The sequence below is a fragment of the Pseudomonas citronellolis genome (genome assembly GCF_900112375.1).
In the GTDB taxonomy this organism is placed as follows: Bacteria; Pseudomonadota; Gammaproteobacteria; order Pseudomonadales; family Pseudomonadaceae; genus Pseudomonas; species Pseudomonas citronellolis.
Map to the genome: position 1 here is coordinate 1 of NZ_FOLS01000043.1, position 56607 is coordinate 56607.

Genomic DNA, 56607 nt, shown 5'->3' on the forward strand with positions numbered 1-56607 from the left:
CTGATCGTTGCTCAGGTTGCCTTTGGTGCGGTATTTGCCATTGCTCTGCAGAACCGCAATGTCGAAAGTTTTCTTGGCGATATCCACGCCCACTACGATGGCCATAACTCCTGCTACCTCTTACAGCTTTACATCATCAGCACTCCACTCCATCCAACCTTGCCTATGCGAGCTACCACCGGGTGGGGCTCCAGATACCGTTCGGACTCACGAGTGGATTGGGAAGGCAGGAGACTATCTACAGTGCAGGCTCGTAGCCTAGGAGCGGACACGTCTTCCTGGTCTTCCTTCCGGTGATCAGCCGGAGACTACCCGCCGTTATGGCGGGTCGTCGACATACAAGGAGCGGACTCCGTCCGCGATCGGCCGATCCCATGCACGATCGCTTGGCGAGCCCCCCAGAACGAAAAAGCGCGCCCTCAGGCGCGCTTTGTCTTCCCCAGCAAAACCACTCAGATCTCCACCTGCGTCCCCAGCTCGATCACCCGGTTCAGCGGCAGGTTGAAGTAGCGCAGGTTGCCGTTGGCATTCTTCAGCAGGAAGGCGAACAGCCCCTCGCGCCAGCGCGCCATGCCTATGCGCCGGGACGGGATGACCGTCTCGCGGCTGAGGAAGTAGGTGGTGCGCATGGGGCTGAAGTCCAGCTCGTTGAGGTGGCAGTACTTCAGCGCCGCCGGGATGTCCGGGTCCTCCATGAAGCCGAAGTGCAGCAGCACGCGGAAGAAGCCCTCGCCGTAGGCATCCACCTCGAAGCGGCGGTCGGTGGCGACCCGCGGGCTGTCTTCGTTGACCACCGTGAGCAGCACCACCTGCTCGTGCAGCACCTGGTTGTGCAGCAGGTTGTGCAACAACGCGTGGGGCACGGCGTCGGAACGCGCGGTGAGGAACACGGCGGTGCCCTGCACGCGGTGCGGCGGCTGCGAGCGGATGCTGGCGATGAACAGCGGCAGCGGCAGCGAGCCTTCGTCCAGGCGCTCCACCAGCAACTGGCGGCCGCGCTTCCAGGTGGTCATCAGGATGAACAGGGCGATACCGGCCACCACCGGGAAGGCGCCGCCCTGCACCACCTTCGGCAGGTTGGCCGAGAAGAACAGCACGTCCACCAGCAGCATCATGCAGAAGAACGGAATGGCCAGCCACAGCGGCCACTTCCAGTGCAGCCAGAGCACCACGCCCATCAGCAGGGTGGTCACCAGCATGGTCCCGGTCACCGCCACGCCGTAGGCCGAGGCCAGCGCCGCGGACGACTCGAAGCCCAGCACCAGCAGCACCACGCCGACCATCAGCGCCCAGTTCACCCCGGCGATGTAGATCTGCCCCTGCTCCTGGCTGGAGGTGTGCTGCACGAACATGCGCGGCACGAAGCCCAGCTGGATGGCCTGGCGGGTCAGCGAGAAGGCCCCGGAAATCACCGCCTGGGAGGCGATCACCGTGGCCACGGTGGACAGCGCTACCATCGGCAGCAACGCCCAGGACGGCGCCAGCAGGTAGAAAGGGTTGCGCGCGGCCTCCGGGTTGTAGAGGATCATCGCGCCCTGGCCGAAGTAGTTCAGCACCAGGCCCGGCAGCACCAGGGCGAACCAGGCGCGGGAAATCGGCTTGCGGCCGAAGTGGCCCATGTCCGCGTACAGCGCCTCGGCGCCGGTCAGCGCCAGCACGGTGGCGCCGAGGATGGCCACGCCGATGCCCGGGTGGACGATGAAGAAGTTCGCCGCCCAGTAGGGGTTCATCGCGTTCAGCACCACCGGGTGCTGGTAGATGCCGTACAGGCCGAGCGCGCCCAGCACCACGAACCAGATCACCATCACCGGGCCGAACAGGATGCCGATGCGCGCCGTGCCATGGCGCTGGATGAGGAACAGGCCGACCAGCACGATCAGCGCCAGCGGCACCACCCAGTGCTCCAGGCCGTCGAAGGCGATCTCCAGGCCCTCGATGGCCGAGAGCACCGAGATCGCCGGGGTGATCATGCTGTCGCCATAGAACAGCGAGGCGCCGAACAGGCCCAGCACCACCAGCACCGAACTCAGCCGCGGGTAATCGTGGGCGGCGCGGCGCGCCAGCGCGGTCAGCGCCATCACCCCGCCCTCGCCCTGGTTGTCGGCGCGCAGGACGAAGATCACGTACTTGATCGAGACCACCCAGACCAGCGACCAGAAGATCAGCGAGAGGATGCCGAGGATGGCGTCGTGCCCCACCTGCACGCCGTAGCCGCCGACGAAGACTTCCTTGAGCGTGTACAGCGGGCTGGTACCGATATCGCCGTAGCAGACGCCCACCGCGGCCACCATCATGCCCAGGGCGGAGCTTGAATGGTTTTCCTGCTGCTCCGCGGTTCCAGCGCTGGCGTTGGACATGTAACAAAATTCCTCTAGGAAAAATTCGGCGCATCCTGCGCCGACGGGCCCCGCGATGCAAGAGCCACGAAAACCTGATCTGAGTGACTATAGAAGGTGTTTGCCGCCCTTACCCTGTGTCCGGCGGCGCTTTCGCCGGCCGCTGCGGCAGCTTGTCTCACGGAGGCTGGTCAAGCGCGCGGGACGCCGCTAGAATTGCGCACTTTTTGATCAGAGGCGCCGCCAGCGCGCCCTTAGAGGTTAGCCGCCCATGTCCACCGCAACGCCCAAAGTCGGTTTCGTCAGCCTCGGTTGCCCCAAGGCAACGGTCGACTCCGAACGCATCCTCACCCAGCTGCGCATGGAGGGCTACGAGATCGTGCCCACCTACGAGGACGCCGACGTCGTTGTGGTGAACACCTGCGGCTTCATCGACAGCGCCAAGGCCGAATCCCTGGACGCCATCGGCGAGGCCATCGCCGAGAACGGCAAGGTCATCGTCACCGGCTGCATGGGCGTGGCCGAGGACAGCATCCGTGACGTGCACCCCAGCGTGCTGGCCGTGACCGGCCCGCAGCAGTACGAGCAGGTGGTCAGCGCCGTGCACGAGGTGGTGCCGCCCAAGGCCGAGCACAACCCGCTGATCGACCTGGTGCCGCCGCAGGGCATCAAGCTCACCCCGCGCCACTATGCCTACCTGAAGATTTCCGAGGGCTGCAACCACAGTTGCAGCTTCTGCATCATCCCGTCGATGCGCGGCAAGCTGGTCAGCCGTCCGGTGGGCGACGTGCTCAGCGAGGCCCAGCGCCTGGTCAAGGCCGGCGTCAAGGAACTGCTGGTGATCTCCCAGGACACCAGCGCCTACGGCGTGGACCTGAAGTACAAGCTGGACTTCTGGGACGGCCAGCCGGTGAAGACGCGCATGCTGGAGCTGTGCGAAGCGCTGTCGAGCATGGGCGTGTGGGTGCGCCTGCACTACGTCTACCCCTACCCCAACGTCGACGACGTCATCCCGCTGATGGCCCAGGGCAAGCTGCTGCCCTACCTGGACATTCCCTTCCAGCACGCCAGCCCGAAAGTGCTCAAGTCCATGAAGCGCCCGGCCTTCGAAGACAAGACCCTGGCGCGCATCAAGAAGTGGCGCGAGCTCTGCCCCGAGCTGACCATCCGTTCGACCTTCATCGTCGGCTTCCCCGGCGAGACCGAGGAAGACTTCCAGTACCTGCTGGACTGGCTGACCGAAGCCCAGCTCGACCGCGTCGGCTGCTTCCAGTACTCCCCGGTGGAAGGCGCCCCGGCCAACGACCTGGGCCTGGAGCCGGTGCCGGACGAGGTCAAGCAGGAGCGCTGGGAGCGCTTCATGGCGCACCAGCAGGCGATTTCCGCCGCGCGCCTGCAACTGAAAGTGGGCAAGGAAATCGACGTGCTGATCGACGAAGTGGATGCCGAAGGCGCGGTGGGCCGTTCCTGGGCCGACGCCCCGGAGATCGACGGCGCCGTCTACATCGATACCTTCGACGTGAAGCCGGGCGACAAGGTGCGTGTGCGCATCACCGATGCCGACGAGTACGATCTCTGGGCCGAACTGGCCTGAGTCGCCGAAAGCCCCGCCTTGCGGGGCTTTTTCTTTCAACCGGGACACTACCGATGCTCAACAACGACATCCTGCGCAGCCTGCGCTACAGCCTCGACATCGCCGACCACGAGGTCGCCGCCATCGCCGGCCTGGCCGGATTGACGCTGGACGAGGCCGAAGTCGCCGCGCTGCTGGCCCGCGAGGACGAACCCGGCTACCGCGAGTGCCCGGACGAGGTGCTGGCGCGCTTTCTCGACGGCCTGATCATCCACCGCCGCGGCCGCGACGACAGCCGGCCGCTGCCGCCGCTGGAGCTGCCGTTGACCAACAACCTGGTGTTGAAGAAGCTGCGGGTGGCTTTCGAACTGCGCGACCACGATCTGCTGGCGATTCTCGACGAGGCCGGGCTGGTGATGACCAAGGGGGAACTCAACGCGCTGTTCCGTGCTCCCGGTCACGGCAACTACCGTCCCTGTGGCGACCAGTTGCTGCGCAATTTCCTCAAGGGCCTGGCCCAGCGCTCCGATCTCTAACCTGTCATTCCCGCGAACGCGGGAACCCAGTGGCTTCTTGTTTGGGTGTGACGCGCCGCTCCGAGTTTGCGGAGATTTTTTGTTTCGCCCCCTCGGGCGAGTCACTTCTTTCAAACGCCAAAGAAGTAACCAAGAAGGCTTGCCCCAACATACGGGCCCGATAAAGCCGGGCTACCCTCACGAACTCCCCCGCCACGGAGGCCCGCCCCGAGGGTACGTCCCTGTATCCCGCGGGGCTCTCGCGACATCCATGTCGCATGACCTCCTGAGCGCCGGTTTCGCTCGGCCTTCTGAAGGGGCGTTCCGGTGCGCTCGGCTATTTCTCTGGAAGTCCCAAAGCAAAAGCCAGAGCAGGGCTGCTTTTGCTCTTCGTAGGAGCGAGCTTGCTCGCGAACCCCGCAGTCACTGGGTTATTCCCCTTCGGGCCAGCGCAAGCGCTGTTCGCGATGGAGCCGCGTCCCGCGTTCGCGGGAATGACGGGGGTGGAGGATGGTGCCGGACTGGCAAGCCACTCAGGACAGCCCCCTCTCCCTTCAGGGAGAGGGCTGGGGAGAGGGTTACGGACTTCGCCCCCACACCTCTGCCAATCCTGTACCCCGCCCCCTCCCTAACCCTCCCCCGCAAGCGGGAGAGGGAACCGTTCGGCGTGAAGCGCAATCACCAGCCTCCCTGAATCACAGTACGCAAATCATAGGGCGCGAATAGCAGGAGAACGGCTCCAGGGAGACACGGACGTAGGAGCGGACTCCGTCCGCGATTGGATTCCCCGGCCACACCGAATACCCCGACGGCACGGAGCGGAGCCAGGATTAGCCCCCCGCCAAACCGAAGCACCACCCAAATGAACAGCATCACCACCCTGCCGGCCTTTCCATTGACCCATCTATCCTTCCCTCGACCACTCCACCACGCCGGAAACACCACCATGCTCCTGCGCCTGGCCGCCGACGCCGTGGTGCTGCTGCACCTGGCCTTCATCCTCTTCGTCGTCCTCGGCGGCCCACTGGTGCTGCGCTGGCCGCGCCTGGCCTGGCTGCACCTGCCGGCCGCGGCCTGGGGCGTTACCGTGGAGTGGCTGCAGCTGGTCTGCCCATTGACGCCACTGGAAAACCACCTGCGCCGCGCCGCCGGCGAACAGGGCTACGCTGGCGGCTTCGTCGAGCACTACCTGATCCCGCTGATCTACCCGCCCGGCCTGACACCCGCCGTGCAACTGCTGCTGGGCACGCTGGTCGCGGCGCTCACCCTGGCCTGCTACGGCTGGCTGTTGCTGCGCAGGCGCCGGCGATGACGCAAGCGGCGGGGGTTTGCCGTGCCGATCGGGTAACATGGCGGCCCCTGCTCCACGCGCGTGCCGCCATGTCCTACTCCGTCTCCCCCATCGGCCATATCCGCTCCTGCTTCAAGGAGAAGTTCGCCATCCCGCGCCAACCGCAGCTGGCCCCGGCGGCGCGGGGCGTGCTGGAGCTGCTGCCACCATTCGACGGCGGCGAGGCGGTGGAAGGCCTGGAGCAGGTCAGCCACGTCTGGCTGCTGTTCCTCTTCCACCAGGCCCTGGAAGACAAGCCGCGGCTCAAGGTGCGCCCGCCGCGCCTGGGCGGCAACCGTTCCCTGGGCGTGTTCGCCACCCGCGCCACACATCGCCCCAACGGCATCGGCCAATCGGTGGTGCGCCTGGAGAAGGTCGAGCCCGGGCGCCTGTGGCTGTCGGGCATCGACCTGCTGGACGGCACCCCGGTGCTCGACATCAAGCCCTACGTGCCCTACGCCGACGCCGTGGCCGACGCGCGCAACGGCATCGCCGAGGCGCCGCCGGCGCCGATCCCGGTGCAGTGGAGCGACGCCGCCCTGGCCCAGGCCCGGGAGCAGGCCCTGCGCCTGGGCGAGCCGGTGGTCGAGCTGGTCGAACAGTGCCTGGCCCAGGACCCGCGCCCGGCCTACCAGCAACCCACGCCCGAACGCCGCTACGGCGCACGCCTGTGGGACCTGGATGTGCATTGGCATTACCCCGAGGCTGGGGTGATCCGGGTACTGGATGTGCAACCCGCGTTTCGCCGCCTCACCCCGTAGGGCGGATAACGCCTACGGCTTATCCGCCGAATCGCGGACGGAGTCCGCTCCTACGGTTCCAGGAAGCACGGTCGTAGGAGCGGATTCATCCGCGATTGGATTTACCGGCCACGCCGGACCCTACGCACTCCTACGCACGGCATTTCCCCGTATCCGCCATGAACGAAAAAGCCCGCCGGGTGGCGGGCTTTTTCAGCGGGCTGCGCTTACTTCTCGACGAAGGCGCGCTCGATCAGGTAGTCGCCCGGCTCGCCCATGCGCGGGGAGATCTGCAGGCCGAAGCCGTTCAGCACTTCGCTGGTCTCGTCCAGCATGCTCGGGCTGCCGCAGATCATGGCGCGGTCGTCCTGCGGGTTCATCGGCGGCAGGCCGATGTCGGCGAACAGCTTGCCGCTGCGCATCAGGTCGGTCTGGCGGCCCATGTTGCGGAACTCTTCACGGGTGACCAGGGGGTAGTAGATCAGCTTTTCTTTCACCATGTCGCCGAAGTACTCGTGCTCCGGCAGGACCTTGGTGATGAAGTCGGCGTAGGCCAGCTCGCTGACCCAGCGCACGCCGTGGACCAGGATGACCTTGTCGAACTTCTCGTAGACTTCCGGGTCCTGGATCACGCTCAGGAACGGCGCCATGCCGGTGCCGGTGCTCAGCAGGTACAGGTGCTTGCCGGGCTTGAGGTCGTCCAGCACCAGGGTGCCGGTGGGCTTGCGGCTGACCATCAGCTCGTCGCCTTCCTTCAGGTGCTGCAGACGCGAGGTCAGCGGGCCGTCCGGGACCTTGATGCTGAAGAACTCCAGGTGCTCCTCGTAGTTCGGGCTGGCGATGGAGTAGGCGCGCATCAGCGGGCGACCGTTGACTTCCAGGCCGATCATCACGAACTGGCCAGTCTTGAAGCGCAGGCCCGGATTACGGGTGGTCTTGAAGCTGAAGAGAGTGTCGTTCCAGTGGTGCACGCTGAGAACGCGCTCGGTGTACAGGTTGCTCATCAAGGACTCCTAGAGATTCGTGGCGCACCCCAGCAGATCCCGGACGTAGCGCGATTGCGCGACATTTTATAGGGGGCGAGAATATCCGCAAAATAAATTATCTGGATATTGCTAATCCAAAACGCAGATAAGGGACGACTGGCGGCCGGCGCGCGCCAGATTACGCCCCCTGCCGCCCCGCCAGGGGCGACCGAATGTCGCGCCTCTCGCCCGCTACGGAGCCACCCGAACCGATGAAATTCACCCTGCGCCAGATGGAAGTCTTCGTCGCCGTGGCCCAGCAGGAAAGCGTGTCGCGCGCCGCCGAGGCACTCTCGCTGTCGCAGTCGGCCACCAGCACGGCCCTGGGCGAGCTGGAGCGGCAGTTCGACTGCAAGCTGTTCGACCGCGCCGGCAAGCGCCTGACTTTGAACGCCCTGGGCCGCCAGTTGCTGCCCCAGGCGGTGGCGCTGCTGGACCGCGGCAGCGAGATCGAGACGCTGCTCAACGGCAAGAGCGCCTTCGGCTCCCTGGACCTGGGCGCCACCCTGACCATCGGCAACTACCTGGCCACCCTGCTGATCGGCACCTTCATGCAGCGCCAGCCGGACTGCCGGGTGCGCCTGCACGTGCACAACACCGCCCACGTGGTGCAGCGCATCGCCCACTACGAGCTGGACCTGGGCCTGATCGAGGGCGACTGCCAGCACCCGGACATCGAGGTGCAGCCGTGGATGGAGGACGAGCTGGTGGTGTTCTGCGCACCGCAGCACCCGCTGGCCAACGCCGGGCCGGTGGACCTGCAGCGGCTCAGCAGCGAGGCCTGGATCCTCCGCGAGCAGGGCTCGGGCACCCGCCTGACCTTCGACCAGGCCATGCGCCACCACATCGAGCCGCTGAATATCCGCCTGGAGCTGGAGCACACCGAGGCGATCAAGCGCGCCGTGGAGTCGGGCCTGGGCATCGGCTGCATCTCGCGCCTGGCCCTGCGCGACGCCTTCCGCCGCGGCAGCCTGGTGCCGGTGGATACCCCGCAGCTGGACCTGCGCCGGCAGTTCTATTTCATCTGGCACCGGCAGAAGTACCAGACCGCGACCATGCGCGAATTCCTCGACCTGTGCCGCAGCGAGACGGCGGGCATCAGCCGCAGCGACGAGATCGTGCTGCCGATGATTCCCTGAGGCGGGCCTGCCGAACGACCGTAGGAGCAATTGTCTATTGGGTTCCCGCGTTCGCGGGAATGACGTTGGAAAACATGACTTTCATCCCGTCATTCCCGCGTTCGCGGGAACCCAGAAAACAGCGTAGAACCTCGTCCGCGATAGCCGGAGATTGCGGCACGATTTGCGGATAAGATCCGCTCCTACGCTACCCCACCCACACCACTCCATGTAGGAGCGCGCCCTGCGCGCGAATCGCGGGCAGGGCCCGCTCCTACAGGTAACGGCGCAGGCTCAGCCGAGCAGGATCACCGCCCAGGTCACGGTGATGATGCTCAGCGCGACGAACTGCGCGGCGCTGCCCATGTCCTTGGCGTTCTTCGACAGCGGGTGGCGCTCCAGGGAGACGCGGTCGACCACCGCTTCCACCGCCGAGTTGAGCAGTTCGACGATCAGCGCCAGCAGGCACACGGCGATCATCAGCGCGCGTTCGCCGCGGCTGACGTCGCAGAAGAACGCCAGCGGGACGAGGATGACGTTGATCAGCACCAGTTGGCGGAAGGCCGCCTCGCCACGGAAGGCGGCTACGAAACCGGCCATGGAGTAGCCGGCGGCGTTGAGGATGCGCTTCAGGCCGGTCTGGCCCTTGAAGGGGGAAGAAGTCACGAAGGGCTCTCTGCGAAAAAAGACGCGGCACTCTAAACCAGGTGCCGTAGGAAAATGTGAAACAAAGGTCACGGACGGCCGATCAGGCGCCCGGAACCGTTTCCATCTGTTGCAGCAACAGCGCCGCCTGGGTGCGGGTGCGCACGTTGAGTTTGCGGAAGATAGCCGTGACGTGGGCCTTCACCGTCGCCTCGGAGACGTTCAGCTCGAAGGCGATCTGCTTGTTCAGCAGGCCCTCGCAGACCATGGTCAGCACGCGGAACTGCTGCGGCGTCAGGCTCGCCAGGCCGGCGCTGGCGGCGCGCACTTCCTCGCTCAGCTCGGTCACCGCGTCGGCCTGCGGCGGCCACCAGACGTCGCCGTCGAGCACGGTGCGCACCGCCTGCTGCAGGGTGGCCATCTCGCTGGACTTGGGGATGAAGCCGCTGGCGCCGAACTCGCGGGAACGCTGCACCACGGCGGCGTCCTCCTGGGCCGAGATCATCACCACCGGGATCTGCGGGTACTGCCCGCGCAGCAGCACCAGGCCGGAAAAGCCGTAGGCGCCGGGCATGTTCAGGTCCAGCAGGACCAGGTCCCAGTCGGCCTTCTCGTTGAGCCTGGCTTCCAGCTCGGCGATGCTCGCCGCCTCCACCAGTTTCGCTTCGGGGCCCAGGCCCAAGGTGAGGGCCTGGTGCAGGGCACTGCGGAACAGCGGATGATCGTCAGCGATCAGGATTTCATAGGAAGCCATGTAAGTTCCTTGATGGCCAGGCTCGATCCCGCCGCGGATAACGGCAGGGCCAGCATGGGAAAGGTCGTGACCTGATTGGCGCATTGTACGCAAATGCATCGGCCGATGCCTGCCGAGAATGCAGATGCGGGCGACTCCCAGCGCACCCGCTGACGGGATGGACAGCTTTTCAAAGTCCCCGGCTTGCGGCAGAGTTGCGCTCTTTTTTTGCCTGCCGAGAACACCATGAAGAGCCACGCCCTGCGCGCCGATATCCTGATGCTGGTCACCGCCATGATCTGGGGCGTGTCCTTCGTCGCGCAGCGCCTGGGGATGGATGCCATCGGGCCCTTCCTCTATACCGGCCTGCGCTTCGCCCTCGGCGCGCTGATGCTGCTGCCGCTGCTGGCCTGGTCGGCCAGGCGCGGCGCCCAGCCGTTCAACCGCGGCCTGCTGCTGGCCGGCCTGGCCATCGGCACTGCGCTGACCCTGGGCATCAACCTGCAGCAGGTCGGCCTGCTGTTCACCAGCGTGACCAACTCCGGCTTCATCACCGGCCTGTACGTGATCATCGTGCCGCTGCTCGGCCTGCTGCTCGGCCACCGCACCGGCACGGGCACCTGGCTCGGCGCGGCGCTGGCGGTGGTGGGCATGGCCATGCTGAGCATCGGCCCGGGCTTCAAGGTGGCCTCCGGCGACTGGCTGCAACTGACCGGCGCGCTGGTGTGGGGCTGCCACGTGTTGCTGGTGGGCCTGTTCGCCAGCCGCTACGACCCTATCCGCCTGGCCTTCCTGCAGTTCGTCACCTGCTCGGTGGTGAGCATGGCGCTGGCGCTGATGTTCGAGGAGATCCACTGGGACGCCATCGCCCAGGCCGGCCCGGCGCTGCTCTACGGCGGCCTGCTCGGCGTCGGCACCGGCTTCACCCTGCAGGTGATCGCGCAGAAGGACGCCATCGCCTCCCACGCCGCCATCATCCTGTCCCTGGAAGCGGTATTCGCCGCCATCGCCGGGGCGATCTTCCTCGACGAGAGCCTGCACGCGCGCGGTTACTTCGGCTGCGCGCTGATGCTAGCCGGCATGCTGGTGGCCCAGCTGTGGCCGCAGAAGAAGGCCGCGGCGGCCTGAATCCTAGAGCGCGGTGTAGGGCCGCAGGGCCTGGTGCGCCGAGCTCTGCTCGTCCAGCCCGCGCTGGTGCTTGGCGCCCAGGTAGCGCTCGCTGAACACGTCCAGGTAGGCATCCAGCGCATCCCCCGCGCGCTGGTCGCCAGCCAGGCCCAGGCACAGTGCCGCCACTTCCGCGGTGCACAGGTGCTCGTCGAACTTGGAGCGGCGCAGGCGATAGCGCGACAGCGCGTCCGGGGTGATGCTCAGCACCGGGAAGCGGTCCAGGTAGGGGCTCTTGCGGAACATCTTGCGCGCCTCGTTCCAGGTGGCGTCCAGCAGGATGAACAGCGGGCGCTTGCCGGGCTGCGGCGCGACCTTCTCCACCACCCGCTCGGCGGCGACGAACTCCCCCGGGAACACCACGTAGGGCTGCCACTGCGTATCGTCCAGCAGCGCCAGCAGGGCCGGGTCGACCTCGATCCGCGACCAGCCGAAGGCCCAGGTGTCCGGCACCGTCTCGGCGATCAGCCAGCCGGTGTTGCTCGGCTTCAGCGGCTCGGTGTCGAACATCACCAGGCACATGCCGGCGTTAGCCTGCACCTGCGGCTGCCAGGCGCACATGCAGTAGTCCGGGCGCAGGCGGCAGCCGGCGCAGCGCGGCGAACGCGAGCCGCGGGCCACGAAGGGCTTCACGCAACGGGCCAGGCGCTCGGCGCGCAGGCGGGCGACGGCATGGTTCTTGGTAGCGGGATGGACGGGCGACATCGGCGACTCGGGAGGGCGATCACGGCGGGCGGCGATTGTAACAGAGCCCCTGCGCGCCAAGGCCGCTCGGCAGCCAGGCGGTTTTCAGGGACAATGAGGGATTTGCGGCGCCGGCGAACCGTGCCGGCGTCGCGCGGTCGAATACGCACCCGTTTCAGGAGAAGCCCATGCTGCGCCTAACCGCCCTCGCCCTCTGCCTCGTCCTGCCCGCGGCCCACGCCGCGTCGCTCAAGGACTTCGAACTGGCCAAGACACTGGAGAAAGTCGCCAAGGAAAGCAGCGAAGGCACTCCGCGCGCGATCAACGAGGACATCCTCGACCAGGGCTACACCGTCGAAGGCAACCAGTTGATCAACCACCTCAGCGTGCGCGCCAGCCACGCCGCGAAGATGCGCGCCAACCCCGAGAGCGTGCGCAGCCAGTTGGGCGACAGCGTGTGCAGCAACACCGGCTACCGCCAGTTGCTGGCCCAGGGCGCGGTGCTCACCTACGACTTCACCGAGTACCACAGCAACGCCCCGGTGGCCGTCGAGCGCTTCGATGCCGGCAGCTGCCGCATCAAGCTGCAGAAGTGAAGCCGGAGCCATGCTGGAGTCGGAAAAGCTCAACCTGCTGAAGATCGCCCGCACGCCGATGCCCTTCGGCAAGTACCAGGGACGCATGCTGGTGGACCTGCCGGAGGAGTACCTGCTGTGGTTCCAGCGCAATGACAGCTTTCCCAAGGGCGAGCTGGGCCGCCTGATGCAGATAGTGCTGGAGCTGAAGGTCGAGGGCCTTGATTCTCTGGTGAAACCGCTGAAGCGCTAAGACGCCTCAGCGTTTCAGCGCAGGGCCCGCGGGTCCCCCTTGCCGGCCAGCGCCGCGACCTCCTCGGCGGTCAGCAGCGCGCTGCGCGGTACTTCCAGCAGGCGCGCGCAGGCCGCCAGCACATCGCCCCAGCAGGCCCGGTTGGCGAACAGCATGCCGGGCTCGTCGAGGGTCCCGCCGCGGTTGCGGTAGCCCAGCACCGAGCTGCGCAGCGCATCCGGCAGGATCGGCCAGAGATGCCCGCGCGCCACTTCCGGGCGCATGTGGGTGAGCAGCACGCGGCGCCCGTAGGCGTCCGGGAACAGTTGCTCGATCAGCGCCTCGTCGGCCACCGCCGCCAGTTCCCAGTTGTCCCTCGGCGCGCGGAAGCGCCCCGGCTCCTGCAGGTAGACCAGGCGGTACGGGTAGCCGGCCTCGGCCAGACGCTCCACGGCGCGACGCATCTCACCGAGCTGGTAGCTGCCGTTGGCGATCAGCAGCAGCGGATCGCTGCCGGGATGTTCTTCCACCACGATGGCGCCATCGCGCGCCAGTTGTTCCGCCTGGGCCCGGTCGAACAGGTTCGGCCGCTCGCGCTTGGGCGCTACTACGCAGGCGAGCTGCCCACGGCTGCGGTAAATCTGCGGCAGCAGCGCCAGCAGGCTGTTGTGGTCGGCGGGGAACAGCACCCGCACCATGTCGCTCATCTCGCCGAGCAGGCTCTCGCAGAAGGTGGTGTCCTGGTGCGACTGCTGGTTCTTGCCGTTCTCCCAGGTGTGCGATGTGGCCACCAGCGGCCAGCCGAGCCAACCCGCCGGGCGCCCCGCCTCCTTCTGCAGGCGGGCGAAGATCAACGCCTGGCGCACCGCGCCGAGCATCTTCACGCAGAACGCCTCGTAGCTGGCCACCAGGTTGAGCCCGCCCTGGTTGGCCAGGCAGGCGGAAACCACGGCCTCCTCGTTGAGTGCGGTAATGACCCGCCCGTCGACGGCCTCCAGCGCGCTCTCCGGCTGGCAGACGCGGTGCCTCAGCGCCTTGAGCACGCCGCCCAGGCGGTTGCTGGCCAGCTCGTCGGGGTTGCCGACGCGGGCCCGCAGGTCCGGGTTCGCCGCGCACAGTTCGCTGAAGAAGCGGTCCAGCGCCAGCATCGGCGAGCACTGGTCGTTGCGGTAGTGCAGCTCCGGCAGGCTGGGCTCGATGGGCCGGCGCACCGCCAGCGGATTGTCGCGCTCCAGCAGGCGCCCCTGGCGGCTCGCGGTGAACAGTGCGCAGGCGGCGTCCAGCTCCGCTTCCGGCACCCACAGCCGCGCCGCATGGTGGTTGAACAATTCACGGGCGTTCTCGTCGTCGCGGGGGTTGCCCGGCAGCGGCAGGTTGTGCGCGGCGTTGCTGCCGGCGCCGTAGAAGCCGAAGCCCTTGACCGTCTCGGCGATGCCGTAGGGAATCGGCAGCGGGTACTGCAGGATGCCGCTGTTCTTCTCGTGGACGCGATGGGCCAGGCGCTGCTCCATCTCCCAGAGCGCGCAGACGAAGGCGGCCGGGTCGCGGCCGTCGAAACTCAGCGGGTCGAAGCCACAGCCGCTCAGGTGGTGCTTGAAGCCTTCCAGGCCCTCGCGGGTGCCCAGTTGGGTGCGCTGCTCGATGCGCCGGCCATTGGCGATCATCACCGGCAGGGCCACGCCGCAGTCCTCGGCGCGCCACCAGCGGGGCATCCAGTCGCTGCCGCGCTGCTCCTCGGCGGCGCCGTCGGAGAGGAAGGCCACCAGGGTCTCGCCGGGTAGCGGCAGGTGCGCGTACTGCAGTTCGGCGAAGCCCAGGTAGCCGCCTTCGGCGATGCCGCCGGCGGTATGCGGGTTGACGTGGCTGCCCAGGGGCGCGGCGACGCTGCCATCCGGCGCCTGGGCGTAGCTGTAGAAGTCCTGCACCAGGCGCTCCAGGCCGGTGGCGTCGATGCTGTAGCGCCGCGCCTGCTCGGGCTGCAGGTTGGCGGTCAGCACGTTGAGCGCCTCGATGGCCGCCACGCAGTGCCCCTGCCCCATCAGCCAGCCGCGGGTGGTGCCGGTCAGGCCATTGAGCGCCAGGTAGCCGGCATAGGCTGGCACCATGTTCAGGGCGCCACCGGTGTGGCCCTCGGGGCTGGCCTTGAAGTCCTCGGCCTGCAGCGGCGTGCCGTCCAGATGCACACGGCGCGCGTAGGTCATGTGCACCACCAGCCAGAGCCCGGCGCAGGTCAGCCGGTCCAGCGCGCGGAACATCCGGTAGGTGCTCGCCAGGTCCGGCTGCAGGCCGGCTTGGACCAATTGATGAGCCACGCGGAAGACCGCAGCCTGGGTCAGCGCGCTATGCTCAAGCGGACCGTATCCGCTCAACCATTCGGCGAATGCCGGCTGCTCCGCCGCGTGCGCGGCCAGTTCGTCCGGACTGGGCAGTATCTGCGACATGCTCGACGTTCTCCCTGGGGCTATGGGGGAAGTCTAGGTCGCCGGATGGGAGCGGCGCTGACCTGTATCAACGCCATTTCGTTCCAGCTACGCGAGTCTGAAATACCGAATCCTGCTAAGGAGGCCCCATGGCCCTACTCACCTTCATCGGCGCAGCCCAGGAAGTCACCGGCTCCTGCTACCTGCTGGAAACCCGGGACGGCGTGCGCGTGCTGCTCGAGTGCGGCATGCGCCAGGGCCGCAGCAACGGCAAGAGCACCCGCGACAACGAGGCCAGCAATCGCACGCCCTTCCCCTTCGACCCGAAGAGCCTGAACGCGGTGGTCATCTCCCACGCCCACATCGACCACAGCGGCCTGCTGCCGCGCCTGGCGAAGGAAGGCTACAAGGGGCCGATCTACGCCACCGAGTCCTGCTGCGAACTGCTGGAACTGATGCTGATGGATTCGGCCAACATCCAGGAAAAGGACGCCGAGTGGGAGAGCAAGTGGCGCGCCCGCCTGAACAAGCCGGCGGTCACCCCGATCTACACCGTGGAAGACACCGAGAAGGCCCTGAAGCTGCGCCGCAGCGTCAGCTACGGCAGCACCGTGGAAGTGGCGCCCGGCATCCGCGTGACCTTCCACAACGCCGGGCACATCCTCGGCTCGGCCATCGTCGAGATCGAGATCCACGAGCAGGGCCTGACGCGCCGCCTGGTGTTCTCCGGCGACCTGGGCAACACCTGCTCACCGCTGATGCGCACACCGACGCCGCTGAGCCGCGCCGACGTGGTGCTGCTGGAATCCACCTACGGCGACCGCGACCACCGCGACAACAACGAGACGCTGCTGGAACTGGCGGACATCCTCGAACAGGCGCAGAAGGACGGCGGCAACGTGCTGATCCCCGCCTTCGCCGTCGGCCGCACCCAGGACCTGCTGTTCTACCTCGGGCGCTTCTACCAGGAAGGCCGCCTGCCGCAGCAGATGGTCTTCCTCGACAGCCCCATGGCCGCCCGGGCCAACGATATCTACCTGCGCCACTCCGGCGAATTCTCCGACAGCGACCGCGAATACATCCGCGGCACCGGCACCGTGAAGCTGTCCGAATGGCTGCCGCTGCTGCGCACCACGCAGACGCCGGAAGACTCCATGGCGATCAACCGCATCAAGAGCGGCGCCATCATCATCGCCGGCAGCGGCATGTGCACCGGCGGGCGCATCGTCCACCACTTCAAGCACAACCTCTGGCGCCAGGAGTGCCACATCGTCTTCCCCGGCTTCCAGGCCAAGGGCACCCTGGGCCGCACCATCGTCGACGGCGCCGAGAGCGTGCGCGTATTGCGCCAGCGCATCGCCGTGCGGGCGAAGGTCCACACCCTCGGCGGCTTCTCCGCCCATGCCGGACAATCGCAATTGATTCAGTGGGTTGGCCACTTCGAGAACAAACCCGAGCTATACCTGATACATGGCGAGCGGGAAAAGATGGATGCCCTGCAGGCCGCACTGCTCGAACGCCTCGACTGGAAAGCCAACATTCCCGAACAGGGGGACCGTATCGCAATCTGAAACAGGGTCATCGCCGACTGTCATCAGCGGCATGTCAGACTGGCGCACGCCTACGACAAGGGGTTGAAGAACAAGGAGTATCCCCATGCCCTATGAACCCGAGGACTACCTTTCCAGACACTTCCAGACCAGCGGCACCGACCTGACGCAGAAGGTCGAGGAGCTGGCGGCCCTCGCCGCGCCGGGCGACAGCCCGAACCTGCCGCTGTACCGCGAGATGCTCTTCACCGTGGCGCGCATGGCCCAGGCCGACCGCAACCGCTGGGATGCCAAGATCATGCTGCAGACGCTGCGCGAGATGGAGCACGCCTTCGCCACCCTCGAGCAGTTCAAGCGCCGGCGCAAGGTCACGGTGTTCGGCTCGGCGCGCACGCCCCCGGACCACCCGCTGTACGCCCTGGCCCGGGACCTGGGGCGCACCCTGGCGCGCTACGACCTGATGGTCGTCACCGGCGCCGGCGGCGGCATCATGGCCGCCGCCCACGAAGGCGCGGGGCTGGAGAACAGCCTGGGCTTCAACATCACCCTGCCCTTCGAGCAGCAGGCCAACCACACGGTGGCCGGCACCAACAACCTGCTGTCGTTCCACTTCTTCTTCCTGCGCAAGCTGTTCTTCGTCAAGGAAGCCGACGCCCTAGTGCTCTGCCCCGGCGGCTTCGGCACCCTGGACGAGGCGCTGGAAGTGCTGACGCTGATCCAGACCGGCAAGAGCCCGCTGGTGCCGGTGGTGCTGCTCGACCAACCCGGCGGGCATTACTGGGAGCAGGCGCTGCAGTTCATGCAGGAGCAACTGCTGGACAACCGCTACATCCTGCCCAGCGACATGCACCTGATGAAACTGGCCCGCTCGGTGGAGGACGCGGTCGGGGAGATCGCCCACTTCTACAGCAACTTCCACTCCAGCCGCTGGCTCAAGGACAACTTCGTCATCCGCCTCAACCACCGCCTCAGCGACAGCGCCATGCAGCGCCTGCACGAGGAATTCGGCAACCTCTGCCTGCACGACGGCTTCCACCAGCAGGCCTGCGGCGAACTGGAAAAGGACGAGCCGGAATTCACCCAGCTCACGCGCCTGGCCTTCGCCTTCAACGGCCGCGACCACGGCCGCCTGCGTGAGCTGGTGAACTTCATCAACGACAAGCAGAACTGGACCGAGGCTTGTCCCGTTCCTGCATAGGCCACTGCACCTGTAGGAGCGGGCCCTGCCCGCGATTCGCGCGCAGGGCGCGCTCCTACATGGAATGGCGCAGGTGATTCCGGCTATCGCGGACGGAGTCCGTTCCTACACCCACGCCCAACCGTAGGGCGTATAACCGTTCGCGGTTATACGCCGTTGGTCCGACGTGACACCGCACTGGCGCGTGATTCCGGGGGAAAACGGTGTGCGGAATGGCGTAGGGGCAACTGTCTTGCCAACCACGCCGAGGTGTTCTCTGTAGGAGCGAGCTTGCTCGCGAACAGACTCCGCAGCGGGATTTATTCGCGAGCAAGCTCGCTCCTACGAGAAGCCGTGCCCGCGTCTGTACAAACGGATCTTATCCGCAAACCACGCCGATACCGCCAGCTATCGCGGACAAGCGAACGTGGTATGTGAATGGCGTAGGAGCGGACTCCATCCGCGATCCAGCCGACAGGCCGGTCAACCAGCGCCAGCCCCGGGCTCAGTCGTCCCCGCCCCGCCCACTGAACAGGCGATTGATGGCTTCCATGGAAAAGCCCCGGTAGGCGAGGAAACGCCCCTGCTGGGCACGCTCGCGGGCGTCCTGGGGCAGGCGGGGGAACTTGCGGCGCCAGACACCCCGCATTTGCGCCTGCCAGTCGACATCCGCCTCGCCCAGGGCCTTTTCGATCTCGCCGCGGGGCAGGCCGCGCTGGCTCAGCTCCTCGCGAATTCGCAGGGGGCCATAGCCACTGCGCGCCTTGCTGGCGATGAAGGCTTCCAGGTAACGGGATTCGTTGAGCAGCCCTTCCTCGGCCAGGCGGTCGAGGACGGGCTCGATGAGCTCCGCAGGCGCGCCGCGCTGGCGCAGCTTGCGGACGAGTTCGGCGCGACCGTGCTCGCGTCGCGCCAGGAGGTCCATGGCGGCCCGCCGCACGGCGACGGGCGTGTCGAGCACGGTCGGCATCGGCGGGATCAGTAGTCGAGGTCGGCTTCAGCGGCCTCGGCAGCTTCGGCTGCAGCCAGCTCGGCCTTGGTCGGCGCCGGCTGGTTGTTCAGCAGTTGCTCGCGGATGGCCTTGTCCAGCACCGCGCAGATTTCCGCGTTCTCTTCCAGGTACTTGGCGGCGTTGGCCTTGCCCTGGCCGATCTTGCTGCCCTGGTAGCTGTACCAGGCGCCGGATTTCTCCACCAGGCCCAGTTGCACGCCCAGGTCGATGATCTCGCCGGTGCGGTAGATGCCCTTGCCGTAGAGGATCTGGAACTCGGCCTGGCGGAACGGCGGGGCGACCTTGTTCTTCACCACCTTGACGCGGGTTTCGCTGCCGACCACCTCGTCGCCTTCCTTCACCGCGCCGGTACGGCGGATGTCCAGGCGCACGGAGGCGTAGAACTTCAGGGCGTTACCACCGGTGGTGGTTTCCGGGTTGCCGAACATCACGCCGATCTTCATGCGGATCTGGTTGATGAAGATGACCAGGCAGTTGGCGTTCTTGATGTTGCCGGTGATCTTGCGCAGCGCCTGGGACATCAGGCGGGCCTGCAGGCCGACGTGGGCGTCGCCCATCTCGCCTTCGATCTCGGCCTTGGGCACCAGCGCCGCCACGGAGTCGACGATGATCACGTCCACCGCGTTGGAGCGCACCAGCATGTCGGTGATTTCCAGGGCCTGCTCGCCGGTGTCCGGCTGCGAGACCAGCAGGTCGTCGACGTTGACGCCCAGCTTGCCGGCGTAGTCCGGGTCCAGCGCGTGCTCGGCGTCGACGAAGGCGCAGGTGGCGCCCTGGCGCTGGGCTTCGGCGATGACCGAGAGGGTCAGGGTGGTCTTGCCCGAGGATTCCGGGCCGTAGATCTCGACGATACGGCCCTTGGGCAGACCGCCGATACCCAGGGCGATGTCCAAGCCGAGGGAGCCGGTGGAGATGGCCGGGATGGCCTGGCGCTCGTGGTCGCCCATGCGCATTACCGCGCCCTTGCCGAATTGGCGTTCGATCTGTCCCAGGGCCGCGGCCAGGGCGCGCTTCTTGTTGTCGTCCATTGAAGTCCTCGCGAAGTCAGGCGGCCGGGATGGGCCACGAACAACTGTATAAGTAGACAGTATTATTTCACAGGGCAAGGCGCTCGCCTACCCCCGAACGGGATTTTCCCCGACGGCCAGTCGCAACACCCCGTCCAGAGCGGTCGCCACCGCCTGCCGGCGCACCGCGAGGCGGTCGCCGGGAAAATGGAAGCACTGCGGATAGCATTGTTCGCCATCGGCCCAGCACAACCAGACGGTTCCTACAGGCTTCTCTGGCGAACCACCGTCCGGACCGGCGATGCCGCTGACCGCCACAGTGAAACGCGCGCCGCTGCGCGCCTGTGCGCCGCGGGCCATAGCTTCGACCACTTCCCGGCTGACCGCGCCAACCTGTGGGAAAAGTTCGTCAGGCACGCCCAGCTGCGTGGTCTTCTGCGTATTGGAATAGGTGACGTAGCCGGCATCGAACCAGGCCGAGCTGCCGGCGATCCGCGTGATCGCCTCGGCGATGCCGCCGCCGGTGCAGGACTCGGCGGTGCTGACCCGCGCGCCCAAGCGCTGCAACTGCGCGCCCAGGCGCGCGGCCAGGTCGGTGATGCCTTCGTCGCTGATGCTCATTGCGTACTCCGATGCTTAAGCCGTCAGGCCGGATACCGTACACTAGGCGCTTTTGCATATAGAAGACGGACCGCCCAAAGTCATGAGCCAAAGCGACCTTTCCGCGCATACTCCAATGATGCAGCAATACTGGAAGCTGAAGAGACAGCATCCGGAACAACTGCTGTTCTACCGCATGGGCGACTTCTACGAGCTGTTCTACGAGGACGCCAAGAAGGCCGCCAAGCTGCTCGACATCACCCTCACCACCCGCGGCCAGTCCGCCGGCACGCCGATTCCCATGGCCGGCATCCCCTTCCACGCCGTGGAGGGCTACCTGGCCAAGCTGGTCAAGCTGGGCGAGTCGGTGGCCATCTGCGAACAGATCGGCGACCCGGCCACCAGCAAGGGCCCGGTGGAACGCCAGGTGGTGCGTATCATCACCCCCGGCACGGTCAGCGACGAGGCGCTGCTCGACGAGCGCCGCGACAACCTGCTGGCCGCCTTGCTCGGCGACGAGCGGTTGTTCGGCCTGGCGGTGCTGGACATCACCAGCGGCCGCTTCAGCGTCCAGGAAATCCGCGGCTGGGAAACCCTGCTGGCCGAGCTGGAGCGCCTGAACCCCGCGGAACTGCTGATCCCCGACGACTGGCCCGCCGGCCTGCCGGCGGAGAAGCGCCGTGGCGTGCGGCGCCGCGCGCCCTGGGACTTCGACCGCGACTCGGCGTTCAAGAGCCTCTGCCAACAGTTCGCCACCCAGGACCTGAAGGGCTTCGGCTGCCAGGACCTGACCCTGGCCATCGGCGCCGCCGGCTGCCTGCTGGCCTACGCCAAGGAAACCCAGCGCACCGCCCTGCCGCACCTGCGCAGCCTGCGCCACGAGCGCCTGGACGACACCGTCATCCTCGACGGCGCCAGCCGCCGCAACCTGGAGCTGGACACCAACCTCTCCGGCGGCCGCGACAACACCCTGCAGTCGGTGGTGGACCGCTGCCAGACCGCCATGGGCAGCCGCCTGCTGACGCGCTGGCTGAACCGCCCGCTGCGCGACCGCGCCGTGCTGGAAGCCCGCCAGGAATCCATCGCCTGCCTGCTGGAACGCTACCGTTTCGAGAATCTTCAGCCACAGCTGAAGGAAATCGGCGACGTCGAGCGCATCCTCGCCCGTATCGGTCTGCGCAACGCCCGCCCGCGCGACCTGGCGCGCCTGCGCGACGCCCTGGCCGCCCTGCCGGAGCTGCAGCGCGGCATGACCGAGTTGGAGGCCCCGCACCTGGGCGAACTGGCCGCGAGCATCCGCACCTACCCGGAACTGGCCGACCTGCTGGCCCGGGCGATCATCGACAACCCGCCGGCGGTGATCCGCGACGGCGGCGTCATCAAGCGCGGCTACGACGCCGAGCTGGACGAACTGCAGACGCTCAGCGAGAACGCCGGCCAGTACCTGATGGACCTGGAGATCCGCGAGAAGGAACGCACCGGGCTGTCGGGTCTGAAGGTCGGCTACAACCGCATCCATGGCTACTACATCGAGCTGCCGCGCATGCAGGCCGAGCAGGCGCCGGCCGATTACCAGCGGCGCCAGACGCTGAAGGGCGCCGAACGCTTCATAACCCCGGAGCTGAAGGCCTTCGAGGACAAGGCGCTGTCCGCCCAGAGCCGCGCCCTGGCCCGCGAGAAGCAGCTCTACGAGGAACTGGTGGAACTGCTGATCGCCCAGTTGGCGCCGCTGCAGGACACCGCCGCCGCCCTGGCCGAGCTGGACGTGCTGGCCAACCTGGCCGAGCGCGCGCTGAACCTCGACCTGAACCGCCCGCGCTTCGTCGAGGAGTCGGGCATCCTCATCGAGCAGGGCCGCCACCCGGTGGTGGAGCAGGTGCTGGATACGCCCTTCGTGGCCAACGACCTGAAGCTCGACGAAGACACCCGCATGCTGGTGATTACTGGCCCGAACATGGGCGGTAAATCTACCTATATGCGGCAAACGGCGCTGATCGTGCTGTTGGCGCACATCGGCAGTTTCGTCCCGGCGGCGCGCTGCGAACTGTCGCTGGTGGACCGCATCTTCACCCGTATCGGTTCGTCCGACGACCTCGCCGGCGGCCGTTCCACCTTCATGGTGGAGATGAGCGAAACCGCCAACATCCTGCACAACGCCACCGACCGCAGCTTGGTGCTGATGGACGAAGTGGGCCGCGGCACCAGCACCTTCGACGGCCTGTCGCTGGCCTGGTCCGCCGCCGAGCACCTGGCGCACCTGCGCGCCTTCACCCTGTTCGCCACCCACTACTTCGAGCTGACCGTGCTGCCGGAGAGCGAACCGGTGGTGGCCAACGTGCACCTGAACGCCACCGAGCACAACGAGCGCATCGTCTTCCTGCACCACGTGCTGCCCGGCCCGGCGAGCCAGAGCTACGGCCTGGCGGTGGCGCAACTGGCCGGCGTGCCCGGCCCGGTGATCCTGCGCGCCCGCGAGCACCTGGCGCGCCTGGAGACCACCAGCCTGCCCCACGAAGCGCCGCGCCAGGAGGCGGGCCAGCCCGCCGCGCCGATGCAGAGCGACCTGTTCGCCAGCCTGCCGCACCCGCTGATCGACGAGCTTGCACGCATCAAACCCGATGACCTGACACCGCGCCAGGCGCTCGATTTGTTATATGCATGGAAGACGCGAATCTGACGGACAGCGGAACAAGCTGCTAGAATCGCGCGCGCTTAGCCGCCCGCCTGAGGAGAGAATTAGAAAATGACCTTCGTCGTCACCGACAACTGCATCAAGTGCAAATACACCGACTGCGTGGAAGTCTGCCCGGTGGACTGCTTCTACGAAGGCCCGAACTTCCTGGTGATTCACCCGGATGAGTGCATCGACTGCGCCCTGTGCGAACCGGAATGCCCGGCACAGGCGATCTTCTCCGAGGACGAGGTCCCGGAGAACATGCAGGAGTTCATCGAGCTGAACAAGGATCTGGCCGAGGTCTGGCCGAACATCACCGAGAAGAAGGACTCGTTGCCGGACGCGGAAGAGTGGGACGGCGTCGCCGACAAGCTCAAGCACCTGGAGCGCTGATCGCTTCCTCCAAGCTCCAAGGCCCGCCTCGCGCGGGCCTTGTGCCATCTGTGACGGCACTTTTTCGCGGGCAAAAAAAAGGGGCGGGATGGCCCGCCCTTTTTTCCCTACCCCATCATCCTGATGAGTCGCATCCCGCGACGTCCTGACCGGCATCCTTGTCGGCCTGCGTCATTCCCTGTACGCAGGAGTGATATCAGCTTTCCGTACAAAAGCGGCAAGCGGCTGCGGGTCGCACCCCGGTAGGGCCAGGATTAGCGCAGTCGAAAATAAAGCCTTTTAAATTCAATTGGTTATTTATAAAGACTGAAGAAAAGGGCCCCTTGCCGGCAAGCCGAATCGTCAAAGACTCACAGCACGTGTAAGCGATAGCTTACAAAACCAAACTCAAAAACTGCTGTCTCGCCTGGCTCGAGCGGATGAAGTTGTTCGGGATGCGTATCCGTTTGGGGCGCCCGTGAAGTCCGGGACAAGGTGTTTTTCGTAGGATGGGTTGAGCTTGCGATACCCATCGCTGGTCCGGGGCCGGTCTTGCCGGTGGAGTCGCGGACGGAGTCCTAGCATGCCGGTGGGCATGGATTCTCGTAGGAGCGAGCTTGCTCGCGAACGGAGCTTCCCGGCGGTGTAGGTGCTGGGTTCAAGAGCACCCTCTCCCCAGCCCTCTCCCTGAAGGGAGAGGGGGCTGTCCTGAGCGAAGGGAGAATCCTGAGTCATCCTGAGACGCCTAACCCCACCCCGTCATTCCCGCGGACGCGGGAACCCAGTGACGGCCAGGGTTCGCGAGCAAGCTCGCTCCTACGAAAAGCAAAAGCGCGTTTGCTCTTGGACTTCCAGAGAAATAGCCGAACGCACCGAAACGCCCCTTCAGAAGGCCGAGCGAAACCCGCGCTCAGGAGGTCATGCGACATGGATGTCGCGAGAGCCCCGCGGGCTACAGGGACGTACCCTCGGGGCGGGCCTCCGTGGCGGGGGAATTCGTGAGGGTAGCCCGGCTTTATCGGGCCCGTATGTTGGGGCAAGCCTTTTTGGTTCCTTTTTGCGGGGGTGGCCTTCCACCGTTTGACAAAAGGGACTCGCCCGAGGGGGCGAAACAAGAAGGTCGGGCAAACTCAGAGCGGCGCAGAAACACCCAAGCCAAGGCAGCTGGGTTCCCGCGTTCGCGGGAATGACGGGTTAGAGATCGGAGCGCGGGGCCAAGAGCCGCAAGCGAAGCCATAGCCCCACCCCATATGAAAAATGCCGTTTCTCCCAGACAGAGAAACGGCATTCCTTCTTACCCGTAGGAGCGCGCCCTGCGCGCGAATCGCGGGCAGGGCCCGCTCCTACAAATGGGGCGCAGGCGAAAAAAAGCCCGGAGCACTCCGGGCTTTTTCACTGCGGGTGGTGCCTTACTGGAACAACGCGTCGCTCGACAGGCCGTTCTTCTCCAGGATTTCCCGCAGACGCTTGAGCGCCTCGACCTGGATCTGCCGCACCCGCTCGCGGGTCAGGCCGATTTCCTGGCCGACCTCTTCCAGAGTGCTGCTTTCGTGGCCACGCAGGCCGAAGCGGCGAATCACCACCTCGCGCTGCTTGTCGGTCAGCTCGGACAGCCACTGGTCGATGCTCTGGCTCAGGTCGTCATCCTGCAGCAGTTCGCAGGGGTCGGTGGGACGATCGTCGGTCAGGGTGTCGAGCAGCGTCTTGTCCGAATCCGGGCCGAGGGACACGTCCACCGAAGTCACCCGCTCGTTGAGGCCGAGCATGCGCTTGACCTCGTCGACCGGCTTCTCCAGCAGGTTGGCGATTTCCTCGGGGGATGGCTCGTGATCCAGCTTGTGCGTCAGCTCGCGGGCCGCGCGCAGGTAGACGTTGAGTTCCTTGACCACATGGATCGGCAGGCGGATGGTGCGGGTCTGGTTCATGATGGCCCGTTCGATGGTCTGGCGAATCCACCACGTCGCGTAGGTGGAGAAGCGGAAACCCCGTTCCGGATCGAACTTCTCCACCGCCCGGATCAACCCCAGGTTGCCCTCCTCGATCAGGTCGAGCAGGGACAGGCCGCGGTTGACATAGCGCCGGGCGATCTTCACCACCAGGCGCAGGTTGCTTTCGATCATGCGCCGACGCCCAGCAGGATCGCCCCTTTGCGCGAGCCGCGCGAAGTGGACCTCCTCCTCGGGAGTCAGCAGTGGGGAAAAACCGATTTCGTTGAGGTAGAGCTGGGTGGCATCCAGCGCCCGGCTGTAATCGATGTGCTTGTGCTGCTTCGATGACAGCGAACTGGCCTTGCCGGTGACCTGAAGTGAGACCTGCTCTTCGGCAAGTGACTCGTCGAATGTGATGGCGGGCTCCAGCAACAGCAGCTCGTCATCCACGTCAAACTCCGGCCCTTCTTTTTTGAGTGCCATGTCGTTATCCCTTGCTGAGTTCGACAACAAGCCCGGACGAATCCATATCCTTGGGACGTCCAAGCCCGCTCACCCACGCAGGATGCGGCGGTCGATCAACGAGGAGGCAGGTATTGCAAGGGGTCCACGGGTTTGCCCTGACGGCGAATCTCGAAGTGCAGCTTCACCCGGTCCGTGCCCGTGGAGCCCATCTCGGCAATGCTCTGCCCGACTTTGACCTGTTGCCCTTCCCGAACGAGCAGCCTGCGGTTGTGGCCGTAGGCACTCACGTAGGTATCGCTGTGCTTGATGATCACGAGTTCGCCGTAGCCCCGCAAACCACTACCGGCGTATACAACCGTGCCATTCGACGCAGCCAGGACAGGCTGGCCCAATTGCCCGGCTATATCAATCCCTTTATTCAAACTCCCGTTTGATGCAAAGCGGCCTATCAAAGTGCCACTGGTCGGCCACATCCAGCCCTCCACGCCCTTGCCGGAAGCCTGCGAAGGGGCGGTGCTGGCGGGGGGTGTCGAATTGCTGACGGTAGCCGCGGGCGCGGGCTTGGTCGGTGCCGGAGAACCGGCGGCGGGCTTGCCGACCACCACCGGCGCGACGGACGGTGTGGTTTTGGCGACGACGGGCTGTGCCGACGTGCTGGAGCCGGCACCGCCGAAACGAATGGCCTGCCCCGGGCGGATGGTGTAGGGCGGCGGGATGTTGTTGTGCGCGGCCAGGGCCTTCCAGTCCCAGCCGTAGCGGAAGGCGATCGAGTACAGGGTGTCGCCGCGGCGCACCACGTACTGCCCGCTGGTGGTCGTCGGCGTGCGGTCGGCCTGGTTGCGGTCGACCACCTTGACCTTGCCCCCGGAGGAGGATGCGCAGGCCGCGAGCAGGGAACAGAATGCTGCCGCCAGCAGCATGCGCACGCCGCTCCGAATCCAGATCCATTGTTTCTGGGCCGCGATAGGGCTCACCCCTTCCCCCTTATCCATCGAATATGTGCCCGGCATCTCGCCGTTATGCTCCCCCTGGCCGCGCGACGGCGCTCCCGCCGCCGCTCAGCCCAGGGGGCCGTTGAGCAGGGGAACGAAGCGCACCGAATCCAGCACGCGCCGGTCGAATCCGTCGCCGGTGCGCTCGATCAGCATCAGTTGCTGCACTTCGCCGCTGCCCACCGGGATCACCAGGCGCCCGCCCGGCGCCAGTTGGTCGAGCAGCGCCTGCGGGACCTCGGCGGCTGCCGCGGTGACGATGATACCGTTGTACGGTGCCAGCGCCGACCAGCCTTCCCAGCCATCCCCCCAGCGAAAGACAACATTTCTCAGGTTTAGCTCCGCAAGACGCTCCTTGGCGCGGTCCTGCAGGGCCTGAATCCGCTCGACGGAGAACACCCGCTCGACCAGTTGCGCCAGCACCGCGGTCTGGTAGCCGGAGCCGGTGCCGATCTCCAGCACCTTGTCCAGGGGGCCGGCGGCCAGCAGCAGCTCGGTCATCCGCGCCACCATGAAGGGTTGCGAGATGGTCTGATTGTGGCCGATGGGCAGCGCGGTGTCCTCGTAGGCGCGGTGCGACAGCGCCTCGTCGACGAACAGGTGGCGCGGCGTGCGGCGGATCACCTCGAGCACCCGGGCGTTGGACAGGCCTTCCTCGTACAGGCGCTGGATCAGCCGTTCGCGGGTGCGCTGGGAGGTCATGCCGATGCCGCGGCGACTCAGTTCATCGGCCATGGTCCAGCCCTCCGATCCAGTCCTGCAGTCCATTGAACGCCTCGCGGAAGGTTCGGTCCAGTTGCAGTGGCGTGACCGAGACATAGCCCTGCATCACCGCATGGAAGTCAGTGCCCTCGCCGCCATCCTCGACATCGCCCGCCGCCGCGATCCAGTAGCCTTCGCGCCCGCGCGGGTTGACCACCTTGACCGGCGCCGCGGCGCGCTTGCGGTGGCCCAGGCGGGTCAGCTGGACGCCGCGGATGCGTTCCAGCGGCAGATTCGGGATGTTGACGTTGAGCACGGTGCGCGGCGGCAGTTCGAGCCGCTCGTGGTTCTGCACCAGCAGGCGGGCGAAGTGCATGGCGCTGTAGAGGTTGTCCGGCTGGCGCGAGAGCAGCGAGAAGGCGAACGCCGGCCGCTCCAGGAAGCGGCCCTCGATGGCGGCGGCCACGGTGCCGGAATAGAGCACGTCATCGCCCAGGTTGGCGCCCAGGTTGATACCCGAGACGACCATGTCCGGCAAGGTGTCCAGCAGGCCGTTGAGACCCAGGTGCACGCAGTCGGTCGGCGTACCGTCGACGCCGATGAATCCATTGCTCAGGCGCTGCGCGTGCAGCGGCCGGTCCAGGGTCAGCGAGCTGCTGGCGCCGCTGCGGTCCTGTTCGGGAGCGATCACCACGCATTCGGCATGTTCGCTCAGCGCGTCGTAAAGCGCGGCGATACCGGGCGCGTTCACCCCGTCGTCGTTGGCAATCAGTATGCGCATGGGTTTTCCGTCTGCCCTGCCGGTACCAGCTCGACCAGCTCGCGCACGACGACGGTGGCGAAGCAGCCTGCCGGCAGGACGAATTCCAGTTGCAGAATGTCAGGGGCCGGATAATGCCATGCCAGGGCCTGGATGGGGAGGCGCAGGATGCGCCGTTCGTGCGCCAGGTCAGCATTGCCCAGCCACTGGCAAAGCGCCACTTCCGCGGCGCCCACGGCATTTTCCAGCTCGCCGCTGGCGCCGCCGGCCGGCGAGGCGCCCTTGCCCCAGAGCGGCCCGGTGGGGTGCAGGTCGAGTTCGGCCAGGCGCGGATCGGCGCATTCCGCCTCGCCCGCCGGGAAGAAACTGCGGCTGTCGGTGAAGGCCAGCAGGTCGCCGACCTGGGCGCGGTTCCAGCTACCGTCCGTCACCCGCCGCGCCAGCACCTGGTTGAACAGGTAGCTGCGCCCGGCGGAGAGCAGGCGCGAACGCAGGTTGCGCTGCTCTGGCAGAATGCCGCGCTCGGCACAGCTGCGGGCGTCCACGACGTTGCCGCCGTCGAAGCCGAAGCGCTGGCTGCCGAAATAGTTGGGCACGCCCTCGGCGGCGATACGTCGCAGCCGCTCGTCGAGCGCCTGGTGCTCGCCTTGCAATTGCGTCAGGCGCAGGGTGAAGCCGTTGGCCGCATGGGCGCCACGCTGCAGCTTGCGCTGGTGGCGGGTGCGCTTGAGGATGCGCAGGCTGTCGTCCTCGGCCGCGGCCAGGTCGGGGTCGGCCTTGCCCGGCAGGTGCAGGCTGAACCACTGGCGCGTCAGCGCCTGGCGATCCTTGAGCCCGGCATAGCTGATCAGCCGCTGCGACACTCCAGCCGCGCGGGCCAGGCGGCGCGCGGCCTCCTCGGTGTTCAGCCCGCGCTTCTCCACCCACAGCCAGAGGTGTTCGCCTTCGCCGGACAGCGGGATGTCCAGCACCTCGTCGACCTGGAAGTCCTCGGCCACCGCCTTGAGCACCGCCTGCCCGCAGGGTTCGCCATGGGCGCGCGGGCCCAGCAGCTCCAGCTCGGTCATGGACGGACCAGCAGGGCGACGGCGTGCACTGCGATGCCTTCCTCGCGCCCAGTGAAGCCGAGCTTCTCGGTGGTGGTGGCCTTGACGTTGACCTGTTCGAGGTCGACCTGCAGGTCCTCGGCAATGCTGCCGCGCATGGCCTCGATGTGCGGCGCCATCTTCGGCGCCTGGGCGATGATGGTGGCGTCGACGTTGCCGATCACGTAGCCCTTCTCGTGCACCAGGGCCACCACGTGGCGCAGCAGCGCGCGGCTGTCGGCGCCCTTGAAGCGCGGGTCGGTGTCGGGGAAGTGCTTGCCGATGTCCCCCAGGGCGCAGGCGCCGAGCAGCGCGTCGCTCAGCGCGTGCAGCAGCACGTCGCCGTCGGAGTGGGCGATGAGCCCGAACTTGTGGGGGATGCGCACGCCGCCGAGGGTGATGAAGTCGCCCTCGCCGAAGCGGTGTACGTCGTAGCCATGGCCGATACGCATAGAAAAACGCCCTGAGTCAGTCAGGGCGTCGATTCTACCGGAAAGCCGCGACGCCTTCAGGACAGCGCCCGCGCATGGTGGCGCAGGTGGTCGTCGATGAAGCTGGCGATGAAGTAGTAGCTGTGGTCGTAGCCCGGGTGCAGGCGCAGCTCCAGCGGGTGCCCCGCCGCTTCCGCCGCCTGGCGCAGGGCCTCGGGCTTGAGCTGGGTGGCGAGGAAGTCGTCGCGCTCGCCCTGGTCGACCAGGATCGGTAGGCGCTCGCTCGCGCCGGCCAGCAGTTCGCAGGCATCCCACTCGGCCCAGGCGCTGCGCTCTTCGCCCAGGTAGCGGCCGAAGGCCTTCTGCCCCCAGGGGCAGTCGCTGGGATGAGCGATGGGCGCGAAGGCCGACAGCGACTGGTAGCGCCCCGGGTTGCGCAGCGCGCAGACCAGCGCGCCGTGGCCGCCCATGGAGTGCCCGGCGATGCCGCGGCGGGTGGAGACCGGGAAGTTGTCCTCGATCAGCGCCGGCAACTCGTGCACCACGTAGTCGTGCATACGGTAGTTGCGCGCCCAGGGTTCCTGGGTGGCGTTGAGGTAGAAGCCGGCGCCCAGGCCGAAGTCCCAGGCGCCTTGCGGGTCGCCCGGCACGTCCGGGCCGCGCGGGCTGGTGTCCGGCGCCACTATCACCAGGCCCAGTTCGGCGGCCAGGCGCTGGGCGCCGGCCTTCTGCATGAAGTTCTCGTCGGTGCAGGTCAGCCCCGACAGCCAGTAGAGCACCGGCAGGCCGGCCTCGGGCTCGGCCTGGGGCGGCAGGTAGATAGCGAACACCATGTCGCAGCCGAGCGCCTGGGAGCGGTGGCGGTAGCGCTGGTGCCAGCCCTCGAAGCTCTTGGTGCTGGAGACGATTTCCATAAAAAGCTCCGTGTAAAGACGAGGAAAGCGCTGGAGGCTGGACGAAAAAGCGCTACGTATAGCCTTCAGCCTCCAGCGCTTCCATCGGCTTTTCAGTAATGGATGACCAAGTGGATGCTCTTGCCTTCGTGCATCAGGTCGAAGGCCTCGACGATTTCCATAAAAAGCTCCGTGTAAAGACGAGGAAAGCGCTGGAGGCTGGACGAAAAAGCGCTACGTATAGCCTTCAGCCTCCAGCGCTCTCGTCGGCTTTTCAGTAATGGATGACCGAGCGGATGCTCTTGCCTTCGTGCATCAGGTCGAAGGCCTCGTTGATCTTGTCCAGGCCCATGGTGTGGGTGATGAAGGTGTCCAGCGGGATTTCGCCCTTCTGCGCCTTCTCCACGTAGCTGGGCAGCTCGGTGCGGCCGCGCACGCCGCCGAACGCCGAACCGCGCCAGACGCGACCGGTGACCAGCTGGAACGGCCGGGTGCTGATTTCCTGGCCGGCCCCGGCGACGCCGATGATGGTCGACTCGCCCCAGCCCTTGTGGCAGCACTCCAGCGCCGCGCGCATCAGTTGCACGTTGCCGACGCACTCGAAGGAGTAGTCCACGCCGCCGTCGGTCATCTCGACGATGACGTCCTGGATCGGCTTCTGGTGGTCCTTCGGGTTGACGAAGTCGGTGGCGCCCAGTTCCTTGGCGATGTCGAACTTGGCCGGGTTGATGTCGACGGCGATGATCCGCGAGGCCTTGGCCATCTTGGCGCCGATGATGGCCGCAAGGCCGATGCCGCCCAGACCGAAGATGGCCACGGTGGCGCCCTCTTCCACCTTGGCGGTGTTGAGCACGGCGCCGATGCCGGTGGTGACGCCGCAGCCGAGCAGGCAGACCTTCTCCAGCGGGGCGTCCTTGGGAATCTTGGCCAGGGAGATTTCCGGCAGCACGGTGTATTCGGAGAAGGTCGAGCAGCCCATGTAGTGGTAGATCGGCTGGCCGTTGTAGGAGAAGCGGCTGGTGCCGTCGGGCATCAGGCCCTTGCCCTGGGTGGCGCGCACGGCCTGGCAGAGGTTGGTCTTGCCGGATTTGCAGAACTTGCACTCGCGGCATTCGGCGGTATACAGCGGGATCACGTGGTCGCCGACCTGCAGCGAGGTCACGCCCTCGCCCACCGCTTCGACGATGCCGCCACCCTCGTGGCCGAGGATGCACGGGAAGACGCCTTCGGAATCCTCGCCGGACAGGGTGTAGGCGTCGGTGTGGCAGACCCCGGTGGCGACGATGCGTACCAGCACCTCGCCCTTCTTCGGCGGCGCCACGTCCACCTCGACCACCTGCAGCGGCTGGTTGGGGGCGAAGGCGACGGCGGCACGGGACTTGATCATCTCGGAACTCCTGGCGGGTTGATGCATGGGCCTCCGCCTTCGGGGCGGAAGCGGCCGGCGATGGATGCCGGCGGAAACCGGGCGGCCCGGCGAAAAACGCAGGGCATAGCCTTGAAAGTGTAGAAAAGTGCCTGGAAAGAAATAATCAGGCAATAATCAAAACTTTATTGCCATACAGGGACAATCCAGATGAATCGCTGGGAAGGCCTCGACGAATTCGTCGCGGTGGCGGAAACCGGGCAGTTCACCGCCGCCGCCGAACGCCTGGGCGTCTCCTCCTCCCACGTCAGCCGGCAGATCGCCCGCCTGGAGGAACGCCTGCAGACGCGCCTGCTCTACCGCAGCACCCGGCGCGTGTCGCTGAGCGAGGCCGGGCAGACCTTCCTGCAGCACTGCCAGCGCCTGCAGGACGCCCGCGACGAGGCGCTGCGCGCGGTCAGCGACCTCTCCGCCGAGCCCAAGGGCCTGCTGCGCATGACCTGCGCGGTAGCCTACGGCGAGCGCTTCGTGGTGCCGCTGGTGAACGCCTTCATGGCCGACTATCCACAGCTGCGGGTGGAGATGGAGCTGTCCAACCGCCAGCTCGACCTGCTCCACGAGGGTTTCGACCTGGCCATCCGCCTCGGCCGCCTGAGCGACTCGCGCCTGGTGGCCACGCGCCTGGCGCCGCGGGTGATGTACCTGTGCGCCACGCCCGGCTACCTGGAGCGCCACAGCGCGCCGCGCTCGCCGGCGGAACTGGCGCAGCACAACTGCCTGGTGGGCAGCAGCGACATCTGGACCTTCCTGGAAGACAGCCGCGAGACGCAGCACCGTGTGCAGGGCAACTGGCGCTGCAACAGCGGCCAGGCGGTGCTGGACGCCGCGCTGCGCGGCTTCGGCCTGTGCCAGTTGCCGGACTACTACGTGCTGGAGCACCTGCGCAGCGGGCGGCTGGTTTCCCTGCTGGAGGAACACCAGCCACCGAACACCGCGGTCTGGGCGCTGTACCCGCAGCAGCGGCACCTGTCGCCAAAGGTGCGGCAACTGGTGGATTTCCTCAAGGAAGGCCTGCAGCGGACGCATCCGGGGCTGTCCTGAAGCAGGGTGGTTTCCGGCGATTCGGTTAGAATTACCGGTTTACCACGCTACCCTGCCAAGGATGCCGTCATGTCCGCCCTCTCCGCCTTCCGCGAGCGCTACCTGCTGCGCTTCTGGTCACCCTTGCCGACCCTGGTCGCGCTCGGTGTCGCCTCCGCCTACTACTTCGCCCTGACCGGCACCTTCTGGGCCGTCACCGGGGAATTCACCCGCTGGGGCGGCCACGTGCTGTCCTGGTTCGGCGTGCCGGTGCAGGACTGGAGCTACTTCAAGATCATCGGCCTGCAGGGCACACCGCTGGACCGCATCGATGGGGTGATGATCATCGGCATGTTCCTCGGCGCGCTGTGCTGCGCGCTCTGGGCCGGCAACGTCAGCCTGCGCTGGCCGACCAGCCGGCGCCGCCTGCTGCAGGGCCTGGTGGGCGGCATCATCGCCGGCTTCGGCGCGCGCCTGGCCATGGGCTGCAACCTGGCGGCGTTCTTCACCGGCATCCCGATGTTCTCGGTGCACGCCTGGGCCTTTATGCTCTCCACCGTGATCGGCGCCTGGTTCGGCGTGAAGCTGAGCCTGCTGCCGTTCCTGCGCACGCCGCTGAAGGTCACCGGCAAGGCCGCCAGCCTGCCCGACGCGGCCAACCTAGCCCGCCGCGCCAAGGTGCAATGGCGTCTGGGCCTGGCGGTCCTGGCCGTGGCCGCGCTGTTCGCCGTCTGGCGCTTCGAGGTGTCGCTGGTGCTGGGCCTGGCCACCCTGTTCGGCCTGCTGTTCGGCGGCCTGATCGAGCGCGCGCAGATCTGCTTCACCAGCGCCGCCCGCGATCTCTGGACCACCGGCCGGACCAAGGCCGCCTTCGGCATCCTGCTGGGCATGGCCGCGGCCTGCGTCGGCACCTTCGCGGCGATCCACCTGGGCGTGGCACCGAAGACCTTCTGGATGGGCCCCAACGCGGTGATCGGCGGCGTGCTGTTCGGCATCGGCATCGTCCTGGCCGGCGGCTGCGAGACCGGCTGGATGTACCGCTCGATGGAAGGCCAGGTGCATTTCTGGGTGGTCGGCGTCGGCAACGTCATCGGCGGAACCCTGGTGGCGGTGTACTGGGACGCGCTGGGCAGCGCCCTGGCCCTGCCCTATCCCAAGCTCAACCTGCTGCAGATGTTCGGCCCCGGCGGCGGCCTGCTGCTGACCTTCGCCGGCCTTGCGCTGTGCATGCTGCTGGTACAGCTGAACGCCAACCGTTTCACCCGTTCGAGGAAAACCGCCAATGAGCGCGAACAAGACGCCGACGCTGTCGCTTGACCTGCGCGGCGAGCACTGCCCGTACAACGCCATCGCCACCCTGGAAACCCTGGAGACGCTGAAGCCGGGCGACCTGCTGGAAGTGGTCACCGACTGCTCGCAGTCGGTGCACGGCATCCCCGAGGACACCAAGCGCCACGGTTATAACTGCCTGGCGGTGGAACAGCATGGGGCGCTGTTCCGCTTTCTCATCGAGGTGCCGTTGTTGGGGTGAGCCTGATACCCATGCGGGCGGGGTTTCCCGTAGGAGCGAGCTTGCTCGCGAATGAGCCCCGCAGCAGGGTCCGTTCGCGAGCAAGCTCGCTCCTACGAAAAGCACCCGCACCGCTCCTACAGGTCTAGGCCGAATCGCCACGGCTGGCATTGCGCTCATGGCGGTGCAGGAAGTCGTGGATGTGCCCGGGGAAGCGCGAGCCGATCCAGGCGAATGCCAGGTACTTGAGCAGCTTGCCGGTGAAGATCGCCAGCAGCACGCCGGGGTAGTGCAGCGGCACGTTGGACAGCACCACCAGCGCCGGCGTCTGCGGCAGCGGCGAGATGGACACCAGGAACAGCGCCAGCAGGCCGTAGCGGCGCGTCCAGTCCATCACCTGCGCCCAGCTCGGGTCCTGCAGCAATTGCGGAAAATGGGCGTACAGGCTGGCCCAGCCCATGTGGTGCAGGACGATCACCAGCAGCAGCGCCCCCAGCGCGCTGCCCAGGGCGGCGCTCAGTGCTATGCCGCCCCAGCGCCGTGGCGCCACCAGGACCGCCGGCACCACCACGGAGGTGATCGGGTAGGCGGCGGTGCAGGTACCCAGCAGCGCCAGGCCCAGGCACAGCCAGGGCATGCGCCAGCCGTCGCCGGCCCAGCGCAGGATGCGGTGCAAGTCGCCTTCGAGCCTGGGCAGGAACCTCGCAAGGCGCTTCATGGTTTCAGCGTTTTCCGAAAGCCCGTTGCAGCCGCTGCAGGTCTTCCGGGGTGGTGACCTTGATGTTGTCGGCGCGGCCTTCGACCATCTTCGGCGCGTTGCCGGCCCACTCCATCGCAGAGGCCTCGTCGGTGATCGCCGCACCCGCCACCAGGGCATCGGCCAGGGCTCGGTGCAGGGCGCCCAAGTGGAACATCTGCGGCGTGTAGGCCTGCCAGACCACGCTGCGGTCGACGGTTTCCAGCACCCGGCCATCGGCGCCGACGCGCTTGAGCGTGTCCCGCGCCGGCACGCCGAGCAGGCCACCCACCGGGTCGTTGTCCAGTTCGCCGAGCAGCCGGTCGAGGTCGCCGCGGCTCAGGTTCGGCCGCGCCGCGTCGTGCACCAGCACCCAGTCGTCGCTGGCGGCGCCCTGTTCGTTGAGCAGCAGCAGGCCGTTGAGTACGGAATCCGCGCGCTCGCGGCCGCCTTCGGCACGCAGGATGCGCGGGTCGGCGGCACAGGGCAGGTTCGGCCACCAGGGATCGTCAGGCGCCAGGCAGACCACCAGGCCCTTGAGCATGGGGTGGCCGAGGAAGCAGTCGAGGGTGTGTTCGAGAATGCTGCGGCCGGCGAGGTCGAGGTATTGCTTGGGGCGGTCTGCGCGCATCCGCGAACCGATGCCCGCGGCGGGGATCACGGCCCAGAAGGCCGGCAGGGAGATGTCGCGGAATTTCATTGCGCCAGCTGGTAGAGGGTTTCCTTGTCCTTGACCATGCCGAGTTCGTGGCGGGCACGCTCCTCGACCGTCTCGGTGCCTTTCTTCAGTTCCGCCACCTCGGCCTCGAGGATGCGGTTGCGCTCGAGCAGACGCTGGTTCTCGCCCTGCTGGTCGGCGATCTGCTTCTCCAGCTCGCGCACTTGCGCCAGGCTGCCGTCCCCTACCCACAGGCGATACTGCAGGCCGGCGAGGCCCAGGAGCAGGACGAGGAACAGCCAGTAGGGGCTGCGCAGCTTACTCAGACGCAATTGTGGACTCCATGTGCGAAGGGGTGGCTCGCGCCACCCCTTCACCGTACCAGACTAGCCTCAGCCGCGGAATTCCGCGCGGCCACGGTACGGCGCCTTGGCGCCCAGCTGCTCTTCGATGCGCAGCAGCTGGTTGTACTTGGACACGCGGTCGGAGCGGCACAGCGAACCGGTCTTGATCTGGCCGGCGGCGGTGCCCACGGCCAGGTCGGCGATGGTGCTGTCCTCGGTTTCACCGCTGCGGTGCGAGATCACCGCGGTGTAGCCGGCGGCCTTAGCCATCTGGATGGCTTCGAGGGTCTCGGTCAGCGAGCCGATCTGGTTGAACTTGATCAGGATGGAGTTGCCGATGCCCTTCTCGATGCCTTCCTTGAGGATCTTGGTGTTGGTCACGAACAGGTCGTCGCCGACCAGTTGCACCTTGCCGCCGATCTTGTCGGTGAGGACTTTCCAGCCGGCCCAGTCGGACTCGTCCATGCCGTCTTCGATGGAGATGATCGGGAAGCGCTCGGCCAGGCCGGCAAGGTAGTCGGCGAAGCCGGCGGCGTCGAACACCTTGCCTTCGCCTTCGAGGTCGTACTTGCCATCCTTGAAGAATTCGCTGGAGGCGCAGTCCAGGGCCAGGGTCACGTCGTCACCCAGCTTGTAGCCGGCGTTGGCCACGGCTTCGGCGATGGCGGCCAGGGCGTCTTCGTTGGAAGCCAGGTTCGGTGCGAAACCGCCTTCGTCGCCCACCGAGGTGCTCAGGCCACGGGCCTTCAGCACGGCCTTGAGGTGGTGGAAGATCTCGGCGCCCATGCGCAGCGCGTCGGCGAAGGTCTTGGCGCCTACCGGCTGGACCATGAACTCCTGGATATCGACGTTGTTGTCGGCATGCTCGCCGCCGTTGATGATGTTCATCATCGGCACCGGCATGGAGTACACGCCCGGGGTGCCGTTCAGATCGGCGATGTGCGCGTACAGCGGCACGCCCTTGGCCTGTGCGGCGGCCTTGGCGGCGGCCAGGGACACGGCCAGGATGGCGTTGGCGCCCAGCTTGGCCTTGTTGTCGGTGCCGTCGAGTTCGATCATCGCCTGGTCCAGCGCCCTCTGCTCGACCGGGTCCTTGCCCAGCAGCAGGTCGCGGATCGGGCCGTTGATGTTGGCCACGGCCTTCAGCACGCCCTTGCCCAGGTAACGGCTCTTGTCGCCATCGCGCAGTTCGAGTGCCTCGCGGGAACCGGTGGAAGCACCGGACGGGGCGCAGGCGCTGCCGACGATGCCGTTGTCCAGGATCACGTCCGCTTCAACGGTCGGGTTGCCGCGGGAGTCCAGGACCTCACGGCCCTTGATGTCGACGATCTTTGCCATTCTTGATAACACTCCGAAGATAGATAAACGGGGCGGCTGGTGAGACTTAGGCGGTCTCGATGGTGGGGAAACTCTTCACCAGGTCGTCCAGCTGCTTGAGCTGGGACAGGAAAGGCTCGAGCTTGTTCAAGCGCAGGGCGCACGGGCCGTCGCACTTGGCGTGCTCGGGGTCCGGGTGGGCCTCAAGGAACAGGCCGGCCAGGCCCTGGCTCATGCCGGCCTTGGCCAGGTCGGTGACCTGGGCACGGCGGCCGCCGGCGGAATCGGCGCGGCCGCCCGGCATCTGCAGGGCGTGGGTCACGTCGAAGAACACCGGGTACTGGAACTGCTTCATGATGCCGAAGCCGAGCATGTCCACCACCAGGTTGTTGTAACCGAAGGAGGAGCCACGCTCGCAGAGGATCAACTGGTCGTTACCGGCTTCCTCGCACTTGGTCAGGATGTGTTTCATCTCCTGGGGCGCGAGGAACTGGGCCTTCTTGATGTTGATCACCGCGCCGGTCCTGGCCATGGCCACGACCAGGTCGGTCTGCCGGGAGAGGAACGCCGGCAGCTGGATGATGTCGCAGACCTCGGCCACCGGGGCGGCCTGGAAGGGCTCGTGGACATCGGTGATGACCGGCACCTTGAAGGTCTTCTTGATCTCTTCGAAGATCTTCAGCCCCTCTTCCATCCCCGGACCGCGGTACGAGTTGATGGACGAACGGTTGGCCTTGTCGAAGCTGGCCTTGAACACGTAGGGGATGCCGAGCTTCTCGGTGACCCGCACGTATTCCTCGCAGACCTGCATGGCCAGGTCGCGCGACTCCAGCACGTTCATGCCGCCGAACAGCACGAAGGGCAGCTCGTTGCCGATCTGGATGTCGCCGACGCGGATGATCTTCTGGCTCATGCTCAGGCCTTCCCGGCTTGCTTCAGGGCGGCGTTGACGAAGCCGCTGAACAGCGGGTGGCCATCACGCGGGGTGGAGGTGAACTCCGGGTGGAACTGGCAGGCGACGAACCACGGATGGTCCGGGGACTCGACCACTTCCACCAGGGCGCCGTCGCCGGAGCGGCCGGAAATCTTCAGGCCAGCTTCCTGCAGTTGCGGCAGCAGGTTGTTGTTCACTTCGTAGCGGTGGCGGTGGCGCTCGACGATCACGTCCTTGCCGTAGCAGTCGTGCACCAGGGTGCCGGCTTCGAGCTGGCATTCCTGGGCGCCCAGGCGCATGGTGCCGCCCAGGTCGGAGGCTTCGGTGCGCACTTCGGTGGCGCCGGTGGAGTCCTGCCATTCGGTGATCAGGCCGACCACCGGGTGGCCGCTGGACTTGTCGAACTCGGTGGAGTTGGCGTCCTTCCAGCCCAGCACGTTGCGGGCGTACTCGATGACCGCCACCTGCATGCCCAGGCAGATGCCCAGGTAGGGAACCTTGTTCTCGCGGGCGTACTGCACGGCGGTGATCTTGCCTTCCACGCCGCGCAGGCCGAAGCCGCCCGGGACCAGGATGGCGTCGGCGCCGTCGAGCAGGCCGGTGCCCTGTTGCTCGATGTCCTCGGAGTCGATGTAGCGCAGGTTGACCTTGGTGCGGCTCTGGATGCCGGCGTGGGTCATGGCCTCGATCAGCGACTTGTAGGCGTCGAGCAGTTCCATGTACTTGCCGACCATGGCGATGGTGACTTCGCGCTCGGGGTTGAGCTTGGCGTCGACCACCCGGTCCCACTCGGACAGGTCGGCCGGGCCGCACTCCAGGCCGAAGCGCTCGACGACGATGTCGTCCAGGCCCTGGGCGTGCAGCACCGACGGGATGCGGTAGATGGTGTCGACGTCTTCCAGGGAGATGACCGCGCGCTCTTCGACGTTGGTGAACAGGGCGATCTTGCGGCGCGAGGAGACGTCCACCGGGTGGTCGGAGCGGCAGACCAGCACGTCCGGCTGCAGGCCGATGGAGCGCAGCTCCTTGACCGAGTGCTGGGTCGGCTTGGTCTTGGTCTCGCCGGCGGTGGCGATGTACGGGACCAGGGTCAGGTGCATCAGCATGGCGCGGCGCGAACCGATTTCCACGCGCAGTTGGCGGATCGCTTCGAGGAACGGCTGCGACTCGATGTCGCCGACGGTGCCGCCGACTTCCACCAGGGCCACGTCGGCATCGCCGGCGCCCTTGATGATGCGCCGCTTGATCTCGTCGGTGATGTGCGGGATCACCTGCACGGTGGCGCCCAGGTAGTCGCCGCGGCGCTCCTTGCGCAGCACGTCCATGTAGACGCGGCCGGTGGTGAAGTTGTTGTTCTGGGTCATGGTGGTGCGCACGAAGCGCTCGTAATGGCCCAGGTCGAGGTCGGTCTCGGCGCCATCGTGGGTGACGAACACCTCACCGTGCTGGAACGGGCTCATGGTGCCCGGATCGACGTTGATGTAGGGGTCCAGCTTGAGCATCGTGATCTTCAAGCCACGCGCTTCCAGAATGGCAGCCAAGGAAGCCGAGGCGATGCCTTTCCCCAATGAAGAAACAACACCACCCGTGACGAAGATGTAGCGCGTCATGAAAAGCCCTGAATGTCAGCGTTTAGGCGGCTGGGCCGCCGGGGAAGCGAATGAATGGGCCGCGGCCCAAACCGCGGCGCATGCCGCGCTCAATAGCGAACTCCCGCCGATTCCGTGGGAATCGACGGGAGCGGTACAAGACGGGAGCGTAGTCTACCGGAAAGGCCCTTTCAGCTCAAACCCGGGTCATTCGTCGGGGCTGTCCAGCGCAGGCGCCAGCCCGTCTCGCCGGCCTGGCGCAGCGCCGGCAGGTTGGCCACGCCGAGCAGTTGCCCGCCGCGCCAGAGCAGCGGCAGCCGCGGCCGGACGAAGGCCGGCACGGCGCTTTCGTTGAGCAGCCGCTTGAGGTCGCGATGGCCGCGCTGGGCCAGTTCCAGCTGCTCGCCGCCGCGCCGGCAGGTCACCCGCAGCGGCCCGACGGGCGGTGCACCTTCCAGGTGCAGAAGGCCATTGCCGGGCAGCGCCAGGGGCTGCGACGGGTCGTCCCAGGGCAGCTCGCACGCCGGCGCCTGCAGCCAGGCGCCCGACAGCCACCAGAGCCGCCCGCCGCTACGCTGCAGCTCTCCGCCGCCCAGGCGCCAGACCGGCGCGGCATCGCCGGCGGCGTCGCGCAGGGCCTGCCAGCCGGCCCAGTGGGCACTGTCCGGCATCGGCGTGAAGGGCGCCAGCCAGTGGCGCAGGGCGTTGCGCTGGCGGCTTTCGCCAAGCGCCAGCAGCGGCGCCAGGGCCAGCGAGGGGACGGTCAGCCAGTCGAAGTCGTTGCCGGGCCGTGCCGCCGCCAGATCCTGCTGCGCCAGTTCGGCCAGCAGCGCCTCGGCCTCGGCCAGGTGCGCGGCGCTGCGGGTGATGTTATCCACAGCCCGCGGCCAGCGCTCGGCGAGCAGCGGCAGCACGCGCTGGCGCAGGTAGTTGCGGGCGAAAGCGGTGTCGGTGTTGGACGGGTCTTCGATCCAGCGCAGGCCATGCTCGCGGGCGTAGGCTTCGAGTTCGGCGCGGGAGACGTCCAGCAGCGGCCGCAGCAGCATGCCGGCTCCCAGCGGCCGGGCCGCGGGAATGCCGGCCAGGCCACGCACGCCGGCGCCACGCAGCAGGCGGAACAGCAGGGTCTCGGCCTGGTCGTCGCGGTGCTGGGCGGCCAGCAGGCAGTCGCCCGTTTTCAGGTGTTTCGCAAAAGCCTCGTAGCGCGCGCGACGCGCGGCCTGCTCCACGCTCGCGCCCGCCGGCACCGTCACCCGTTCGACCAACAGAGGGACACCCAGCTCGCGGCAGAACACCTCGCAGTGCGCCGGCCAAGCATCGGCCGCGGCCTGCAGGCCGTGGTGGACGTGGATGGCGGACAGAGGCGGCAGGGATTCGGTCCTGGCCAGTTGCGCCAGCAGGTGCAGCAGCACGGTGGAGTCCAGCCCGCCGGAGAAGCCTACCCGCCATGCCGGGGCCTGGCGCCAGGGGGCCAGGGTGGTGAGCAGGCGGGATGCTAGGGGCATGGGGGCGGCTACAGGTGAAGAGCGTGAGGGAGACAGGCTTTTCGTAGGAGCGAGCTTGCTCGCGAACGGTGCTTACCGGCAACACCTGTGTTTGGGATTGACTCCGCTCCCTCTCCCCAGCCCTCGGCTGCGCGCCCCGCCCTGAAGGGAGAGGGGGCTAGTCCGTGCCGAGAAAGGATTTGGTGTTAGCCGGGTACTCGGTACAAGCCGGCTAACGCCGAAACATCAGCGTACTCCGAACGGTCCCCTCTCCCTTCAGGGAGAGGGTTAGGGAGAGGGCGCTCTCAGGCCTGGCGCCGAAGCCTTGGCAGAACCGGACCGGCCGCCCTCAGGCGATCCCGTAGCTCATCAGCCGCTCATAGCGACGCGCCAGCAGCTCCTGGGTGCTCAGGCCCTTGAGCATGCCCAGCTGCGACTTCAGCGCGTTGCGGATGCTTTCCGCTGCAGCGGCCGGGTCGCGGTGGGCGCTGCCCAGCGGTTCGGGGATCACGGTGTCGACGATGCCCAGGTCCTTCAGGCGCGCCGCGGTGATGCCCATGGCTTCGGCGGCTTCCGGGGCCTTTTCGGCGGTGCGCCAGAGGATCGAGGCGCAGCCTTCCGGGGAGATCACCGCGTAGGTGGAGTACTGCAGCATGTTCAGGTTGTCGCAGACGCCGATGGCCAGGGCGCCGCCGGAGCCGCCCTCGCCGATGACGGTGGCGATGATCGGCGTCTTCAGGCGCGCCATCACGCGCAGGTTCCAGGCGATGGCCTCGCTCTGGCCGCGCTCTTCGGCGTCGATGCCCGGGTAGGCGCCGGGGGTGTCGATGAAGGTCAGGATCGGCATCTTGAAGCGTTCGGCCATTTCCATCAGGCGGCAGGCCTTGCGGTAGCCTTCCGGACGCGGCATGCCGAAGTTGCGGCGCACCTTCTCGCGCACTTCGCGGCCCTTCTGGTGGCCGATGATCATCACCGGCTGATCGTCCAGGCGGGCGACGCCGCCGACGATGGCGGCGTCGTCGGCGAAGTGGCGGTCGCCGTGCAGTTCTTCGAATTCGCTGAAGATGTGCTCGATGTAGTCCAGGGTGTAGGGCCGGCGCGGGTGGCGCGCGAGCTGGGCGATCTGCCAGCTGCTCAGGTTGCCGAAGATGTTCTCGGTCAGCGCGCGGCTCTTGTCTTCCAGGCGGGCGATTTCATCGCTGATGTTGATGGAGTTGTCGTTGCCGACCAGACGCAGCTCTTCGATCTTGGCTTGCATGTCGGCGATCGGCTGTTCGAAATCGAGGAAGTTCGGGTTCATGGGCTATCCGTCGTGCTGAATGGCGGCAGGGCCTGGTCCGTATGGCGCCCTACCTTACGGTATCGGGCGCCCAGGGTCGAGACTGGCGGGCGGGCGGCGTTCGGCCACCGGCCACGCTAGCGGTAGTTGAGGAAGACGTTGTCGCGTCCGAACTGGTCACGCAATGCCTGAATCAGCGCATCGGCCGGGTCGATGCGCCAGTCTTCGCCGAACTGCAGCAGGGCGCGGGCGTCGCTGGAACTGTAGTCGACGGTGACCGGGCAGTTGCCGCGGTGGCGGCCGCACAGCTCGGCCAGCCAGCGCAGGCGGTCGCCCTTGAGCGCATCCGCGGCGACCTTCAGCCGCAGGCTCTCGGCCAGCGCGGTGCGCGCCTCCTCCAGGCCCATCACGCGCTTGGCGCGCAGGCGCAGGCCGCCGGAGAAGTCGTCCTGGCTGACCTCGCCCTCGATCACCACCATGGCGTCGGTCTGCAGCAGGCCCTGGTTGGCGGCGAAGGCCTCGGCGAACAGCGAGGCCTCGATGCGCCCGGAGCGGTCGTCGAGGGTGACGAAGCCCATCTTGTCGCCGCGCTTGTTCTTCATCACCCGCAGGTTGACGATCAGCCCGGCGACGGTCTGGGTGTCGCGCGCCGGCTTCAGTTCGACGATGCGCTGGCGGGCGAAGCGGCGCACCTCGCCTTCGTACTCGTCGATCGGGTGGCCGGTGAGGTAAAGGCCGAGAGTGTCCTTCTCGCCTTTCAGGCGTTCCTTGAGGGTCAGCTCCTTGGCCTTGCGGTGGTTGGCGTAGACGTCGGCCTCGGGCTCGGCGAACAGCCCGCCGAACAGGTCCATGTGGCCGCTGTCGTGGCTGCGCGAGGTCTGCTCGGCGGCCTTGATGGCTTCCTCCATGGACGCCAGCAGCACCGCGCGGTTGCGGTCGATGTCGGCCAGGTAGGCCTTGGGCTCTTCGTGGAAATACGGGCCCAGGCGGTCCAGCGCGCCGGCGCGGATCAGCGCATCGAGAGTGCGCTTGTTGATGCGCTTGAGGTCGATGCGGTCGCAGAAGTCGAACAGGTCCTTGAACGGCCCGCCCTCGGCGCGGCATTCGGTGATGGCTTCCACCGGGCCTTCGCCGACGCCCTTGATCGCGCCCAGGCCGTAGACGATCTGGTTGTCGTCGTCGACGGTGAAGCGGAATTCGGAGTTGTTCACGTCCGGGGCGACGATGCGCAGCTTCATGTGCCGGCATTCTTCGATCAGCGTCACCACCTTGTCGGTGTTCTGCATATCCGCGGTGAGTACCGCGGCCATGAAGGGCGCGGCCCAGTGCGTCTTCAGCCAGGCGGTCTGGTAGGAGACCAGGCCGTAGGCGGCCGAGTGCGACTTGTTGAAGCCATAGCCGGCGAACTTTTCCACCAGGTCGAAGATGTTGCCCGCCAGGTCCTTGTCGATGCCGTTGTTGGCGCAGCCTTCGATGAAGCCGCCGCGCTGCTTGGCCATCTCCTCGGGCTTCTTCTTGCCCATGGCGCGGCGCAGCATGTCCGCGCCGCCGAGGGTGTAGCCGGCCATCACCTGGGCGATCTGCATCACCTGTTCCTGGTACAGGATGATGCCGTAGGTGGGCTTGAGCACCGGCTCCAGGCCCGGGTACTGGTAATCCGGGTGCGGGTAGGAGATTTCCTCGCGGCCGTGCTTACGGTTGATGAAGTCGTCCACCATGCCCGACTGCAGCGGGCCGGGGCGGAACAGCGCCACCAGGGCGATGAGGTCTTCCAGGCAGTCCGGCTTGAGCTTCTTGATCAGCTCCTTCATGCCGCGCGATTCCAGCTGGAACACCGCGGTGGTCTCGGCCTTCTGCAGCAGGTCGTAGGTCTTCTTGTCGTCCAGCGGGATGCGGTCGATGTCGACCAGGTTCTCGTCGCCGGCTTTCTGCTGTTTGCGATGGATGATCTCCATCGCCCACTTGATGATGGTCAGGGTGCGCAGGCCGAGGAAGTCGAACTTCACCAGGCCGGCGGCCTCCACGTCGTCCTTGTCGAACTGGGTCACCAGGCCGCCGCCCTCTTCGTCGCAGGCGATGGGCGAGAAGTCGGTGAGCTTGGTCGGCGCGATCACCACGCCGCCGGCGTGCTTGCCGGTGCCGCGGGTGACGCCTTCCAGCTTCAGGGCCATGTCCCAGATTTCCTGGGCTTCCTCGTCGGACTTGAGGAAGTCGCGGAGCATTTCCTCCTGCTCGAAGGCCTTGTCCAGGGTCATGCCGACTTCGAAGGGGATCATCTTCGACAGCTTGTCGGCCAGGCCGTAGGACTTGCCCTGCACCCGCGCCACGTCGCGCACCACCGCCTTGGCAGCCATGGAGCCGAAGGTGATGATCTGGCTCACCGCGTTGCGCCCGTAGGCGTCGGCCACGTAGTCGATCACCCGGTCGCGGCCTTCCATGCAGAAGTCCACGTCGAAGTCGGGCATGGAGATACGTTCGGGGTTGAGGAAGCGCTCGAACAGCAGGTCGTAGGCCAGCGGGTCGAGGTCGGTGATCTTCAGCACGTAGGCAACCAGCGAGCCGGCACCCGAACCCCGGCCTGGCCCCACCGGCACGCCGTTGTTCTTGGCCCACTTGATGAAGTCCATCACGATCAGGAAGTAGCCGGGGAAGCCCATCTGGATGATGGTGCCCAACTCGAACTCCAGGCGGTCGACGTAGACCTGGCGCTTTTCCTCGTAGTTCGGCGTGTCCTTGGGCAGCAGCACCTCCAGGCGCTCCTCCAGCCCCTCGTAGGAGACATGGCGCAGGTAGTCGTTGATGTCCATGCCTTCGATGGGAATCGGGAAGTTGGGCAGGAAGTACTTGCCCAGCTGCACTTCGATGTTGCAGCGCTTGGCGATCTCGACGGTGTTTTCCAGGGCCTCGGGCAGGTCGCTGAACAGCTCGGCCATTTCCGCCGGCGATTTCAGGTACTGCTGGTCGGAGTAGTTGCGCGAGCGGCGCGGGTCGTCCAGGGCGCGGCCTTCGCCGATGCACACGCGGGTCTCGTGGGCCTCGAAGTCTTCCTGCTTGATGAAGCGCACGTCATTGGTGGCCACCAGCGGCGCGCCGCTGCGCTCGGCCAGCGCCACGGCGGCGTGCAGGTGTTCCTCGTCGTTGACCCGCGCGGTGCGCTGCACTTCCAGGTAGAAGCGGTCGGGGAAGACTTCCATCCACTCGGCCAGCAGCGAGTCGGCCAGCGCGTCCTCGCCGTCGAGCAGGGCGTGGCCGATCTCCCCTTCCTTGGCCGCGGACAGCGCGATCAGGCCCTCGGCGCCCTCTTTCACCCAGTCGCGCTCGATGATGATCTCGCCGTTGCGCTGGCCTTCCTGCCAGCCGCGGGAGATCAGCTCGGTGAGGTTGCGGTAGCCCTTGGCGTTCATCACCAGCAGGCTCAGGCGGCTGAGCGGGCCGTCCTCGTCGCGGCTGGCCAGCCAGATGTCGGCGCCGCAGATCGGCTTGATGCCGGCGCCCATGGCGGTCTTGTAGAACTTCACCAGCGAGCACATGTTGCTCTGGTCGGTGATCGCCACCGCCGGCATGCCGGCGCCGGCCACTGCCTTGCACAACGGTTTGACCCTGACCAGGCCGTCGACCAGGGAGTACTCGGAGTGCAGACGCAGGTGGACGAAGGAGGCGGTCATGGTGGTCCTATGCAACGCGGAAACGATAAGCGGCCGATTGTACCGGCCCGCTCCGCAAAGCTACAGGCTTCAGATCGCCACTGCCGCCCTGCGGCGCTCAGAGGATGCCGGACGGGCTTTCCAGCAGCGCGCGCACCGGGGCGAAGGAGCGTCGGTGGATGGGCGTCGGGCCCAGGCGCTTGAGGGCTTCCAGGTGCACCGGGGTCGGGTAGCCCTTGTGCCCGCCGATGCCGTAGCCCGGGTAGAGGGCTTCCATTTCCTGCATCTCGCGGTCGCGGGAGACCTTGGCCAGGATGGAAGCGGCGGCGATGGCCGGCACCTTGGCATCGCCCTGCACCACCGGGGCCGCCGGCACCCTGAGTTTCGGGCAGCGGTTGCCGTCGATCAGCGCCAGTTTCGGGGTGACGCTCAGGCCCTCCACCGCGCGCTGCATGGCCAGCATGGTGGCGTGGAGGATGTTCAGCCGGTCGATCTCCTCGACCTCGGCGCGGGCGATGAACCAGGCCAGGGCCTTCTCGCGGATTTCGTCGAACAGCACCTCGCGGCGCGCCTCGCTGAGCTTCTTCGAGTCGTTCAGGCCGATGATCGGCCGCGCCGGGTCGAGGATCACCGCGGCGGTGACCACCGGGCCGCAGAGCGGGCCGCGGCCCACCTCGTCGACACCGGCCACCAGTTCCTCGACCAGGTCGAAATCCAGGCCCATCTGCATCAGCGTTTCTCCACCAGGGCGAGCACCGCTTCGGCGGCCTGCGCGGACGCATCCTGGCGCAGGGCGCGATGGATGGCGTCGAAGGATTCGGTCTGCGCGCTGCCGTCGTCCAGCAGCGGCAACAGGTGTTGCGCCAGGGCCTCGGGGGTCGCCGCGTCCTGGATCAGCTCGGGGGCCAGCAGGCGCCCGGCGAGCAGGTTGGGCAGCGAGATGTAGGGGCTCTTCACCAGGCGCTTGAGAATGGCATAGGTCAGCGGCGCGACCTTGTAGGCCACGACCATCGGCCGCTTGTACAGCAGCGCTTCGAGGGTCGCGGTGCCGGAGGCGATCAGTACCGCATCGCAAGCGGCCAGGGCCTCGTGGGACTGGCCGTCGAGCAGTTGCAGCGGCAACTGGCGGCCCTGCAGCATCTGCTCCAGTTGTGCGCGCCGCTCGGGGCTGGCGCAGGGCAGCACGAAGCGCAGGCCCGGGCGCTGCTGCAGCAGGCGTTCGGCGGTATCCAGAAACAGTGCGCCGAGCTTGCCCACCTCGCCACCGCGGCTGCCCGGCAGCAGCGCCACCACCTGGGCGTCGGCCGGCAGGCCGAGCTGCTCGCGCGCGGCGGCGCGGTCGGCTTCCAGGGGGATGGTGTTGGCCAGCGGATGGCCGACGAAGCGCACCGGCACGCCGTGCTCTTCGTAGAACTTCGCCTCGAAGGGGAACAGCGCCAGCATCAGGTCGCAGGCCTGCTTGATCTTCAGCACGCGCTTCTGCCGCCAGGCCCAGACCGAGGGGCTGACGTAGTGCACGGTGCGAATGCCGGCGCGGCGCAGTTGCAGCTCCAGCCCGAGGTTGAAGTCCGGTGCGTCGATGCCGATGAAGACGTCGGGGCGCGCGAGTATCAGGTTGCGGACCAGGTCCTTGCGCCGGCGCAGCAGCTCGCGCAGGCGGCCGAGGACCTCGACGAGGCCCATGACCGCCAGGCGCTCCATGGGGAATTCGGAAACCAGGCCCTGGGCCTGCATGCGCGCACCGCCCACGCCGATGAACTCGACCTCGGGGTGGCGTTCGCGCAGGGCCTGCATCAGGCCGGCGCCAAGGATGTCCCCCGAGGCCTCGCCCGCCACCAGGGCGACGCGCAGCTTGCCGGTGCCCGCAGCCATGGTCAGCGGGTGATGCCGCGGGTGGCGCTCTGGATGGAGTCGCAGAACACCGCGACTTCCGGGAACTGCGCGGCGGATTCGGCCAGCTCGGCGAGCGCCTCCTCCACGGTCAGGCCCTGGCGGTACACCACCTTGTAGGCCCGGCGCAGGGCGTGGATGGCCTCGGCGCTGAAGCCGCGGCGGCGCATGCCCTCGAAGTTCATGCTGCGCGCCTCGGCTGGGTTGCCGAAGACGGTCACGTAGGCCGGCACGTCCTTGCCGATGGCGGTGCCCATGCCGGAGAAGCTGTGGGCGCCGATGCGGCAGAACTGGTGCACCAGGGTGTAGCCGGAGAGGATCGCCCAGTCGTCCACGTGCACGTGGCCAGCCAGCGCGGTGTTGTTGACCAGGATGCAGTGGTTGCCGATCACGCTGTCATGGCCGACGTGGACGTAGGCCATGAACAGATTGTGGTCGCCGATGGTGGTTTCCGAGCGGTCCTGGATGGTGCCGCGGTGGATGGTCACACCCTCGCGGATCACGTTGTGGTCGCCGATCACCAGGCGAGTCGGCTCGCCCTTGTACTTCAGGTCGGGAGTGTCCTCGCCGACGCTGGAGAACTGGAAAATCCGGTTGTGTCTGCCGATCTTCGTGGGGCCCTTGAGCACCACGTGCGGACCGATCACCGTACCTTCGCCGATTTCCACATCCGGCCCGACGATGGACCAGGGGCCCACCTCTACGTCGTCGGCCAGCTTTGCCCGCGGATCGATGATGGCGCGAGGATCGATCAAACTCATAGTTTGCGTTCCGCACAGATGATTTCGGCCGAGCACACCGGCTTGTCATCGACGGTGGCGTGGCAGTCGAACTTCCAGATGCCGCGCTTCACGCTGATGAACTGGGCATGCAGGTTCAGCTGGTCGCCCGGCAGCACCGGCTGGCGGAAGCGCAGCTTGTCGGAGCCGACGAAGTAGTACAGGGTGCCGTCGGCCGGCTTCACGTCGAGCATCTTGAAGCCGAGGATGCCGGCCGCCTGGGCCATGGCCTCGATGATCAGCACACCGGGCATGATCGGGTGCTGCGGGAAGTGGCCATTGAAGAACGGCTCGTTGATGCTGACATTCTTGTAGGCGCGAATGCGCTTGCCTTCGATGTCCAGCTCTACCACCCGGTCCACCAGCAGGAAGGGGTAGCGATGAGGCAGGTATTCGCGAATCTCGTTGATGTCCATCATGTTCAGGGGAGCCTGTTCAGAAAAGGGAAACGCCAAAAAATGCGTGACTCACGCATCAGATGGAGTGTCTCCGCTCGGGGTCACGGCGGCCAGGCGCTTTTCCAGCTGTTGCAGACGACGGGCCATGTCGTCCAACTGGCGAATACGGGCAGCGCTCTTCTTCCATTCAGCGGCGGGCTGCATGGCCGTGCCGGATGAGTAGGCGCCCGGCTCGGTGATCGAGCGGGTGACCATGGTCATGCCGGTGACGAAGACGTTGTCGCAGATCTCGATGTGTCCGACCAGGCCGACGCCGCCGGCGAGCATGCAATGCCTGCCGATCTTGGCGCTGCCGGAAATCCCGCAGCAGCCGGCCATGGCGGTGTGATCGCCGATCTGCACGTTGTGCGCGATCATGATCTGGTTGTCCAGCTTGACGCCGTTGCCAACCAGGGTATCGGACAGCGCACCACGGTCGATGGTGGTGTTGGCGCCGATCTCGACGTCGTCGCCAATGGTGACGCCGCCGATCTGCGCGATCTTCTGCCAGACGCCCTGCTGCTTGGCGAAGCCGAAGCCTTCGCCGCCGAGCACGGCGCCGGACTGGATGACCACGCGCTTGCCGATGCGCACGTCGTGGTAGAGGGTCACGCGCGGGGCCAGCCAACCGCCCTCGCCGATCACGCTGCGCGCGCCGACGAAGCAGTGGGCGCCGAGGGTGACGCCGGCGCCGATCTGCGCGCCGGCCTCGATCACCACGTAGGGGCCGATGCTGGCCGCGGGATCGACGCTGGCGCTGGCATCGACCACCGCGGTGGGATGGATGCCGGAAGGCGCCCTGGGCTTGGGATCGAACTGGTGCGACAACCCGGCGTAGGCCAGGTAGGGGTCGGGCACCACCAGCGCGTTGCCGGTGAAGCCTTCGGCGTCGGCGGCGGTGAGCAGCACCGCGCCGGCCCGGCTGTCGGCCAGGAACTTGCGGTACTGCGGGTTGGCCAGGAAGCTCAGTTGCTCCGGGCCGGCGTCCTGCAGGGTGGCCAGGCCGTGGATGACCACGGCCGGGTCGCCACGCAGCTCCGCCTGGAGCTGAGCGGCCAGTTCGGCGAGGGTATGGGACCGCGGGCTCATCATCAGCGCAGCTGGTTCATCCGCTCGATGACCTGGCGGGTGATGTCGTACTGGGGTTTGACGTCGACCACCGCGCCGCGCTCGACCACCAGGTCGTAGCCGCCCTTCTTGATGGTTTCCTCGACGGCCTGGTCCAGCTTCGGCTTGAGCTTCTTGAGCATTTCGCGGTCAGCGGAGGCCTTGGCTTCGTTCAGTTCCTTGGACTGGAACTGGAAGTCGCGGGCCTTCTGCTTGAAGTCATCCTCGGCCTTGTCGCGCTCGGACTTGGACAGCTTGCTGCCGCCGTTGACCAGCTTGTCCTGCAGGGCCTTGGCATCGCTTTCCAGGGCGCGCAGCTTGGTCAGTTGCGGGCCGAATTTCTTCTCGGCGTCGACGGCGTACTGCTTGGCCGCATCGGACTCGAGGAGCGCCATCTGGTAGTTGAGCACCGCGATCTTCATGTCGGCGAACGCGGGGCTCGCCATCAGGGCGGCGGTGATCAGGACGAACTGGGTCAACTTACGCACATTGCACTCCTGCACAAAGCTAGGTTGTCTATACAACAAGATGGCGAATCAGAAGGTCTGCCCCAGGGAGAACTGGAAGATCTGGGTTTCCGCGTTGTCCGGCTTCTTGATCGGGGTACCGAGGCTGAAGCTCAGCGGGCCGAGCGCGGTGATCCAGGTCAGACCGACACCCACGGACATGGCCATGTCGTTCAGCTTGATACCGTCGCAACCCTGGGTGGTGGACAGCGGGCAGTCGGAGTCGAACACGTTGCCCACGTCCCAGAACAGCACGGTACGCAGTTGGCTCTGGTCCTTGACGAAGGGCAGCGGGAACAGCAGTTCGGCGCCGCCGGTGATCATCACGTTACCACCGAAGGCCTGCGGATCCTGGTCCGGGTCAGTGTAGCGGCCACGGGCGTCGGGGCCACCCGACACGACGCTGGTCGCGGGGTCGGCGACGCTCGGCGTACTGCGCGGGCCGAGGGAGCTGTCCTTGAAGCCGCGCACCGAGTTGAAGCCGCCGGCGTAGTAGTTCTCGTAGAACGGCAGGCGATCGGTGGAGCCGTAGCCGTCGCCGTAGCCCAGCTCGGTGTGGAAGCGCATGGTGTAGGTGTCGGACAGCGGCGCGAAGATCTGGCCGCGATAGTCCAGCTTGTAGAACGACAGGTCGCTGCCGGGGATGGTCGATTCCAGCACCAGGCTTTGCGAGTGGCCGCGGGTGGCCAGCACGCCCTTGTTCAGGGTGGACTCGGACCAGCCGATGGAGGCCTTGAAGTTGGTGAAGTTGTCGCCTTCCTTCTCGAGGAAGTCGAAGATCTCGTCGACGGTGTAGGCGCCGGTGTCGATGGTGTCGCGCTGCACGGTCAGGCCGTAGGTCAGGCGCGAGGTCTCGCTGATCGGGTAGCCGATGCTGACGCCGGCGCCGAGGCTGTTCACCGAGTAGTCGGAGACGTCGACGTCGAGCTTGTCGTAGTCGGTCTTGCGATAGAAGGCGTTGTAGCCCAGGCTCACGCCGTCGACGGTCCAGTAGGGGTCGACGAAGCCGAAGTTGTAGCGGGTCTGGTAGTCGGACTTGGTCAGGCCGATGCTGACCTTGTTACCGGTACCCAGGAAGTTGTTCTGGCTGATCGAGCCGCCGAGGATCAGGCCGGCATCCTGGGCGAAGCCGATGCTGGCGGTGATGGAGCCGGAGGGCTGCTCTTCCACGCTGTAGTTGACGTCCACCTGGTCGTCGGTGCCCGGAACGGCCGGGGTCTCGACGTTGACCGTCTTGAAGTAGCCCAGGCGCTCCAGGCGCTGCTTGGACTGGTCGATCAGGTAGGTGCTGGCCCAGCCGCCTTCCATCTGGCGCATCTCGCGGCGCAGCACCTGGTCTTCGGTCTTGGTGTTGCCGCGGAAGTTGATGCGGTTGACGTAGGCGCGCTTGCCCGGGTCGACCACGTAGGTGATGGACACGGTCTTGTCGTCGTCATGGGCTTCCGGCACGCCGTTGACGTTGGCGAAGGTGTAGCCCTCGTTACCCAGGCGGCGGGTGATCAGGTCGGAGGTGGAGGTCATCACCTTGCGCGAGAACACCTGGCCCGGCTCGACCAGCATCAGCTTCTTGATTTCTTCTTCCGGCACCTTGAGGTCGCCGGTCAGCTTCACTTCGCGGACCTTGTACTTCTCACCCTCGTTGATGTTGACGGTGATGTAGACGTGTTTCTTGTCCGGAGTGATGGAAACCTGGGTGGAGGCGATATCCATGTGGATATAACCGCGGTCCAGGTAGTAGGAGCGCAGGCGTTCCAGGTCGCCGGAGAGCTTCTCGCGGGAATACTTGTCGTCGTTCTTGAAGAAGGACAGCCAGTTGGTTTCCTTCAGCTCGAAGAGGCCGGTCAGGTCCTCGTCGGAGAACACGGTGTTGCCGACCACGTTGACGTGGGCGATGGCTGCGACCGTGCCTTCGTTGACGGTGATCTTCAGCGCCACGCGGTTGCGCGGCTGCGGAGTGACCTGGGTCTCGATGTTGGCCGAGTAGCGGCCCTGGGCCACGTACTGGCGCTGCAGCTCGTTGCGCACGCCTTCGAGGGTGGCGCGCTGGAAGATTTCGCCTTCGGCCAGGCCGGACTGCTTGAGGCCCTTCATCAGGTCTTCGGTGCTGATGGCCTTGTTGCCTTCGATCTCGATGCTGGAGATGGACGGGCGCTCGACCACGTCGATGACCAGTACGTTGCCATCGCGGCCGAGGTGGATATCCTGGAAGAAGCCGGTCTTGAACAGCGAGCGGGTCGCCTCGACCAGACGGCGGTCATCGATCTGGTCGCCGACGTTCAGCGGCAGGGCGGCGAACACGCTACCCGCGGATACGCGCTGCAGGCCGTTGACGCGGATGTCGGAAACTGTGAAGGACTCTGCGTGAACCTGGGCGATCATCAACGCGGAAAGAGCCGCGGGTAACAGAAAGCGTTTCATGGAGTCCTTTTTTTCCAACTGACAAATAAAGAATCTGCCGCGTGAGGCGGCAGATCAGAAACCCAATGGCAGCTACAGTCGACTCAGATCGTTGACCAGGGCCAGCAACATGACCCCAACGACCAGGCTGATGCCGATCTGCATCCCCCAAGCCTGGACCCGCTCTGACAATGGGCGGCCACGCACCCACTCGACCAGGTAGAACAGCAGATGCCCGCCATCGAGGACGGGAATCGGCAACAGGTTGAGCACCCCCAAACTAATGCTCAGATAGGCGAGGAAATGCAGAAAATCCCCTACGCCGGACTGGGCCGAAGCGCCCGCCACTTTAGCAATGGTTATCGGCCCGCTCAAGTTTTTTACCGAGAGCTGGCCCAGCACCATTTTCTTTAGAGAATCCAGGGTTAGCAGACTCATCGACCAGGTTCGGGAGAGCGCTTCGCCCACCGCGGCGACCGGACCGAAGCTGACTTCGCGGAGCATTTCCGCCGGCCACTGGCCACCGGCCACACCGGCCCCCAGGTAACCGGCACGGGCCTTGCCCTCGCCTTTCGCCGCCAGTTTCAGGGTCAGCTCGCGCTCCTGGCCGTCGCGCAGCAGGGCGATGCTCACGGACTGCTCCGGACGAGCGCGTACCTTGTCGACCACCTGCTGCCAGTCGTCCACCGCCTGGCCGTCCACCCGCAGCAGCCGGTCGCCGATGGCCAGGCCCGCGGCCTTGCCGGGGCCCTGCGGGTCCAGCTCGGCGATCACCGGCGGCATGGCCGGGCGCCACGGCTGGATGCCCAGGCAGCCGATGGGATCGGGGTTGTCCGCGCTCTTCAGCCAGGCCTTGATCGGCAACTGGTGCAGGCTCTGCGCCGAGGAGCCCGGCTCGCGCACACTGACGCTCAACTCGCCGGTCTCGCCCAGGCGCCGCACCAGGCGCAGGTTGACCGCCGCCCAGCCGTCCACCGGCTCGCCATCCACCGCCAGCACTTCCTGGCCGGCGGCCAGGCCGCCCAGCGCCGCCGGGCTGTCGGGCACGATGGAGCCGATGACCGGGCGCACCTGCTGGGTGCCCAGCATGGCGAGGATCCAGAAGAACAGGATGGCCAGCAGGAAGTTGGCCACAGGGCCGGCCGCGACTATGGCGATGCGCTGGAATACCGTCTTGCGGTTGAAGGCCTGGTCGAGCTGGTCGAGGGGCACCTCGCCCTCGCGCTCGTCGAGCATCTTCACGTAGCCGCCCAGGGGAATGGCGGCCACCACGAATTCGGTGCCGTGGCGGTCGTGCCAGCGCACCAGGGGCGTGCCGAAGCCCACCGAGAAGCGCAGCACCCTGACCCCACAGCGGCGCGCCACCCAGAAGTGACCGAACTCGTGGAATGTCACCAGGACGCCAAGGGCGATGATCAGCCCGACGACCATGTAAAGTGCGCTCATCTCTACCTCCAGGGCTCAGGGCCTAGCGACCACGCCCATGCAACCAGGCCTGCGCGGCTTCGCGCGCACGGCGGTCGGCCTCCAGCACCACGTCGAGGCTTTCGACCGGCGTGGCAGCCTCGCGGTTCAGCACCTCGTCGATGATAACCGCGATCTCGGTGAAACGGATGCGCCGTTCGAGGAATGCGGCCACCGCCACCTCGTTGGCGGCATTGAGCATAGCCGGCGCGCTGCCGCCCGCCTCGGCCGCCTGGCGTGCCAAGCGCAGGCAGGGGAAGCGCTGTTCGTCGGGGGCCTGGAAGTCCAGGCGGGCGATGCCGAACAGGTCCAGCGGCGATACCCCGGAGTCGATGCGCTCGGGCCAGGCCAGGGCGTGGGCGATGGGCGTGCGCATGTCGGGGTTGCCCAACTGGGCGAGCACCGAGCCATCCACGTAGTCGACCAGGGAATGGATCACGCTCTGCGGATGGATCACCACTTCCACCTTCGACGGTGGGGCATCGAACAGCCAGCAGGCCTCGATCAGTTCCAGGCCCTTGTTCATCATGCTGGCCGAGTCGACGGAAATCTTCCGCCCCATGGACCAGTTGGGGTGGGCACAGGCCTGCTCCGGGGAAACTTCTGACAGTTGATCCAGCGGCGTCTCGCGGAACGGGCCGCCGGAGGCGGTCAGCAGGATGCGTCGCACGCCGACCTGGCCCAGGCCCCGGGCGTAGTCACCGGGCATGCACTGGAAGATCGCATTGTGCTCGCTGTCGATCGGCAGCAGCACCGCGCCGTGGGCCTGCACTTCGTGCATGAACAGGGCGCCGGACATCACCAGCGCCTCCTTGTTGGCCAGCAGCACGCGCTTGCCGGCCTGCACCGCCGCCAGGGTCGGCTTGAGGCCGGCGGCGCCGACGATGGCCGCCATGACCACGTCCACGTCCGGATGGCCGGCGACTTCGCACAGCCCCGGCTCGCCCACCAGTACGCGAGTGGCCAGGCCTTCGGCCTGCAGGGCGCCCTGCAGATGGCGGGCCTGCTCGTCGCTGGCGACCACCGCGAAACGCGGCCGGTGGGCCAAACACAGGGCCTCCAGCTCGGCGAGACGGGAATGCCCGGTGATGGCGAAGACGCTGTAGCGCTGCGGATGCCGAGCGAGGACGTCCAGGGTGCTCAGGCCGATGGAGCCGGTGGCCCCCAGCACGCAGACTTGCTGCGGCGCGCTCATGGCGTGCCCCAGCCGCTGGCCCAGAGCAGCACGGTGAAGACCGGGATGGCCGCGGTCAGGCTGTCGATGCGGTCGAGGACGCCGCCGTGGCCGGGCAGCAGGTTGCTGCTGTCCTTCAGGCCCGATTCGCGCTTGAACATGCTCTCGGTC

At 66.7% G+C, this 56607-nt stretch carries 51 protein-coding genes; 15 read left to right on the forward strand and 36 right to left on the reverse strand.

The window, feature by feature from the left end; translation table 11 throughout:
* Positions 1–452: 452 nt before the first annotated feature.
* Positions 453–2357, reverse strand: a complete 1905-nt coding sequence (locus BM060_RS28900) for a potassium transporter Kup (RefSeq protein WP_061562501.1) — start codon at positions 2355–2357, stop codon at positions 453–455.
* 250 nt (positions 2358–2607) lie between these two features.
* Between BM060_RS28900 and rimO the strand changes: the two genes are divergently transcribed.
* From rimO to tsaA, 4 genes are all read left to right on the forward strand, one after another.
* On the forward strand, positions 2608–3930 hold the full coding sequence (gene rimO, locus BM060_RS28905; protein ID WP_074985494.1) for a 30S ribosomal protein S12 methylthiotransferase RimO: 1323 nt from the start codon (positions 2608–2610) through the stop codon (positions 3928–3930).
* A 53-nt stretch (positions 3931–3983) separates the two neighbouring features.
* Positions 3984–4445 (forward strand): YehS family protein, encoded by a 462-nt coding sequence (locus tag BM060_RS28910; protein WP_074985496.1) that lies wholly within the window; start codon positions 3984–3986, stop codon positions 4443–4445.
* A 925-nt stretch (positions 4446–5370) separates the two neighbouring features.
* Complete coding sequence (locus tag BM060_RS28915; RefSeq protein ID WP_074985497.1) at positions 5371–5736, forward strand: DUF2784 domain-containing protein; 366 nt, start codon at positions 5371–5373, stop codon at positions 5734–5736.
* Positions 5737–5804: 68 nt separating this feature from the next.
* The gene (gene tsaA / locus BM060_RS28920; RefSeq protein WP_074985499.1) at positions 5805–6515 is read left to right on the forward strand and encodes a tRNA (N6-threonylcarbamoyladenosine(37)-N6)-methyltransferase TrmO; all 711 of its coding nucleotides are present in this window, start codon (positions 5805–5807) and stop codon (positions 6513–6515) included.
* A gap of 206 nt (positions 6516–6721) precedes the next feature.
* On the opposite strand, the gene fpr is transcribed toward tsaA, so the two are convergent.
* Positions 6722–7498, reverse strand: a complete 777-nt coding sequence (fpr, locus tag BM060_RS28925) for a ferredoxin-NADP reductase (protein WP_009616858.1) — start codon at positions 7496–7498, stop codon at positions 6722–6724.
* 233 nt (positions 7499–7731) lie between these two features.
* Here fpr and BM060_RS28930 point away from each other — a divergent pair, with 233 nt between their 5' ends.
* Positions 7732–8658, forward strand: coding sequence for a LysR family transcriptional regulator (locus BM060_RS28930; RefSeq protein ID WP_074985501.1), 927 nt, complete (start codon positions 7732–7734; stop codon positions 8656–8658).
* Between the two features lie 273 nt (positions 8659–8931).
* On the opposite strand, the gene BM060_RS28935 is transcribed toward BM060_RS28930, so the two are convergent.
* Positions 8932–9303, reverse strand: a complete 372-nt coding sequence (locus tag BM060_RS28935) for a diacylglycerol kinase (protein ID WP_009616854.1) — start codon at positions 9301–9303, stop codon at positions 8932–8934.
* A gap of 82 nt (positions 9304–9385) precedes the next feature.
* Positions 9386–10036 (reverse strand): response regulator transcription factor ErdR, encoded by a 651-nt coding sequence (erdR, locus tag BM060_RS28940; protein WP_074985503.1) that lies wholly within the window; start codon positions 10034–10036, stop codon positions 9386–9388.
* A 225-nt stretch (positions 10037–10261) separates the two neighbouring features.
* Here erdR and BM060_RS28945 point away from each other — a divergent pair, with 225 nt between their 5' ends.
* Positions 10262–11143, forward strand: coding sequence for a DMT family transporter (locus tag BM060_RS28945; protein ID WP_074985505.1), 882 nt, complete (start codon positions 10262–10264; stop codon positions 11141–11143).
* 3 nt (positions 11144–11146) lie between these two features.
* Here BM060_RS28945 and BM060_RS28950 read toward each other — a convergent pair whose 3' ends face one another.
* Positions 11147–11887, reverse strand: coding sequence for a tRNA-uridine aminocarboxypropyltransferase (locus BM060_RS28950; protein WP_074985507.1), 741 nt, complete (start codon positions 11885–11887; stop codon positions 11147–11149).
* 167 nt (positions 11888–12054) lie between these two features.
* Between BM060_RS28950 and BM060_RS28955 the strand changes: the two genes are divergently transcribed.
* Complete coding sequence (locus tag BM060_RS28955) at positions 12055–12462, forward strand: quorum-sensing-regulated virulence factor family protein (RefSeq protein ID WP_043271144.1); 408 nt, start codon at positions 12055–12057, stop codon at positions 12460–12462.
* Positions 12463–12472: 10 nt separating this feature from the next.
* Complete coding sequence (locus BM060_RS28960; RefSeq protein WP_009616847.1) at positions 12473–12694, forward strand: DUF3820 family protein; 222 nt, start codon at positions 12473–12475, stop codon at positions 12692–12694.
* A gap of 14 nt (positions 12695–12708) precedes the next feature.
* Here BM060_RS28960 and BM060_RS28965 read toward each other — a convergent pair whose 3' ends face one another.
* Positions 12709–15114, reverse strand: coding sequence for a phosphoketolase family protein (locus tag BM060_RS28965; RefSeq protein WP_074985509.1), 2406 nt, complete (start codon positions 15112–15114; stop codon positions 12709–12711).
* 128 nt (positions 15115–15242) lie between these two features.
* Here BM060_RS28965 and BM060_RS28970 point away from each other — a divergent pair, with 128 nt between their 5' ends.
* Both BM060_RS28970 and BM060_RS28975 read left to right on the forward strand, forming a co-directional pair.
* On the forward strand, positions 15243–16664 hold the full coding sequence (locus BM060_RS28970) for an MBL fold metallo-hydrolase RNA specificity domain-containing protein (RefSeq protein WP_074985510.1): 1422 nt from the start codon (positions 15243–15245) through the stop codon (positions 16662–16664).
* 85 nt (positions 16665–16749) lie between these two features.
* Positions 16750–17841: an LOG family protein gene (locus tag BM060_RS28975; RefSeq protein ID WP_058070963.1), complete on the forward strand. Its 1092-nt coding sequence runs from the start codon at positions 16750–16752 to the stop codon at positions 17839–17841.
* A 484-nt stretch (positions 17842–18325) separates the two neighbouring features.
* On the opposite strand, the gene recX is transcribed toward BM060_RS28975, so the two are convergent.
* The 3 genes from recX to BM060_RS28990 form a co-directional block, all read right to left on the reverse strand.
* Entirely contained in the window at positions 18326–18790 is a 465-nt protein-coding gene (gene recX / locus BM060_RS28980) for a recombination regulator RecX (RefSeq protein WP_074985511.1), read from the reverse strand.
* Between the two features lie 8 nt (positions 18791–18798).
* Positions 18799–19860 (reverse strand): recombinase RecA, encoded by a 1062-nt coding sequence (gene recA / locus BM060_RS28985; RefSeq protein WP_009616839.1) that lies wholly within the window; start codon positions 19858–19860, stop codon positions 18799–18801.
* Between the two features lie 87 nt (positions 19861–19947).
* Positions 19948–20460, reverse strand: a complete 513-nt coding sequence (locus BM060_RS28990; RefSeq protein WP_074985512.1) for a CinA family protein — start codon at positions 20458–20460, stop codon at positions 19948–19950.
* A gap of 82 nt (positions 20461–20542) precedes the next feature.
* Here BM060_RS28990 and mutS point away from each other — a divergent pair, with 82 nt between their 5' ends.
* Complete coding sequence (mutS, locus tag BM060_RS28995) at positions 20543–23116, forward strand: DNA mismatch repair protein MutS (RefSeq protein ID WP_174672449.1); 2574 nt, start codon at positions 20543–20545, stop codon at positions 23114–23116.
* A gap of 66 nt (positions 23117–23182) precedes the next feature.
* Positions 23183–23506, forward strand: coding sequence for a ferredoxin FdxA (fdxA, locus tag BM060_RS29000; RefSeq protein ID WP_074985513.1), 324 nt, complete (start codon positions 23183–23185; stop codon positions 23504–23506).
* Positions 23507–24894: 1388 nt separating this feature from the next.
* On the opposite strand, the gene rpoS is transcribed toward fdxA, so the two are convergent.
* From rpoS to BM060_RS29040, 8 genes are all read right to left on the reverse strand, one after another.
* Complete coding sequence (gene rpoS / locus BM060_RS29005; RefSeq protein WP_009616703.1) at positions 24895–25896, reverse strand: RNA polymerase sigma factor RpoS; 1002 nt, start codon at positions 25894–25896, stop codon at positions 24895–24897.
* Between the two features lie 95 nt (positions 25897–25991).
* Positions 25992–26870 (reverse strand): peptidoglycan DD-metalloendopeptidase family protein, encoded by an 879-nt coding sequence (locus BM060_RS29010; protein ID WP_074985514.1) that lies wholly within the window; start codon positions 26868–26870, stop codon positions 25992–25994.
* A gap of 66 nt (positions 26871–26936) precedes the next feature.
* Positions 26937–27572, reverse strand: coding sequence for a protein-L-isoaspartate(D-aspartate) O-methyltransferase (locus BM060_RS29015; RefSeq protein ID WP_099049128.1), 636 nt, complete (start codon positions 27570–27572; stop codon positions 26937–26939).
* A 22-nt stretch (positions 27573–27594) separates the two neighbouring features.
* A complete protein-coding gene (gene surE, locus BM060_RS29020) occupies positions 27595–28353 on the reverse strand; it encodes a 5'/3'-nucleotidase SurE (RefSeq protein ID WP_043317806.1) in 759 nt (252 codons plus the stop codon).
* Positions 28341–29399 carry a tRNA pseudouridine(13) synthase TruD gene (truD, locus tag BM060_RS29025; protein ID WP_074985515.1) on the reverse strand — a complete coding sequence of 353 codons (1059 nt, stop codon included), beginning with the start codon at positions 29397–29399 and terminating at the stop codon, positions 28341–28343. The genes surE and truD overlap by 13 nt, the downstream gene beginning before the upstream one ends.
* Positions 29396–29869 carry a 2-C-methyl-D-erythritol 2,4-cyclodiphosphate synthase gene (ispF, locus tag BM060_RS29030; RefSeq protein ID WP_064584064.1) on the reverse strand — a complete coding sequence of 158 codons (474 nt, stop codon included), beginning with the start codon at positions 29867–29869 and terminating at the stop codon, positions 29396–29398. The genes truD and ispF overlap by 4 nt, the downstream gene beginning before the upstream one ends.
* A 56-nt stretch (positions 29870–29925) precedes the next feature.
* Positions 29926–30762, reverse strand: a complete 837-nt coding sequence (gene fghA / locus BM060_RS29035; RefSeq protein ID WP_074985516.1) for an S-formylglutathione hydrolase — start codon at positions 30760–30762, stop codon at positions 29926–29928.
* A gap of 253 nt (positions 30763–31015) precedes the next feature.
* Positions 31016–32128 (reverse strand): S-(hydroxymethyl)glutathione dehydrogenase/class III alcohol dehydrogenase, encoded by a 1113-nt coding sequence (locus tag BM060_RS29040; RefSeq protein WP_058490920.1) that lies wholly within the window; start codon positions 32126–32128, stop codon positions 31016–31018.
* Between the two features lie 189 nt (positions 32129–32317).
* Between BM060_RS29040 and BM060_RS29045 the strand changes: the two genes are divergently transcribed.
* The 3 genes from BM060_RS29045 to yedF all read left to right on the forward strand — a co-directional run bounded on the left by BM060_RS29045 (position 32318) and on the right by yedF (position 34718).
* A complete protein-coding gene (locus BM060_RS29045; RefSeq protein WP_074985518.1) occupies positions 32318–33208 on the forward strand; it encodes a LysR substrate-binding domain-containing protein in 891 nt (296 codons plus the stop codon).
* Between the two features lie 69 nt (positions 33209–33277).
* Positions 33278–34504: a selenium metabolism membrane protein YedE/FdhT gene (gene yedE / locus BM060_RS29050; RefSeq protein WP_074985521.1), complete on the forward strand. Its 1227-nt coding sequence runs from the start codon at positions 33278–33280 to the stop codon at positions 34502–34504.
* Positions 34470–34718, forward strand: a complete 249-nt coding sequence (gene yedF, locus BM060_RS29055) for a sulfurtransferase-like selenium metabolism protein YedF (RefSeq protein ID WP_009616683.1) — start codon at positions 34470–34472, stop codon at positions 34716–34718. The genes yedE and yedF overlap by 35 nt, the downstream gene beginning before the upstream one ends.
* 124 nt (positions 34719–34842) lie before the next feature.
* On the opposite strand, the gene BM060_RS29060 is transcribed toward yedF, so the two are convergent.
* The 19 genes from BM060_RS29060 to BM060_RS29150 all read right to left on the reverse strand — a co-directional run.
* Entirely contained in the window at positions 34843–35415 is a 573-nt protein-coding gene (locus tag BM060_RS29060; RefSeq protein ID WP_135499818.1) for a glycosyltransferase family protein, read from the reverse strand.
* Between the two features lie 4 nt (positions 35416–35419).
* Positions 35420–36133, reverse strand: coding sequence for a 2-C-methyl-D-erythritol 4-phosphate cytidylyltransferase (gene ispD / locus BM060_RS29065; protein ID WP_074985525.1), 714 nt, complete (start codon positions 36131–36133; stop codon positions 35420–35422).
* The gene (gene ftsB, locus BM060_RS29070; RefSeq protein ID WP_024128518.1) at positions 36130–36408 is read right to left on the reverse strand and encodes a cell division protein FtsB; all 279 of its coding nucleotides are present in this window, start codon (positions 36406–36408) and stop codon (positions 36130–36132) included. The genes ispD and ftsB overlap by 4 nt, the downstream gene beginning before the upstream one ends.
* 75 nt (positions 36409–36483) lie before the next feature.
* Positions 36484–37773, reverse strand: a complete 1290-nt coding sequence (gene eno / locus BM060_RS29075; RefSeq protein ID WP_009616677.1) for a phosphopyruvate hydratase — start codon at positions 37771–37773, stop codon at positions 36484–36486.
* 46 nt (positions 37774–37819) lie between these two features.
* Positions 37820–38665, reverse strand: a complete 846-nt coding sequence (gene kdsA / locus BM060_RS29080; protein ID WP_074985527.1) for a 3-deoxy-8-phosphooctulonate synthase — start codon at positions 38663–38665, stop codon at positions 37820–37822.
* Between the two features lie 2 nt (positions 38666–38667).
* On the reverse strand, positions 38668–40296 hold the full coding sequence (pyrG, locus tag BM060_RS29085; RefSeq protein WP_009616672.1) for a CTP synthase: 1629 nt from the start codon (positions 40294–40296) through the stop codon (positions 38668–38670).
* 170 nt (positions 40297–40466) lie between these two features.
* Entirely contained in the window at positions 40467–41780 is a 1314-nt protein-coding gene (gene tilS, locus BM060_RS29090) for a tRNA lysidine(34) synthetase TilS (protein WP_074985529.1), read from the reverse strand.
* A 328-nt stretch (positions 41781–42108) separates the two neighbouring features.
* A complete protein-coding gene (gene accA / locus BM060_RS29095) occupies positions 42109–43059 on the reverse strand; it encodes an acetyl-CoA carboxylase carboxyl transferase subunit alpha (RefSeq protein ID WP_074985531.1) in 951 nt (316 codons plus the stop codon).
* A 116-nt stretch (positions 43060–43175) separates the two neighbouring features.
* Positions 43176–46703 (reverse strand): DNA polymerase III subunit alpha, encoded by a 3528-nt coding sequence (dnaE, locus tag BM060_RS29100; protein ID WP_074985534.1) that lies wholly within the window; start codon positions 46701–46703, stop codon positions 43176–43178.
* A gap of 97 nt (positions 46704–46800) precedes the next feature.
* On the reverse strand, positions 46801–47412 hold the full coding sequence (rnhB, locus tag BM060_RS29105; protein ID WP_074985537.1) for a ribonuclease HII: 612 nt from the start codon (positions 47410–47412) through the stop codon (positions 46801–46803).
* Positions 47412–48554 (reverse strand): lipid-A-disaccharide synthase, encoded by a 1143-nt coding sequence (lpxB, locus tag BM060_RS29110; protein ID WP_058490929.1) that lies wholly within the window; start codon positions 48552–48554, stop codon positions 47412–47414. The genes rnhB and lpxB overlap by 1 nt, the downstream gene beginning before the upstream one ends.
* A 2-nt stretch (positions 48555–48556) precedes the next feature.
* Positions 48557–49333 (reverse strand): acyl-ACP--UDP-N-acetylglucosamine O-acyltransferase, encoded by a 777-nt coding sequence (lpxA, locus tag BM060_RS29115; RefSeq protein WP_009616654.1) that lies wholly within the window; start codon positions 49331–49333, stop codon positions 48557–48559.
* Entirely contained in the window at positions 49330–49770 is a 441-nt protein-coding gene (fabZ, locus tag BM060_RS29120; protein ID WP_009616653.1) for a 3-hydroxyacyl-ACP dehydratase FabZ, read from the reverse strand. The genes lpxA and fabZ overlap by 4 nt, the downstream gene beginning before the upstream one ends.
* Before the next feature lie 48 nt (positions 49771–49818).
* Entirely contained in the window at positions 49819–50880 is a 1062-nt protein-coding gene (lpxD, locus tag BM060_RS29125; RefSeq protein WP_074985539.1) for a UDP-3-O-(3-hydroxymyristoyl)glucosamine N-acyltransferase, read from the reverse strand.
* Positions 50880–51383, reverse strand: a complete 504-nt coding sequence (locus BM060_RS29130; protein ID WP_074985541.1) for an OmpH/Skp family outer membrane protein — start codon at positions 51381–51383, stop codon at positions 50880–50882. The genes lpxD and BM060_RS29130 overlap by 1 nt, the downstream gene beginning before the upstream one ends.
* Positions 51384–51431: 48 nt before the next feature.
* Entirely contained in the window at positions 51432–53819 is a 2388-nt protein-coding gene (gene bamA / locus BM060_RS29135; protein ID WP_074985543.1) for an outer membrane protein assembly factor BamA, read from the reverse strand.
* Between the two features lie 72 nt (positions 53820–53891).
* The gene (gene rseP, locus BM060_RS29140; protein WP_074985546.1) at positions 53892–55244 is read right to left on the reverse strand and encodes an RIP metalloprotease RseP; all 1353 of its coding nucleotides are present in this window, start codon (positions 55242–55244) and stop codon (positions 53892–53894) included.
* 22 nt (positions 55245–55266) lie between these two features.
* Positions 55267–56457 (reverse strand): 1-deoxy-D-xylulose-5-phosphate reductoisomerase, encoded by a 1191-nt coding sequence (ispC, locus tag BM060_RS29145; RefSeq protein WP_069863658.1) that lies wholly within the window; start codon positions 56455–56457, stop codon positions 55267–55269.
* Positions 56454–56607, reverse strand: a 154-nt coding sequence (locus BM060_RS29150) for a phosphatidate cytidylyltransferase (protein ID WP_177224371.1), incomplete at its 5' end; no start/stop codon positions are given. The genes ispC and BM060_RS29150, both read right to left, overlap by 4 nt.

What these genes read in the sequence shown, in the direction of transcription:
- BM060_RS28900 (WP_061562501.1), bottom strand. Translation starts at nt 2,357, where the DNA reads ATGTCCAACGCCAGCGCTGGAACCGCGGAGCAGCAGGAAAACCATTCA.
- rimO (WP_074985494.1), top strand. Translation starts at nt 2,608, where the DNA reads ATGTCCACCGCAACGCCCAAAGTCGGTTTCGTCAGCCTCGGTTGCCCC.
- BM060_RS28910 (WP_074985496.1), top strand. Translation starts at nt 3,984, where the DNA reads ATGCTCAACAACGACATCCTGCGCAGCCTGCGCTACAGCCTCGACATC.
- BM060_RS28915 (WP_074985497.1), top strand. Translation starts at nt 5,371, where the DNA reads ATGCTCCTGCGCCTGGCCGCCGACGCCGTGGTGCTGCTGCACCTGGCC.
- tsaA (WP_074985499.1), top strand. Translation starts at nt 5,805, where the DNA reads ATGTCCTACTCCGTCTCCCCCATCGGCCATATCCGCTCCTGCTTCAAG.
- fpr (WP_009616858.1), bottom strand. Translation starts at nt 7,498, where the DNA reads ATGAGCAACCTGTACACCGAGCGCGTTCTCAGCGTGCACCACTGGAAC.
- BM060_RS28930 (WP_074985501.1), top strand. Translation starts at nt 7,732, where the DNA reads ATGAAATTCACCCTGCGCCAGATGGAAGTCTTCGTCGCCGTGGCCCAG.
- erdR (WP_074985503.1), bottom strand. Translation starts at nt 10,036, where the DNA reads ATGGCTTCCTATGAAATCCTGATCGCTGACGATCATCCGCTGTTCCGC.
- BM060_RS28945 (WP_074985505.1), top strand. Translation starts at nt 10,262, where the DNA reads ATGAAGAGCCACGCCCTGCGCGCCGATATCCTGATGCTGGTCACCGCC.
- BM060_RS28950 (WP_074985507.1), bottom strand. Translation starts at nt 11,887, where the DNA reads ATGTCGCCCGTCCATCCCGCTACCAAGAACCATGCCGTCGCCCGCCTG.
- BM060_RS28955 (WP_043271144.1), top strand. Translation starts at nt 12,055, where the DNA reads ATGCTGCGCCTAACCGCCCTCGCCCTCTGCCTCGTCCTGCCCGCGGCC.
- BM060_RS28960 (WP_009616847.1), top strand. Translation starts at nt 12,473, where the DNA reads ATGCTGGAGTCGGAAAAGCTCAACCTGCTGAAGATCGCCCGCACGCCG.
- BM060_RS28965 (WP_074985509.1), bottom strand. Translation starts at nt 15,114, where the DNA reads ATGTCGCAGATACTGCCCAGTCCGGACGAACTGGCCGCGCACGCGGCG.
- BM060_RS28970 (WP_074985510.1), top strand. Translation starts at nt 15,243, where the DNA reads ATGGCCCTACTCACCTTCATCGGCGCAGCCCAGGAAGTCACCGGCTCC.
- BM060_RS28975 (WP_058070963.1), top strand. Translation starts at nt 16,750, where the DNA reads ATGCCCTATGAACCCGAGGACTACCTTTCCAGACACTTCCAGACCAGC.
- recX (WP_074985511.1), bottom strand. Translation starts at nt 18,790, where the DNA reads ATGCCGACCGTGCTCGACACGCCCGTCGCCGTGCGGCGGGCCGCCATG.
- recA (WP_009616839.1), bottom strand. Translation starts at nt 19,860, where the DNA reads ATGGACGACAACAAGAAGCGCGCCCTGGCCGCGGCCCTGGGACAGATC.
- BM060_RS28990 (WP_074985512.1), bottom strand. Translation starts at nt 20,460, where the DNA reads ATGAGCATCAGCGACGAAGGCATCACCGACCTGGCCGCGCGCCTGGGC.
- mutS (WP_174672449.1), top strand. Translation starts at nt 20,543, where the DNA reads ATGAGCCAAAGCGACCTTTCCGCGCATACTCCAATGATGCAGCAATAC.
- fdxA (WP_074985513.1), top strand. Translation starts at nt 23,183, where the DNA reads ATGACCTTCGTCGTCACCGACAACTGCATCAAGTGCAAATACACCGAC.
- rpoS (WP_009616703.1), bottom strand. Translation starts at nt 25,896, where the DNA reads ATGGCACTCAAAAAAGAAGGGCCGGAGTTTGACGTGGATGACGAGCTG.
- BM060_RS29010 (WP_074985514.1), bottom strand. Translation starts at nt 26,870, where the DNA reads ATGGATAAGGGGGAAGGGGTGAGCCCTATCGCGGCCCAGAAACAATGG.
- BM060_RS29015 (WP_099049128.1), bottom strand. Translation starts at nt 27,572, where the DNA reads ATGACCTCCCAGCGCACCCGCGAACGGCTGATCCAGCGCCTGTACGAG.
- surE (WP_043317806.1), bottom strand. Translation starts at nt 28,353, where the DNA reads ATGCGCATACTGATTGCCAACGACGACGGGGTGAACGCGCCCGGTATC.
- truD (WP_074985515.1), bottom strand. Translation starts at nt 29,399, where the DNA reads ATGACCGAGCTGGAGCTGCTGGGCCCGCGCGCCCATGGCGAACCCTGC.
- ispF (WP_064584064.1), bottom strand. Translation starts at nt 29,869, where the DNA reads ATGCGTATCGGCCATGGCTACGACGTACACCGCTTCGGCGAGGGCGAC.
- fghA (WP_074985516.1), bottom strand. Translation starts at nt 30,762, where the DNA reads ATGGAAATCGTCTCCAGCACCAAGAGCTTCGAGGGCTGGCACCAGCGC.
- BM060_RS29040 (WP_058490920.1), bottom strand. Translation starts at nt 32,128, where the DNA reads ATGATCAAGTCCCGTGCCGCCGTCGCCTTCGCCCCCAACCAGCCGCTG.
- BM060_RS29045 (WP_074985518.1), top strand. Translation starts at nt 32,318, where the DNA reads ATGAATCGCTGGGAAGGCCTCGACGAATTCGTCGCGGTGGCGGAAACC.
- yedE (WP_074985521.1), top strand. Translation starts at nt 33,278, where the DNA reads ATGTCCGCCCTCTCCGCCTTCCGCGAGCGCTACCTGCTGCGCTTCTGG.
- yedF (WP_009616683.1), top strand. Translation starts at nt 34,470, where the DNA reads ATGAGCGCGAACAAGACGCCGACGCTGTCGCTTGACCTGCGCGGCGAG.
- BM060_RS29060 (WP_135499818.1), bottom strand. Translation starts at nt 35,415, where the DNA reads ATGAAGCGCCTTGCGAGGTTCCTGCCCAGGCTCGAAGGCGACTTGCAC.
- ispD (WP_074985525.1), bottom strand. Translation starts at nt 36,133, where the DNA reads ATGAAATTCCGCGACATCTCCCTGCCGGCCTTCTGGGCCGTGATCCCC.
- eno (WP_009616677.1), bottom strand. Translation starts at nt 37,773, where the DNA reads ATGGCAAAGATCGTCGACATCAAGGGCCGTGAGGTCCTGGACTCCCGC.
- kdsA (WP_074985527.1), bottom strand. Translation starts at nt 38,665, where the DNA reads ATGAGCCAGAAGATCATCCGCGTCGGCGACATCCAGATCGGCAACGAG.
- pyrG (WP_009616672.1), bottom strand. Translation starts at nt 40,296, where the DNA reads ATGACGCGCTACATCTTCGTCACGGGTGGTGTTGTTTCTTCATTGGGG.
- tilS (WP_074985529.1), bottom strand. Translation starts at nt 41,780, where the DNA reads ATGCCCCTAGCATCCCGCCTGCTCACCACCCTGGCCCCCTGGCGCCAG.
- accA (WP_074985531.1), bottom strand. Translation starts at nt 43,059, where the DNA reads ATGAACCCGAACTTCCTCGATTTCGAACAGCCGATCGCCGACATGCAA.
- dnaE (WP_074985534.1), bottom strand. Translation starts at nt 46,703, where the DNA reads ATGACCGCCTCCTTCGTCCACCTGCGTCTGCACTCCGAGTACTCCCTG.
- rnhB (WP_074985537.1), bottom strand. Translation starts at nt 47,412, where the DNA reads ATGCAGATGGGCCTGGATTTCGACCTGGTCGAGGAACTGGTGGCCGGT.
- lpxB (WP_058490929.1), bottom strand. Translation starts at nt 48,554, where the DNA reads ATGGCTGCGGGCACCGGCAAGCTGCGCGTCGCCCTGGTGGCGGGCGAG.
- lpxA (WP_009616654.1), bottom strand. Translation starts at nt 49,333, where the DNA reads ATGAGTTTGATCGATCCTCGCGCCATCATCGATCCGCGGGCAAAGCTG.
- fabZ (WP_009616653.1), bottom strand. Translation starts at nt 49,770, where the DNA reads ATGATGGACATCAACGAGATTCGCGAATACCTGCCTCATCGCTACCCC.
- lpxD (WP_074985539.1), bottom strand. Translation starts at nt 50,880, where the DNA reads ATGATGAGCCCGCGGTCCCATACCCTCGCCGAACTGGCCGCTCAGCTC.
- bamA (WP_074985543.1), bottom strand. Translation starts at nt 53,819, where the DNA reads ATGAAACGCTTTCTGTTACCCGCGGCTCTTTCCGCGTTGATGATCGCC.
- rseP (WP_074985546.1), bottom strand. Translation starts at nt 55,244, where the DNA reads ATGAGCGCACTTTACATGGTCGTCGGGCTGATCATCGCCCTTGGCGTC.
- ispC (WP_069863658.1), bottom strand. Translation starts at nt 56,457, where the DNA reads ATGAGCGCGCCGCAGCAAGTCTGCGTGCTGGGGGCCACCGGCTCCATC.